The 57,671-nt window shown below is 44.4% G+C and carries 55 protein-coding genes, 2 pseudogenes and 2 riboswitches (2 of these 59 running past the window's edge); of the genes and pseudogenes, 45 read left to right on the top strand and 12 right to left on the bottom strand.

Going from position 1 to position 57,671, the window contains the following annotated elements; all coding sequences use genetic code 11:
- The 3 genes in view from tsaB to tsaD are tightly spaced (at most 10 nt apart) and all read left to right on the top strand, a layout consistent with a single transcriptional unit that may run on beyond the window.
- On the top strand, positions 1-526 hold the 3' portion of the coding sequence (tsaB, locus tag AUL54_RS07625) for a tRNA (adenosine(37)-N6)-threonylcarbamoyltransferase complex dimerization subunit type 1 TsaB (protein WP_060963438.1). Its footprint begins 164 nt before the window's first position; 526 of the gene's 690 nt are visible here — the last part of the coding sequence; the start codon falls outside the window, past its left edge; its stop codon occupies positions 524-526.
- 10 nt (positions 527-536) lie between these two features.
- Positions 537-992 (top strand): ribosomal protein S18-alanine N-acetyltransferase, encoded by a 456-nt coding sequence (gene rimI, locus AUL54_RS07620; protein WP_016937067.1) that lies wholly within the window; start codon positions 537-539, stop codon positions 990-992.
- A complete protein-coding gene (gene tsaD, locus AUL54_RS07615) occupies positions 985-2,025 on the top strand; it encodes a tRNA (adenosine(37)-N6)-threonylcarbamoyltransferase complex transferase subunit TsaD (RefSeq protein ID WP_060963437.1) in 1,041 nt (346 codons plus the stop codon). The genes rimI and tsaD overlap by 8 nt, the downstream gene beginning before the upstream one ends.
- Before the next feature lie 222 nt (positions 2,026-2,247).
- Here the strand turns inward: tsaD and AUL54_RS07610 are convergent, their stop codons facing one another.
- Complete coding sequence (locus tag AUL54_RS07610; RefSeq protein WP_060963436.1) at positions 2,248-4,176, bottom strand: ABC-F family ATP-binding cassette domain-containing protein; 1,929 nt, start codon at positions 4,174-4,176, stop codon at positions 2,248-2,250.
- 139 nt (positions 4,177-4,315) lie between these two features.
- On the opposite strand from AUL54_RS07610, the gene moaC reads away from it, so the two are divergent.
- The 4 genes from moaC to tatC are packed head-to-tail and all read left to right on the top strand — an operon-like array spanning position 4,316 to position 6,429.
- Positions 4,316-4,828 carry a cyclic pyranopterin monophosphate synthase MoaC gene (gene moaC / locus AUL54_RS07605; RefSeq protein ID WP_060963435.1) on the top strand — a complete coding sequence of 171 codons (513 nt, stop codon included), beginning with the start codon at positions 4,316-4,318 and terminating at the stop codon, positions 4,826-4,828.
- Positions 4,825-5,472 (top strand): redox-sensing transcriptional repressor Rex, encoded by a 648-nt coding sequence (locus tag AUL54_RS07600; RefSeq protein WP_060963434.1) that lies wholly within the window; start codon positions 4,825-4,827, stop codon positions 5,470-5,472. The genes moaC and AUL54_RS07600 overlap by 4 nt, the downstream gene beginning before the upstream one ends.
- 18 nt (positions 5,473-5,490) lie before the next feature.
- Positions 5,491-5,661 carry a twin-arginine translocase TatA/TatE family subunit gene (locus AUL54_RS07595; protein WP_003155981.1) on the top strand — a complete coding sequence of 57 codons (171 nt, stop codon included), beginning with the start codon at positions 5,491-5,493 and terminating at the stop codon, positions 5,659-5,661.
- A gap of 6 nt (positions 5,662-5,667) precedes the next feature.
- Entirely contained in the window at positions 5,668-6,429 is a 762-nt protein-coding gene (gene tatC, locus AUL54_RS07590; protein ID WP_101605578.1) for a twin-arginine translocase subunit TatC, read from the top strand.
- A gap of 38 nt (positions 6,430-6,467) precedes the next feature.
- Here tatC and AUL54_RS07585 read toward each other — a convergent pair whose 3' ends face one another.
- Positions 6,468-6,659, bottom strand: coding sequence for a YdiK family protein (locus tag AUL54_RS07585; RefSeq protein ID WP_003155975.1), 192 nt, complete (start codon positions 6,657-6,659; stop codon positions 6,468-6,470).
- Entirely contained in the window at positions 6,656-7,390 is a 735-nt protein-coding gene (locus tag AUL54_RS07580) for a CPBP family intramembrane glutamic endopeptidase (RefSeq protein ID WP_060963432.1), read from the bottom strand. The genes AUL54_RS07585 and AUL54_RS07580 overlap by 4 nt, the downstream gene beginning before the upstream one ends.
- 236 nt (positions 7,391-7,626) lie before the next feature.
- Between AUL54_RS07580 and groES the strand changes: the two genes are divergently transcribed.
- From groES to AUL54_RS07560, 4 genes are all read left to right on the top strand, one after another.
- Positions 7,627-7,911: a co-chaperone GroES gene (groES, locus tag AUL54_RS07575; RefSeq protein ID WP_003155970.1), complete on the top strand. Its 285-nt coding sequence runs from the start codon at positions 7,627-7,629 to the stop codon at positions 7,909-7,911.
- Between the two features lie 41 nt (positions 7,912-7,952).
- Positions 7,953-9,587 (top strand): chaperonin GroEL, encoded by a 1,635-nt coding sequence (groL, locus tag AUL54_RS07570; RefSeq protein WP_003155941.1) that lies wholly within the window; start codon positions 7,953-7,955, stop codon positions 9,585-9,587.
- Positions 9,588-10,004: 417 nt separating this feature from the next.
- Positions 10,005-10,577, top strand: coding sequence for a hypothetical protein (locus AUL54_RS07565; protein ID WP_060963431.1), 573 nt, complete (start codon positions 10,005-10,007; stop codon positions 10,575-10,577).
- A gap of 465 nt (positions 10,578-11,042) precedes the next feature.
- The gene (locus tag AUL54_RS07560; protein ID WP_025284353.1) at positions 11,043-11,432 is read left to right on the top strand and encodes a hypothetical protein; all 390 of its coding nucleotides are present in this window, start codon (positions 11,043-11,045) and stop codon (positions 11,430-11,432) included.
- 197 nt (positions 11,433-11,629) lie between these two features.
- Here AUL54_RS07560 and AUL54_RS07555 read toward each other — a convergent pair whose 3' ends face one another.
- Positions 11,630-14,107, bottom strand: coding sequence for a tetratricopeptide repeat protein (locus AUL54_RS07555; RefSeq protein ID WP_060963430.1), 2,478 nt, complete (start codon positions 14,105-14,107; stop codon positions 11,630-11,632).
- Between the two features lie 200 nt (positions 14,108-14,307).
- Between AUL54_RS07555 and gutB the strand changes: the two genes are divergently transcribed.
- The 8 genes from gutB (at position 14,308) to AUL54_RS07515 (ending at position 22,103) form a co-directional block, all read left to right on the top strand.
- Positions 14,308-15,369 (top strand): sorbitol dehydrogenase, encoded by a 1,062-nt coding sequence (gene gutB / locus AUL54_RS07550; RefSeq protein ID WP_060963429.1) that lies wholly within the window; start codon positions 14,308-14,310, stop codon positions 15,367-15,369.
- A gap of 73 nt (positions 15,370-15,442) precedes the next feature.
- Complete coding sequence (locus AUL54_RS07545; protein ID WP_060965070.1) at positions 15,443-16,819, top strand: MFS transporter; 1,377 nt, start codon at positions 15,443-15,445, stop codon at positions 16,817-16,819.
- Between the two features lie 101 nt (positions 16,820-16,920).
- Positions 16,921-17,883: a carbohydrate kinase family protein gene (locus AUL54_RS07540; protein ID WP_060963428.1), complete on the top strand. Its 963-nt coding sequence runs from the start codon at positions 16,921-16,923 to the stop codon at positions 17,881-17,883.
- Between the two features lie 232 nt (positions 17,884-18,115).
- Positions 18,116-18,433, top strand: coding sequence for a YjdJ family protein (locus AUL54_RS07535; protein WP_060963427.1), 318 nt, complete (start codon positions 18,116-18,118; stop codon positions 18,431-18,433).
- A 115-nt stretch (positions 18,434-18,548) separates the two neighbouring features.
- Positions 18,549-19,235, top strand: coding sequence for a PspA/IM30 family protein (locus tag AUL54_RS07530; protein WP_060963426.1), 687 nt, complete (start codon positions 18,549-18,551; stop codon positions 19,233-19,235).
- A 50-nt stretch (positions 19,236-19,285) separates the two neighbouring features.
- Positions 19,286-20,311: a TFIIB-type zinc ribbon-containing protein gene (locus tag AUL54_RS07525; protein WP_060963425.1), complete on the top strand. Its 1,026-nt coding sequence runs from the start codon at positions 19,286-19,288 to the stop codon at positions 20,309-20,311.
- On the top strand, positions 20,311-21,072 hold the full coding sequence (locus AUL54_RS07520; RefSeq protein ID WP_060963424.1) for a TPM domain-containing protein: 762 nt from the start codon (positions 20,311-20,313) through the stop codon (positions 21,070-21,072). The genes AUL54_RS07525 and AUL54_RS07520 overlap by 1 nt, the downstream gene beginning before the upstream one ends.
- A gap of 26 nt (positions 21,073-21,098) precedes the next feature.
- Positions 21,099-22,103, top strand: coding sequence for an SPFH domain-containing protein (locus AUL54_RS07515; RefSeq protein ID WP_060963423.1), 1,005 nt, complete (start codon positions 21,099-21,101; stop codon positions 22,101-22,103).
- Positions 22,104-22,144: 41 nt separating this feature from the next.
- Here the strand turns inward: AUL54_RS07515 and AUL54_RS07510 are convergent, their stop codons facing one another.
- The 4 genes from AUL54_RS07510 to AUL54_RS07495 form a co-directional block, all read right to left on the bottom strand.
- Complete coding sequence (locus AUL54_RS07510) at positions 22,145-24,076, bottom strand: acyltransferase family protein (protein ID WP_060963422.1); 1,932 nt, start codon at positions 24,074-24,076, stop codon at positions 22,145-22,147.
- A gap of 266 nt (positions 24,077-24,342) precedes the next feature.
- The gene (gene rsiV / locus AUL54_RS07505) at positions 24,343-25,203 is read right to left on the bottom strand and encodes an anti-sigma-V factor RsiV (RefSeq protein WP_060963421.1); all 861 of its coding nucleotides are present in this window, start codon (positions 25,201-25,203) and stop codon (positions 24,343-24,345) included.
- Positions 25,203-25,700, bottom strand: coding sequence for an RNA polymerase sigma factor SigV (locus tag AUL54_RS07500; RefSeq protein WP_045926857.1), 498 nt, complete (start codon positions 25,698-25,700; stop codon positions 25,203-25,205). The genes rsiV and AUL54_RS07500 overlap by 1 nt, the downstream gene beginning before the upstream one ends.
- 189 nt (positions 25,701-25,889) lie before the next feature.
- Positions 25,890-26,930: a 2,3-butanediol dehydrogenase gene (locus AUL54_RS07495; RefSeq protein WP_060963420.1), complete on the bottom strand. Its 1,041-nt coding sequence runs from the start codon at positions 26,928-26,930 to the stop codon at positions 25,890-25,892.
- 360 nt (positions 26,931-27,290) lie between these two features.
- Here AUL54_RS07495 and AUL54_RS07490 point away from each other — a divergent pair, with 360 nt between their 5' ends.
- Positions 27,291-27,659, top strand: a complete 369-nt coding sequence (locus AUL54_RS07490; protein WP_016937044.1) for a cell wall metabolism protein WalM — start codon at positions 27,291-27,293, stop codon at positions 27,657-27,659.
- 65 nt (positions 27,660-27,724) lie between these two features.
- On the top strand, positions 27,725-28,768 hold the full coding sequence (locus AUL54_RS07485; RefSeq protein WP_060963419.1) for a TolB family protein: 1,044 nt from the start codon (positions 27,725-27,727) through the stop codon (positions 28,766-28,768).
- 33 nt (positions 28,769-28,801) lie between these two features.
- Here the strand turns inward: AUL54_RS07485 and AUL54_RS21490 are convergent, their stop codons facing one another.
- The 4 genes from AUL54_RS21490 to gabP form a co-directional block, all read right to left on the bottom strand.
- Positions 28,802-28,960: a hypothetical protein gene (locus AUL54_RS21490; RefSeq protein WP_047476356.1), complete on the bottom strand. Its 159-nt coding sequence runs from the start codon at positions 28,958-28,960 to the stop codon at positions 28,802-28,804.
- A gap of 98 nt (positions 28,961-29,058) precedes the next feature.
- Positions 29,059-29,274, bottom strand: coding sequence for a cold-shock protein (locus AUL54_RS07480; RefSeq protein ID WP_029575254.1), 216 nt, complete (start codon positions 29,272-29,274; stop codon positions 29,059-29,061).
- 205 nt (positions 29,275-29,479) lie between these two features.
- Complete coding sequence (gene cotA, locus AUL54_RS07475; protein ID WP_060963418.1) at positions 29,480-31,018, bottom strand: outer spore coat copper-dependent laccase CotA; 1,539 nt, start codon at positions 31,016-31,018, stop codon at positions 29,480-29,482.
- A gap of 108 nt (positions 31,019-31,126) precedes the next feature.
- On the bottom strand, positions 31,127-32,512 hold the full coding sequence (gene gabP / locus AUL54_RS07470) for a GABA permease (RefSeq protein ID WP_060963417.1): 1,386 nt from the start codon (positions 32,510-32,512) through the stop codon (positions 31,127-31,129).
- A 255-nt stretch (positions 32,513-32,767) separates the two neighbouring features.
- Between gabP and AUL54_RS21485 the strand changes: the two are divergent.
- The 24 genes and pseudogenes from AUL54_RS21485 to purC all read left to right on the top strand — a co-directional run.
- Positions 32,768-33,036: pseudogene (locus tag AUL54_RS21485) on the top strand (transporter); the annotation flags it as partial.
- Positions 33,037-33,317: 281 nt separating this feature from the next.
- Positions 33,318-34,361 carry an amino acid--tRNA ligase-related protein gene (locus AUL54_RS07465; RefSeq protein WP_060963416.1) on the top strand — a complete coding sequence of 348 codons (1,044 nt, stop codon included), beginning with the start codon at positions 33,318-33,320 and terminating at the stop codon, positions 34,359-34,361.
- An 86-nt stretch (positions 34,362-34,447) separates the two neighbouring features.
- Positions 34,448-35,710 carry an ATP-grasp domain-containing protein gene (locus tag AUL54_RS07460; RefSeq protein WP_060963415.1) on the top strand — a complete coding sequence of 421 codons (1,263 nt, stop codon included), beginning with the start codon at positions 34,448-34,450 and terminating at the stop codon, positions 35,708-35,710.
- Complete coding sequence (locus AUL54_RS07455; protein WP_060963414.1) at positions 35,697-36,944, top strand: MFS transporter; 1,248 nt, start codon at positions 35,697-35,699, stop codon at positions 36,942-36,944. Before AUL54_RS07460 ends, AUL54_RS07455 begins: the two co-directional genes overlap by 14 nt.
- Before the next feature lie 25 nt (positions 36,945-36,969).
- The gene (locus AUL54_RS07450; protein WP_060963413.1) at positions 36,970-38,214 is read left to right on the top strand and encodes an ATP-grasp domain-containing protein; all 1,245 of its coding nucleotides are present in this window, start codon (positions 36,970-36,972) and stop codon (positions 38,212-38,214) included.
- 63 nt (positions 38,215-38,277) lie between these two features.
- Positions 38,278-39,303, top strand: a complete 1,026-nt coding sequence (locus tag AUL54_RS07445) for a TauD/TfdA family dioxygenase (RefSeq protein WP_060963412.1) — start codon at positions 38,278-38,280, stop codon at positions 39,301-39,303.
- Positions 39,304-39,435: 132 nt separating this feature from the next.
- Positions 39,436-40,155 carry an aspartate/glutamate racemase family protein gene (locus AUL54_RS07440; RefSeq protein ID WP_060963411.1) on the top strand — a complete coding sequence of 240 codons (720 nt, stop codon included), beginning with the start codon at positions 39,436-39,438 and terminating at the stop codon, positions 40,153-40,155.
- Complete coding sequence (locus AUL54_RS07435) at positions 40,148-41,632, top strand: ABC transporter substrate-binding protein (RefSeq protein ID WP_060963410.1); 1,485 nt, start codon at positions 40,148-40,150, stop codon at positions 41,630-41,632. Before AUL54_RS07440 ends, AUL54_RS07435 begins: the two co-directional genes overlap by 8 nt.
- A gap of 19 nt (positions 41,633-41,651) precedes the next feature.
- Positions 41,652-41,987 (top strand): annotated as a pseudogene (locus AUL54_RS07430) (cation transporter dimerization domain-containing protein); the annotation flags it as partial.
- 138 nt (positions 41,988-42,125) lie between these two features.
- On the top strand, positions 42,126-43,088 hold the full coding sequence (locus tag AUL54_RS07425) for an AAA family ATPase (protein WP_060963409.1): 963 nt from the start codon (positions 42,126-42,128) through the stop codon (positions 43,086-43,088).
- Positions 43,088-44,272 (top strand): DUF58 domain-containing protein, encoded by a 1,185-nt coding sequence (locus AUL54_RS07420; protein ID WP_060963408.1) that lies wholly within the window; start codon positions 43,088-43,090, stop codon positions 44,270-44,272. Before AUL54_RS07425 ends, AUL54_RS07420 begins: the two co-directional genes overlap by 1 nt.
- Positions 44,273-44,290: 18 nt before the next feature.
- On the top strand, positions 44,291-46,498 hold the full coding sequence (locus AUL54_RS07415; protein ID WP_060963407.1) for a DUF4129 domain-containing transglutaminase family protein: 2,208 nt from the start codon (positions 44,291-44,293) through the stop codon (positions 46,496-46,498).
- 163 nt (positions 46,499-46,661) lie between these two features.
- Positions 46,662-48,203: a glutamine-hydrolyzing GMP synthase gene (guaA, locus tag AUL54_RS07410; protein WP_007408887.1), complete on the top strand. Its 1,542-nt coding sequence runs from the start codon at positions 46,662-46,664 to the stop codon at positions 48,201-48,203.
- A 101-nt stretch (positions 48,204-48,304) separates the two neighbouring features.
- Complete coding sequence (locus AUL54_RS07405) at positions 48,305-48,838, top strand: sigma-70 family RNA polymerase sigma factor (RefSeq protein WP_060963406.1); 534 nt, start codon at positions 48,305-48,307, stop codon at positions 48,836-48,838.
- Complete coding sequence (locus AUL54_RS07400; RefSeq protein WP_060963405.1) at positions 48,820-50,262, top strand: DUF4179 domain-containing protein; 1,443 nt, start codon at positions 48,820-48,822, stop codon at positions 50,260-50,262. Before AUL54_RS07405 ends, AUL54_RS07400 begins: the two co-directional genes overlap by 19 nt.
- A gap of 122 nt (positions 50,263-50,384) precedes the next feature.
- A riboswitch (purine riboswitch) is annotated at positions 50,385-50,486 on the top strand.
- Positions 50,487-50,617: 131 nt separating this feature from the next.
- Positions 50,618-51,940 carry an NCS2 family permease gene (locus AUL54_RS07395; protein WP_060963404.1) on the top strand — a complete coding sequence of 441 codons (1,323 nt, stop codon included), beginning with the start codon at positions 50,618-50,620 and terminating at the stop codon, positions 51,938-51,940.
- Positions 51,941-52,137: 197 nt separating this feature from the next.
- Positions 52,138-52,920, top strand: a complete 783-nt coding sequence (locus AUL54_RS07390) for a DUF6574 domain-containing protein (protein ID WP_045926631.1) — start codon at positions 52,138-52,140, stop codon at positions 52,918-52,920.
- Positions 52,921-53,057: 137 nt separating this feature from the next.
- Positions 53,058-53,231: a Fur-regulated basic protein FbpA gene (locus AUL54_RS07385; RefSeq protein ID WP_076982558.1), complete on the top strand. Its 174-nt coding sequence runs from the start codon at positions 53,058-53,060 to the stop codon at positions 53,229-53,231.
- A gap of 119 nt (positions 53,232-53,350) precedes the next feature.
- On the top strand, positions 53,351-53,905 hold the full coding sequence (locus AUL54_RS07380) for a DUF2179 domain-containing protein (RefSeq protein WP_016937019.1): 555 nt from the start codon (positions 53,351-53,353) through the stop codon (positions 53,903-53,905).
- A complete protein-coding gene (locus AUL54_RS07375; protein WP_003155772.1) occupies positions 53,902-54,099 on the top strand; it encodes an NETI motif-containing protein in 198 nt (65 codons plus the stop codon). Before AUL54_RS07380 ends, AUL54_RS07375 begins: the two co-directional genes overlap by 4 nt.
- A 78-nt stretch (positions 54,100-54,177) precedes the next feature.
- A riboswitch (purine riboswitch) is annotated at positions 54,178-54,279 on the top strand.
- Positions 54,280-54,411: 132 nt separating this feature from the next.
- Positions 54,412-54,900, top strand: a complete 489-nt coding sequence (gene purE, locus AUL54_RS07370; RefSeq protein ID WP_060963403.1) for a 5-(carboxyamino)imidazole ribonucleotide mutase — start codon at positions 54,412-54,414, stop codon at positions 54,898-54,900.
- On the top strand, positions 54,854-56,035 hold the full coding sequence (purK, locus tag AUL54_RS07365) for a 5-(carboxyamino)imidazole ribonucleotide synthase (protein WP_060963402.1): 1,182 nt from the start codon (positions 54,854-54,856) through the stop codon (positions 56,033-56,035). Before purE ends, purK begins: the two co-directional genes overlap by 47 nt.
- Positions 56,035-57,327 carry an adenylosuccinate lyase gene (gene purB, locus AUL54_RS07360; RefSeq protein WP_060963401.1) on the top strand — a complete coding sequence of 431 codons (1,293 nt, stop codon included), beginning with the start codon at positions 56,035-56,037 and terminating at the stop codon, positions 57,325-57,327. Before purK ends, purB begins: the two co-directional genes overlap by 1 nt.
- Before the next feature lie 75 nt (positions 57,328-57,402).
- Positions 57,403-57,671 carry the 5' end (the start) of a phosphoribosylaminoimidazolesuccinocarboxamide synthase gene (gene purC / locus AUL54_RS07355; RefSeq protein WP_060963400.1) on the top strand. 463 nt of this gene lie beyond the right edge of the window, so only the first 269 of its 732 coding nucleotides appear in the window; the start codon lies at positions 57,403-57,405; its stop codon lies off the right edge, out of view.

The following is a 57,671-nucleotide window of genomic DNA, read 5'->3' as shown; positions in this document are numbered from 1 at the left end:
GGACCTTACGAAAATAGCGGTGGCGAAAGGACCGGGATCGTACACTGGTGTCAGAATCGGTGTGACGCTGGCGAAGACTTTGGCTTGGTCGCTGAAGCTTCCGATTTCCGCTGTGTCGAGCCTTGAGGTGCTGGCGGCGAACGGACGGCATTTTCAAGGTCTGATCTGCCCGTTATTTGATGCCAGACGCGGACAGGTGTATACGGGACTTTATGAATATCAGGACGGCCGATTACAATCCGTTCTTCCTGATCAGAATGTGCTTTTGACGGATTGGCTCGGCATGCTGAAAGAAAAAGCGTCTCCGGTTTTATTTTTAGGGCATGATACAGCCATTCATGAAGAAACCATTCTGCATGAACTGACATCTCAAGCAGTGATGGGAACGGCTGCACAGCATAATCCGCGGCCGTCAGAGCTGGCGTTTTTAGGCTTGGAAAAAGAAGAAGCGGATGTCCACAGCCTTGTTCCAGATTATTTGCGTCTGGCAGAGGCTGAAGCGAAATGGATGGAATCTCAAAAATAGGGTGATGGGGATGAAAACGAAAACGGCGATTCGAAGCATGCGGCCGGAAGATATTGATCAAATTTATGAAATTGAAACAGCATCCTTCACTTCTCCGTGGACGAAGGATTCATTTTATCATGAGCTTTTGGAAAATCCGTATGCGCACTACCTTGTCATTGAAAAGGACGGCTGTCTGGCGGGGTATTGCGGAATCTGGATTATTATAGATGACGCGCAGATTACGAATATAGCCATTAAGCCGGAATACCGGGGCCAATCATTGGGAGAAGCTCTGTTTCGCGCTGCGGTAGAATTGTGCAGAGAAAAAAAGGCAAGGAGGCTCTCTCTCGAAGTCAGGGTCTCGAATCATCCCGCCCAATCCTTATATAAAAAATTCGGTCTTCAGGCCGGAGGAATCAGAAAACAATACTATACAGATAACGGGGAAGATGCGTTATTAATGTGGGTGACATTACATGAGTGAAAAACAAGATATTTATGTATTAGGAATTGAAACAAGCTGTGATGAAACAGCGGCTTCAGTCGTGAAAAACGGTAAAGAAATCGTTTCAAACGTAGTCGCTTCGCAAATTGAAAGCCATAAACGGTTCGGCGGGGTCGTGCCTGAAATTGCGTCCAGACATCATGTGGAGCAGATTACCTTAGTGATTGAGGAAGCTCTTTTAAAAGCGGAGATGGGCTTTGGTGATCTCGATGCGATTGCGGTAACGGAAGGACCCGGACTTGTCGGAGCCCTGTTAATCGGAGTCAATGCGGCAAAGGCGTTAAGCTTTGCCCATCAAATACCGTTAGTCGGCGTCCATCACATTGCGGGCCATATTTATGCAAACAGACTGGTAGAGGAGCTTCAGTTCCCGGCGCTTGCTTTGGTTGTGTCGGGCGGACATACGGAATTGGTTTATATGGAAGAGCACGGTTCATTCGAGGTTATCGGAGAAACGCTGGATGATGCCGCAGGCGAAGCTTACGACAAAGTGGCGAGAACGATGGGGCTTCCTTATCCGGGAGGGCCGCAGATTGATAAGCTGGCTGCTGTGGGAACGGATTCTATTCCGCTTCCGCGTGCGTGGCTGGATGAGGGGTCTTACAATTTCAGCTTCAGCGGGCTGAAGTCAGCCGTGATTAACACGCTCCATAACGCCTCGCAAAAAAATGAGGTGATTCCTCCTGAGGATCTTGCTGCGAGCTTTCAGCAGAGTGTCATTGATGTACTGACGGCAAAAACCTCTAAAGCCGCGAAAGAATACGGGGTTAAACAAGTGCTGCTGGCAGGAGGCGTAGCCGCCAACAAAGGGCTGAGAGCCGCTCTGCAGCAGGAATTCAGCCATCCGGGAGATCCTGAGCTTGTTATCCCGCCGCTTTCTTTATGCACAGACAATGCAGCGATGATTGCGGCTGCCGGAACCGTTGCTTTTGAAAAAGGAATCCGGGGTTCATATGATATGAACGGACAGCCCGGCTTGGAATTAACATCTTTTGAGCGTCTCACGTTGTAAAACGTGAGGCTTTTTTAATTTATTAACAGATAATTCTAACATATCCACAGGATTGTGAATATATTCAGAAATCCAGGCTGGATAAGGGTCTGAAAGTTGTTAGTAAAGTGGATAAAGTCAGAAAATTTTGTGGATAGTGTGTATAAAGCGCTTACTTAAATAGCAGGCAAGGAGAAAAGCTGTGGATAAAAAAGCACCCCTTAAAGAGGTGCTTGACTTTTTCTATTCTTCTGAGGAGAGTTCTTCCCACTCCGCTAATAATCGTTCCAGCTCTTGATTCAGAGCTTCGTTCTCTGTGTGAATGGTCTGTACCTTTTCATGATCCTGATACACGTCAGGGTCGCACAGCAGCTCCTCATTGGCGCTGATTTTCTCTTCGGCGGATGAGACGGCTGCTTCGATTTCTTCAATGCGTCTCAGGCGCTGCCGTTCTTTCTTTTTCCATTCTTTTTCTTCCTCGTATGTTCTTTTTGTATCCTGTTTGACCTTGCCGGCAGGCTGTGCTTGCTCTTTTTCCTGCCGTTTCATTTCTTCCAATTCCAGCTGCTGGGCTTTTTTCTCGGTGTAATAGTCATAGTCACCCAAATATTCTTCTGCATGATCCGGAGACAGCTCCAGCACCCTTGTGGCGATCCTGTTAATAAAGTAGCGGTCATGCGATACAAATAACAGGGTTCCCGGATAGTCGATCAGGGCGTTTTCCAGCACTTCTTTACTGTCCAGATCAAGGTGGTTTGTCGGTTCATCAAGGATGAGAAAGTTTGCTTTTTGCAGCATCAGCTTGGCAAGCGCAACTCTTGCTTTCTCACCGCCGCTTAGAGAACGGACAGGTTTCAGGACATCGTCTCCGCTGAACAGAAAGTTGCCGAGGCATGTCCTGATCTCTTTTTCCGGCATGTCCGGATATTCATCCCACAGCTCGTCCAAGACGCGTTTGGATGAGGTCAGTTCGGCTTGCTCCTGATCATAATAGCCGATTGTGACATTGGAGCCGTACGTGATCGACCCGGATTTCGGACTGAGCGTATTGTTAATGGCTTTCAGCAGGGTTGACTTGCCGATCCCGTTCGGTCCGACGAGGGCGGCGCTTTCCCCTCTTGTAATGCCGAAGGTCAGGTTTTTCAAAAGCGGCGGCTGGCCGTCATAGCTGATGGAAACATCCTGTACGCGAAGGACGTCGTTTCCGCTCTGTTTTGTAATGTCAAAACGGAAGGCGGCTGATTTTTCATCACCGAGCGGCTTTGCCATGACGTCCATCCGTTCAAGCTGCTTTCGTCTGCTTTGGGCTCTTTTTGTTGTTGATGCTCTGGCCAGGTTGCGGTCGACAAAATCTTGGAGCTTGGCGATTTCGTCCTGCTGTTTTTCATACAGCTTCAGGTCTTTCTCATACTGCTCAGCTTTTTGTTCTAAATAGGCGCTGTAGTTGCCGAGGTATTTTTTACTTTCTGTCCGTGAGACCTCGTACACTTGGCTGACGACTTTATCAAGGAAATATCTGTCGTGGGAGACAATCAGGATGGCGCCTGAATATCCCTGTAAATAGTGCTCAAGCCATGTAAGCGTGTCGATGTCGAGATGGTTCGTCGGTTCATCCAAAATAAGCAGATCAGGCTGGGTCAGCAAAAGCTTGCCGAGTGCAAGCCTTGTTTTCTGACCGCCGCTCAGGCTTTGCACTTTCACGGAATCGTCAAATTTTCCGAAACCGAGGCCGTGAAGGATAGAACGGACGTCCGCTTCATACTGATAGCCGCCTTTATCCTTGAAGTCCTGCTGAAGCCTGTCATAGGTTTTCATCAGTGTCTCAAGCTCCGCGGGGGCGGCCGTAGCCATCTTTTCTTCAATAGAACGCATTTCTTTTTCCATTGCTTTCAGGAAATCAAAAACACTCAGCAGTTCTTCTTTTATGGTAAGCTGGGATTCCAAGCCTGTGTGCTGGGCAAGATATCCCATCGTTAATTCTTTCGGTTTGATTAATTCACCCTTTTCATATGAAAGGTGACCTGCGATAATTTTAAGGAGAGTTGATTTGCCGGCTCCGTTTCTGCCTACAATGGCGATGCGATCCCGAGATCTGACTTCAAGCTTTATATTGTTTAAAATAGGATCAGCGCCAAAAGATTTGGACAGCTGATTAATTTGTAAGATCATCATATTATTTCACCTCTGTTATAATAAGTTAAGTGTAGCTTATCAACCTGCTGTCAGCAAACAATACATCAGAATTGGAACATTATAGGATAAGACATCAGGGAGAAAATAGTGTATGATCAGAAGTAAGGAGAGTTTAAATATGAATGGATTTTCTCATTTTAATGAAGAAGGCCGTGCCCGCATGGTGGATATAAGCGATAAATCTTCAACAGTCCGTACTGCCGCTGCAATATCCAGCGTACACATGAAGCATGACGTGTACAGCAGAATCAAAAAACGCGAGATCGGAAAAGGAGACGTACTGGCTGTCGCACAGGTGGCCGGAATCATGGCTGCAAAGCAGACCTCAGCGATTATCCCGATGTGCCACCCGCTTTCTTTAAGCAGCGTCGACATTTCATTCGGCTGGGAGGAAAAGGATTCCGAAGCCGTTCTTCATATACAGGCAAGCGTAAAAACAAAAGGGAGTACAGGTGTGGAAATGGAAGCGCTAACTTCCGCTTCAGTCTGTGCTTTGACCGTTTATGACATGTGCAAGGCGCTGGATAAAGGAATGGTCATCGGCCCGACCTGCCTCATGGAAAAAACGGGAGGCAAAAACGGTGATTTTAAAAGAGATGCATCTGAGTATAAAGTGGAGGACCAATCATGAACAAGGATCAATCAAAAATTCCGCAGGCGACAGCAAAACGGCTGCCGCTTTATTACCGCTTTTTAAAGAATTTACACGCGTCAGGAAAGCAGCGCGTTTCATCTGCTGAACTGAGCGATGCGGTAAAAGTCGATTCGGCCACGATCCGCCGGGATTTTTCCTATTTCGGGGCGCTCGGCAAAAAAGGATACGGCTATAATGTGGATTACCTGCTGTCATTTTTCAGAAAAACACTGGATCAGGATGAAACGACGAACGTCATTTTGATCGGTGTCGGGAATTTAGGGACGGCGTTTCTTCACTATAATTTCACAAAAAATAATAACACAAAAATATCTATGGCTTTTGATGTGAATCAGAGTAAAATAGGAACTGAGGTAGGCGGCGTGCCTGTCTATGCTCTTAATGATTTAGAGCTTCACATTAAGGATGAACCCGTGGCGATTCTTACCGTTCCGGCGGTTGCCGCGCAGTCAATCACCGATCGGCTCGTGTCGCTCGGAATCAAGGGAATCCTTAACTTTACGCCGGCCCGTTTGAATGTGCCGGATCACATTCGAATTCATCATATAGATTTAGCTGTAGAGCTTCAATCATTGGTTTATTTCTTAAAGCATTATTCTGTTTTGGAAGAAATTGAATAACGAAAGGAGGAGCTGCACATGATCGGTCCTGGAAGCCTGGCTGTTATCGGTGTGGTGGCGGTGATTATTTTCGGTCCGAAGAAGCTTCCCGAGTTAGGAAAAGCCGCGGGGGACACGCTTCGTGAATTTAAGAACGCCACTAAGGGATTAGCCGGTGAAGAAGAGGAAAAAAAGAAAGAAGAACAGTAAGATAGGATGACGCGTATGAGAGTGAATCAAATGACGCTTGTGGAGCATATTGCCGAACTTCGGAAACGATTGCTGATTGTGGCGTTATCCTTTACGGTTTTCTTTATTGCCGGCTTTTTTCTGGCAAAACCTATCATTGTGTATCTTCAAAAAGCCGATGAAGTAAAAGAGCTCACCCTTAATGCTTTTAACCTGACGGATCCGCTGTTTATCTTTTTGCAGTTCGCGTTTATTATCGGCATCATTTTGACTTCGCCGATTATTCTCTATCAGATTTGGGCGTTTGTCAGCCCGGGGCTGTATGAGAAGGAGCGCAAAGTAACACTCAGCTATATTCCGATTTCGATCGTGCTGTTTGTCGGCGGTGTGTCATTTTCTTATTATATTTTATTTCCGCTGGTCGTTGATTTTATGAAGCGGGTCTCGAATGACCTCGATGTCAACCAAGTGATCGGAATCAGCGAGTATTTTCATTTTCTGCTGCAGCTGACGATTCCGTTCGGGCTGCTGTTTCAGATGCCGGTGCTGATCATGTTTTTAACGAGACTCGGTGTTATCACGCCGATGTTTTTATCGAAGATCAGGAAGTACGCGTATTTTGTGCTGCTTGTGATCGCAGCGATGATTGCGCCGCCTGAGCTGCTGTCTCACTTGATGATTACGATTCCGCTTTGCATTTTATACGAGGTCAGTATCCTGATTTCAAAAGCGGCGTATCGGAAAAGGCAGACCGGCAGCAGCGAATCCGACCAGGACGTATCAGCATAAAAAAAGCCATTTCTCCATGATGAGAAATGGCTTTTCTTTTATTTTTGATTTTTCTTCACTTTAAATGAGAAAGCGAACATTTTAAACGAGATGCTGATATTATAAGCGGCGAAAACCATCAGCAGTATGGAATAAAAAGACCACATGCTTCCCGGCGAGCTTGCGGCCAAATACGTAAAGATACAGCCGACTGCGAAATAAATCAAGCCCCAAGTCATTGGGTTCCTCATACAAACAATCCTCCAATAATTAATTGCATTTGTTCACTATGCTGTTCAATATATTTTTGGGCGGGGCCGAGCTGCATGACCACGACAATGGTATTCATCATGACATGGGCGAATATCGGCACAATAATCCGTTTCGTCTGCACATACAAGAACGCAAAGGTAAAGCCCATGGCCGTATATAGCAGCAGGTGTGTGAGGTCCTGGTGCACAATGCCGAAAATGACGGAACTGATCAGTCCGGCGAAAAAGAAATTCGTTTTTTCATATAATACACCGAAGATGATCTTCCGGAAAATGATTTCTTCAAGAATCGGCCCGACGATAGAAGAAACGATAATCATGAGCGGCATGGCTTTTATAATGTTGAGAATGGCTTTCGTGTTTTCGGAACCGCTGTTCACGTGAAAGACATACTGCTCAATCATTCCGGCGATACCTTGAGAAAATAAAGCGAGCCATATTCCCGCGACCGCCCAGAGAACGGACATGCCGGCGGATGCTTTCTTCCCGTTTCTTAATGTCTGCTTCGGCGCGGTTCTCAAAATCAAGAGAACGATAATCAGGCAGATAAAAAAGCTTACGACGGAATAAATCCCCTGAGCCATGGTGAGATTCGCATTCGTAGGATGCCCGCCCGCATAGCCGAATTTGTACATTAAAGGAATGCCGATCAATGCGGAAAGCTGCATGATAACGTATGTCAAAATGATATACCAATACTGTTTTCTCAAATGATATGTACTCCTTTATCCTATAAAATCAACTTATTTGTTCTTATTGTAACATAAGTGAACCAGACGTGAAAAAAGGAGAAAATCGCTGTAAGAGAGAATGATGTAAGCGTGAAAATTTTTTATTCTTATGACTTGAAATTGGAAGTGAGATTCTTTATTATAATAATTGTGTTAGCACTCTTTAGAGCTGAGTGCTAAAATTACATATTCATACTATTGAGGAGGTTATTACATTGTTAAAGCCATTAGGTGATCGCGTTGTCATTGAACTCGTAGAATCTGAAGAAAAAACTGCCAGCGGAATCGTATTACCGGATTCTGCAAAAGAAAAGCCGCAAGAAGGCAAAATCGTGGCAGCCGGTTCAGGTCGCGTGTTGGAAAGCGGAGAGCGCGTTGCTTTAGAAGTAAAAGAGGGCGACCGCATTATCTTCTCAAAATACGCCGGTACTGAAGTGAAATACGAAGGTACTGAATACTTAATCTTACGTGAAAGCGACATTTTAGCTGTTATCGGCTAAGCAAATAAATACTTTTAAAAATTCGAGGAGGTTTCGTTAACATGGCAAAAGATATTAAGTTTAGTGAAGAAGCACGCCGCGCTATGCTTCGCGGTGTCGATGCGCTTGCTGACGCTGTAAAAGTAACTTTAGGGCCAAAAGGACGCAACGTGGTTCTGGAGAAAAAATTCGGTTCTCCGTTAATTACAAATGACGGTGTGACAATCGCAAAAGAAATTGAACTTGAAGACGCGTTTGAAAACATGGGTGCGAAGCTTGTAGCTGAAGTAGCCAGCAAAACAAACGACGTTGCCGGTGACGGTACAACGACTGCAACAGTTCTTGCGCAGGCTATGATCCGTGAAGGCCTGAAAAACGTAACTGCAGGAGCTAACCCTGTCGGCGTGCGTAAAGGTATGGAACAAGCCGTAACCGTTGCAATCGAAAACTTAAAAGAAATTTCTAAGCCGATCGAAGGCAAAGAGTCTATCGCTCAGGTTGCTGCGATCTCTGCTGCTGATGAGGAAGTCGGAAGCCTTATCGCTGAAGCAATGGAGCGCGTAGGAAACGATGGCGTCATCACAATCGAAGAGTCTAAAGGCTTCACAACTGAGCTTGAAGTTGTGGAAGGTATGCAATTCGACCGCGGATATGCATCTCCTTACATGGTGACTGACTCTGATAAGATGGAAGCGGTTCTTGATAATCCTTACATCTTAATCACAGACAAAAAAATCACAAACATTCAAGAAATCCTTCCTGTGCTTGAGCAAGTTGTACAGCAAGGCAAACCATTGCTTCTGATCGCTGAAGATGTTGAAGGTGAAGCTCTTGCTACACTCGTTGTCAACAAACTTCGCGGCACATTCAACGCTGTTGCCGTTAAAGCTCCTGGCTTCGGTGACCGCCGTAAAGCAATGCTTGAAGACATTTCCGTTCTTACAGGCGGAGAAGTGATCACAGAAGATTTAGGTCTTGACCTGAAATCTACTGAAATCGGACAATTGGGACGCGCTTCTAAAGTTGTTGTAACGAAAGAAAACACAACAATCGTAGAAGGCGCCGGCGATACTGAAAAAATCGCTGCACGCGTTAACCAAATCCGCGCTCAAGTGGAAGAAACAACTTCTGAATTCGACAGAGAAAAATTACAAGAGCGTCTTGCGAAACTTGCCGGCGGCGTAGCTGTCATCAAAGTCGGCGCTGCGACTGAAACTGAGCTGAAAGAGCGTAAACTTCGCATCGAAGACGCCCTCAACTCAACTCGCGCAGCTGTTGAAGAAGGTATCGTTTCCGGCGGTGGTACAGCGCTTGTCAACGTATACAACAAAGTCGCTGCAGTTGAAGCAGAAGGCGATGCGCAAACAGGTATCAACATCGTGCTTCGCGCGCTTGAAGAGCCGATCCGTCAAATCGCGCACAATGCTGGTCTTGAAGGATCTGTCATCGTTGAGCGCCTCAAAAACGAAAAAATCGGCGTAGGCTTCAACGCTGCAACTGGCGAATGGGTAAACATGATCGAAAAAGGTATCGTTGACCCGACAAAAGTGACGCGTTCTGCTCTGCAAAACGCAGCTTCTGTAGCAGCAATGCTCTTAACAACTGAAGCCGTTGTCGCTGACAAACCGGAAGAAAACGCCGGCGGCGCAGGAATGCCTGACATGGGCGGAATGGGCGGTATGGGCGGCATGATGTAAAAAATTATGATCCCTGTTTGGACATAAGGGGTTGCCAGATGTAATGCCATACGAGGTCTCTCACAAGTTCAATGAATTTGTGAGGGGCTTTTTTTATTTCTATCATTCATCTCAAATTACGAATGAATGATGCTAATTTATTTAAGTTAGCATCGGCTATAGTACAAGATACTCTCAATTTTCCAAAAACAGATTTAATAATTCATTTGAAGCAGTTACTAAGGATGCAGAGTACTATTTAAACACCAACAATCCTGTCTATTTGAAATTTAAACATCATTTTACTGTTAATAATTATACCTAAGAGGATGGTCAAACAATTGCACAAGCATTTGCAGATTGCCTTAAAGAAAAATAAAATCTGAATAATTAATTCTTCCCAAAAGTAATGCATATTATGAGGGGGCGCATATCATTGTGATACAGTTAAAGATTATATATAAGGCAGTATTAGTAATTTTAATAAGTGCCTGTTTTTTATTGTTTAATGGATGGTATTTTCATAAATGTATTATTGATCCGCATTACTACCAATTAACAGATTTTTCGGAAGAAGATATTCAAATTTTTGAGCATTTTTATAATATTGATCTACCTTCAAACACGAAGTTTATTAAAGCAGAGCAATTTGAAACAGGGGTAGGTAATTATTCTGCGATTTTGTACGTAGCATTACCTGCCAAAAAGGTAAAGCCTTTAGTTTCTGACTATTCTTATATGCCTATCTTTTATAACAATAGGTATACAGTATTTTATGGTGTTAATATTACAAGCAGCAATAAGGAAACAGCACAAATTACATTTGGAGCAGACGATAGTTCGCTGAATGGTTCTTTATGGAGTAAGCAAGTAAGGAATCTCTTAGAATCGAGAGGGAAGTATATTGGCGTTTCAGATGAAACTTATGTTATTTCTGCGTTTTTAATTAACGTCGTTTTTATTGCATTACTTGTTTGGATCTTGAAAAAGAGCAGAAGAACTAGAGTTTGAATTAAGAAATATTTGAACTCACCAGCATAATGTTGATTAGGAATACTTAAGGGTATATCGGACAGAAAGAGTTTTCATTGCACAGATCTTTATTAAATAATAACACTAAACCAATTTTAAATGCAGTTCAAGGGTATTAGAATAGTCTTGTTTAATAGTATGGAAGGAAAGAGAAAGGGGGAAACATGAGGAACTTATCATGCTGTTATTCACATTGTGTTTTCTACCCCATATCCATTGGGCGCTTGGAAGGACACCTTGGCAAAGGTTTTATAGATGATACTATACTTCAAATTTTAAGCTTCATTTCACAAGAATCTTAAATATGCATTAATATTAATAAATTTCTATCATACTTATTCATTTCTCAGAAGAAATATATGGAAAAACCTCTGTTTTTTTTAGGAAAATATGTTATTATAATTTTGGATTTAAAATATTAAAAAGAAAAGAGGAATTCTAAAGATGAAAAAGTTAGTAATGACCCTGTTTACAGCAGTACTTTTGGGAGTTGCCATTTTCGCAGGCGGGTCAGAAGCCTTAGCTATGGATTCGAAAGGTACAATCAAATTTAAAACAGATGCTAATACATATACGAAAAGTGCTACTTCCATTGTAGTTACGGGTACTTTGGCTAGGGATTTAGATAATGGCTTTTCAGTAATTATATTAAATAATAAAGGTAAAGTATTTGCCAGAAAAGATATTTCGCATAGTATTGGTTCACGTAATTTTCGTGTGAGTTTTTCAACGAAAAATCTTCCTGCAGGCAAGTATGATGTGCAAGTTGGACAGGATTGGGGAGGAAGATATTGGTCAGGTGAACTAAAACATTATATTACAGTACAGCATTAATACGGCTGTATAAGTATTAACCTCTTGTTGTTAAAAAGTTTAACTTTAGAAATTTGTTTTCTGTGAAATATTAATTTTTCAATCAAGGTATCTTAATCAATTTACTGTACTGATAAAGATACCTTTTTATCTTTAAAAACAACAAGGTCATGAGTGTTTTTCAAAGCTCGTACCGCTAGCCGCAATGTATTTGTCTTTTAAATGAGAATATCCATTTGCTCCACCTCACCCCGAATCCCAATCCCAGGCTCCCACGAATCAATCAAACGCATCGCCTTCTGATTCGATTCTATTGCTTTCGTTTTCTCTCCTTTTCGGTACAACAGTTGTGCGATCCCGTAATGATAGTAGATCAGTTCAACTTGATTGGCGTTGTGTTTGTCATAGAGCATCTGTTCAAAGGCTTTTTCCGCTTTTTCGAGTTGATCACACTTGACGTAAGCCATGCCCAGGTTGAAATAGGCTTCTATTGTTTTTTCGCCGCCGTATGCGGCGCTGGTTGTGTTTGCCGCTTCGTATAATGTGATGGCTTCTTCGTAGTGAGAGCGGGCGAAACTCAGGTCGCCGCGAACCAGAAGAACCCTGTGCCGGATAATGGGCGAGACGGGCTGATCTTTGATGCCGTCCAGCATTGCTGCCGCTTTGTCCGGTTCTCCGATTTTTAACAGCAGCCTTGCTTGCAGGGCGATTCCCCATACTTTCAAGTCATCGTGATCCGGCGCGCCTGATTGTTCGAGTATCTTCAGGCCGGCTTCTATTTGCTTGAGAGCTCCGTCTGAATCGTTGACTTCCATCAGCGCCCAGCCTGCCGTGTCGATCCTGAAGTAGGCTTCCCGTGTGTGTTCGCCTGATTGATGGGCGGCATCGGCGGCTTTTAATCCGTATTTGATTCGCAGGGGCAGGTTGATTCTGCTTAGAAAATGGCTGATACGGATGATGAGTTTGATCAGGATTTCATGTTGTCCGGTTTCGCTCGACCATTCGATGACCTTTAGGATGTTCGGCCATTCCTTTTTCATTTGCTCTAAATTCCGTCCCAGCAGGTAGCTCCAATAGACAGAATTGGGCTGTTCCCGCTTTATATGGGTTTCCGCATAATCCATATAATAATGCGCCCAGCGGCTGCGGGCTTCTTTTGCAAATTCGTGATTTTCGGATAAGTGCTGTTCTCCGTAAGCGACAACAGTTTGATGGGCTGAATATTGAATTCTTCCTTCGCTTCGTTCCGGCTGTATTAAAGCATATGACCGCATTTGCTCAATCGCGTAATGAAAACGGCGGGCGTCTAATCCGGCCGCTTGAGCCAAGCTTGTTTCGTCAGGGGGTTTAGCGAAAAAGCAAAGCGTCTGCCATAGTTTTCGTGTGTCTTCATGACACCTTTCCCATGTGCGGCCAAAGAGAACCTCAAACAATTCCAATAATGAGTAACCCGCTTGTTTAAGCTCTTGAATGAGCTGGGGAGCGGGGATGTCGTCGTCTGACATGTATGCAATGCTCAGTGCCATGGCCTTCGGGTTGCCGGCGGCTGCCGAGACAAATTCATTCTTAAGGTCAGGCGGTAGCTCCAACAGCTGCTCCAGCTTTTCCCGTTTATGCGGGAGATTGCATGTTTGCAGACAGCGGTGCACTTCTTGGTGAAAAAAATCAAGGGCATCCGTTTGTTCAAGACCGCTCAGCTGGATGGCAGCCAGTTCTCCGAGACCGTCCCGATATGTCTGTTTTACGTTTTCCCGTGCTGTAAGGAGGACTTTTACGCCTTGCGGAAGGCCGATGATAAATTCGTGAATGTCACGTTGCGCTGTATCAATGCCGTCAACGATCAGCAGCACGGGTTTTTCATTTGAATGAGCGGCTAATGCATTGCGGACGACGAACCGTTTTTCGTTGATGGATTTGTCGATTTGTTCGGTGCGTCCGAGCTGGTAGGCAATCGTGTTTAAAAAATCGCTGAAGCTTAATCCTTTATAGTCAGCGCTGATCCAGATGATGCTGTTGAATGCCGGCCAATTTGAAGAACCTCCGGCACAAAGGCAGGCTGCTTCAAGAGCGATCGTTGTTTTTCCCATGCCGGCCCAGCCTGTGATTAAACAGACCGGTGACGGAGAAAGCATCCATTGGCGGATCGCTTCTATATCAAAGCCGCGGCCGATAAAGTTTCCGGTCCGGCGTGACGGTAAGTTATGCGTGACGGACTGTTCTGTAAGCGCATTCGTTTTATGGCTTGGTCTGTCATGAAACAGCCGCTTCACTGCTTTTTCAACATCTTCATCAGTCGGTGCTCCGAATGATCCGTCTTTCCGGCGTATTTTTGCTTTTTTTAGACAAGACGCCGTCCAAACGGGCAATGCGGGCTTGATGACGGGAATCGTGGTGTTTTCCAGAAGGCCGGTCAGCCATTCAGGATCCATGTCGGTCTTTTCTATAATAATCCAGATCATGCCGAACAGCTTTCCGTCGTCAATTCGTCCGGGAATGTAGTTTGCGCCCATCTGTCCGATCCAGCTTTTGATCGTGTTAGAGGATACGCCTAATCGGAGTGCAATTTTGTCTATATAAGACTGTCCTGCTTTTACGTTCTTTGTCCTTTTGATTTTGTAATCAGAATGAAGTTTCAGCGATTTGACGGCAGGCGCCAGCAGTTCTGCAAATTGTGTCCGGTTTTCAAGTTCAGCCATTAGCCTGCACCTCCTATTAGTACTATTTTATCAATTCAGTGTTTTTTGTATATGAAAAAATAAAAAGTACAGTGCCGCTGTCCTTTTATACAGCAGGAAAGGCTTTTGCATGTCTTGAAAAGCAGATAAAATGGGGGCAGTAACAGAGAAAACAAAAATGTATGCACTTACATTTCAGAGCAGAGAAAGGATTTTGCCAAATGACTCACACAGTGCCTCAAAACATGAAAGCGGCGGTTATGCATAACACGAGAGAAATCAAAATCGAAACATTGCCCGTGCCTGAGATCAATCATGATGAAGTATTGATAAAGGTGATGGCTGTCGGAATTTGCGGATCTGATCTGCATTACTATACAAATGGCAGAATCGGCAATTATGTAGTGGAAAAACCATTTATCCTCGGTCATGAATGCGCGGGAGAAATTGCCGCCGTCGGATCGTCTGTCGATCAATTTAAAATAGGAGACCGGGTCGCTGTCGAACCGGGTGTCACATGCGGACGCTGTGAGGCGTGCAAGGAGGGGCGTTATAATCTTTGTCCGGATGTACAGTTTTTGGCGACGCCGCCGGTTGACGGCGCGTTTGTCCAATACATCAAAATGCGTCAGGACTTTGTTTTTTTGATTCCGGATTCACTTTCCTATGAAGATGCGGCTTTGATTGAACCGTTTTCTGTCGGTATTCATGCGGCAGCGAGAACGAAGCTTCAGCCCGGATCAACGGTTGCGATTATGGGAATGGGGCCTGTTGGATTAATGGCTGTTGCGGCAGCGAAAGCATACGGGGCAGGCACAATTATTGTGACCGACTTGGAGCCGCTGCGGTTAGATGCCGCGAAGAAAATAGGAGCGACGCATGTCATCAATGTCTGTGAACAGGATGTCGGTGAAGAAATCAAAACGATCACAAATGACAGAGGTGTTGATGCTGCCTGGGAAACAGCGGGGAATCCGGCGGCATTGCAATCCGCACTGGCTTCCGTGCGCCGGGGCGGAAAACTGGCGATTGTCGGTTTGCCTTCTCAGAACGAGATTCCGCTCAATGTGCCGTTTATTGCAGATAACGAGATTGATATATACGGAATCTTCCGTTATGCCAATACGTATCCGAAGGGAATTGAATTTCTCGCTTCCGGCATTGTGGACACGAAGCATCTTGTAACGGACCAATATCCGCTTGAGCAGACGCAAGAGGCGATGGAACGCGCCCTTCAATACAAAAATGAATGCTTAAAAGTGATGGTGTATCCAAATCGCTGAGTGAACGGGGAGGATCTTTGCATTCTCCCTCTTGCTTATCAAAAATGAAAACGGATTCTTGGGGTGGGATATGATGATTGAAACAGAAAAAGCAGCGGCAATAAAGATGAAACATCGCGGCCTGTCCTGGATGGAACGGATCGGATACGGATTCGGCGATATGTCGTACAATATGATCTTTCAGTTTGTAAACGCATACTTATTATTCTACTATACAGACGTCGGCGGCATTAAGCCTGCGGTTATTGCAGCTTTGTTTCTGATCGTAAGGGTGCTGGACGCTATTTTTGACCCGATTATGGGTGTGATTTTAGACAAGACGAATACTAGATGGGGGAAGGCAAGGCCGTATCTGCTGTGGGTGGCGTTTCCTTTTGCGCTATTTACGTTCTTATGCTTCACGACCCCTCATTTCGGCGAGACGGGAAACATGGTATACGCGTACATCACCTATATTCTGCTTGGGATGTCCTTTAGCATGCAGACGATCCCGGTCAACAGCTTAACGGGGCGGATGACGAATTCCGTGGAGGAACGGACGGTTTTGACGACGACACGGATGATTTTGGTTTATATCGGAATTCTGTTATCGATTTCCTGTGCGGCACCGCTTGCGGACGCCATCGGCGGGAAAGACCAGGCGTTTGGTTTCCAGATGACGGCGCTTATTTATGCGGCGGTGAGCATCGCATTGAATCTGTTCAGTTTCTTTACTGTACGGGAGCGGATTCAGCCTGAAAAAAGAAAAAAACAAGGAATGAAAAAAACGTTATCTGTTTTGTTCAGAAATAAGCCTTTGCTTATTTTGGTTTCTTCATTTTTAGCGTTTGCGATCGGGTTTAACATTAAGCTCAGCACGATGGTGTACTATTTTACGTATAACGTCAGCCATAAGGAATTTGTGTTTTTAGGAACCGTATTGTTTTTCGGAGCGGCGCTGATCAGCAATCTGTTTATTCCTTTCTTTGCTGAGAAGCGGGGCCGGAAGCAGGTCATGATCATCACGGCGGCGCTATCGCTGATTTCTTATGCGGGCCTTCAGTTTACATCGTATTCCTCGATTCCGCTTATTTTCTTTTGGCTTTTCGTTTCTGGATTTTTCACGACGCCTTTGAATACCCTTGCTTGGGGAATGGTTGCCGATTGTGTCGATTATGCGGAATGGAAAACCGGAGTCCGGGCTGATGGCGTGGTGATATCGAGCATGAGTTTTATCAATAAGCTCGGCGTTGCGTTAGCCGGGTCATTTTCGGCCGTTTATCTCGAAATCGCCGGGTATGCCGCGAATACCGAACAGGCGGCATCGTCATTGAATGCGATTAAAAATATGAATGCGCTCATCCCGGGATTGTTCATTCTGCTGTCCATTATTCTTATTTCTTTTTATCCTTTAACTGAAAAAAAATATCAGCAGATGATGTCTGATCTGGAGCAAAGAGCTGCAAGATAAGTATATGTAAAATTTAAAATATTCAATGTAAACGGTTGTATTTATGACAGAAAGCACTATACTGAAACTATAATCGAGAATTGATAAATGAGTGTGATAATGTGGGAAGCCAATCTGTTATTTGTATTGGAGAATTATTAATTGATTTCTTTTGTACCGATGTGGATGTCGATTTGACGGAAGGGCGCAATTTCTTAAAAAGTGCCGGCGGGGCACCGGCGAATGTGTCGGCAGCGATTGCCAAACTGGGCGGAGACGCGGCTTTCAGCGGAAAAACAGGCAAGGATCCGTTCGGGTATTTTCTGAAGCAGACATTAGACGCCGTACACGTCGATACCTCTATGCTCGTCATGGATGAGAAAGCGCCTACAACGCTGGCGTTTGTTTCATTAAAACAAAATGGGGAGCGCGACTTTGTGTTTAACAGAGGAGCGGACGCTTTGTTTACGCTTGAGGATATTGATCAGGAAAGGGTCAACGATGCGAAAATCCTTCATTTCGGCTCAGCGACGGCACTGTTATCAGATCCGTTTTGCTCAGCCTATTTACGGCTGATGTCGATTGCGAAAGACAATGGACAGTTTGTTGCCTTCGATCCTAACTACCGGGAGGATTTATGGAAGGGAAGAGTTTCAGAGTTTATAAACACCGCAAAAAAAGCAATTGCCGTAAGTGATTTTGTGAAAGTCAGTGACGAGGAGCTTGAGATCATCAGCGGTGCGAAGGATCATAAAGAAGGTGTTGCGATCCTTCATGAGATCGGGGCCGGCATTGTGGCGGTGACACTCGGAAAAAGCGGGACCCTTCTTTCAAATGGAAAGGATCTTGACATCATTCCGAGTATTCCGGTGACATCAATAGATTCAACGGGAGCGGGAGATGCGTTTGTCGGAGCGGCGCTGTATCAGCTGGCGCGCATTGATGAGATTCAGACGGCAGCCGCTGATTTTGCGAAGCTGCGTGATATTGTCTCATTTGCCAATAAGGCAGGGGCGCTCGTGTGCACCAAAATCGGTGCGATCGATGCTTTGCCGACCTTAAAAGAGGTTGAAGTATCACTTTAAAATATGGAGGATGTTTCTTGAAAGTCATCGGACTTCGGGAAGCATCCTTTTTTATTTAGGACTGAAACCCTTTTCGATATACGGTATACTCTATAGAGATATCCAGTAAATTGAACCATTGTGAAGTACATACAATAACGTTTTTATCAGATCCCGAGTAAAACCAAGTTTCTGCTGCTGCCGTCATGTACAGGGTGACGGTCTTTAAATATTGGACTGCGGAGGAATGTTCATGAAACATATTTTTCTTATTGTGCAATGCGCGTTTTCTGTTTTTTGTTTTTTCTGTCTCGCTGCTGTGAATTGGTATCAGGGGAGTGAGCTTGTTTCTGATTCGTTTGATTGGAATTATACGGCTAAATTTTCAAAGCTGCTGAATGGGACGGATACAATTACAAGGCCCGAGCAGATATCGCAGCTGGATTTCTTCGTGTATTCTGCTAAGCATTATCCGTTAGTGAGCGGATTGATGATCGGGCTGTTTATTTATTTTTTGTTTTCACTGTATCTGGTCATGAAGAATATCCGCCGGCAAAAACGGGCTCGATGAGACTATTTTCATATAAAAATACATAAATTCATGAGAAATTGAAACTTTTTTCGAAAAAAATCAGTATATATAACTGTGAATTTGTTACTATTTAACTTTAGGAGGAAAATGAAAAATGAGTATTTTAGGAAGATTTAAAGACATTATGTCAAGTAATATCAATGCGTTGCTGGATAAAGCTGAAAACCCTGAGAAAATGGTTGATCAATATTTGCGGAATCTGAACAGTGATTTAGGAAAAGTGAAGGCGGAGACGGCTTCTGTCATGGCTGAGGAACAGCGGGCGAAAAGAGCGTTAACGGAATGTCAGGCCGATGCCGAAAAGATGGAAAGCTACGCGATGAAAGCTTTACAGGCAGGAAATGAAGCCGATGCGCGGACATTTTTGGAAAGGAAAGCGGCTGTTGAATCAAGACTGACTGAGCTGCAAACAGCTTATCAGCTCGCTTCTTCCAACGCGTCTCAAATGCGCAAAATGCATGACAAGCTTGTTGCTGATATCGGAGAGCTTGAGTCGCGGCGAAATGCCATCAAAGCGAAGTGGTCTGTGGCGAAAACACAGGAAAGAATGAATAAACTGGGGTCCTCTGTGTCAAATGCGGGCCAATCGCTGACCGCTTTCGGCAGAATGGAAGACAAGGTCAACCGGGCGCTTGATCATGCCAATGCGATGGCGGAGCTGAACGCGTCTCCGAAAGACGATATTGACGAGCTGACGGCTAAATATGACAGCAATCAAAGCAGTGTTGATGATGAACTGGCGGCGCTCAAGCAGAAAATGCTTTTCAGTAAAGACCAATAGAAAGCGGGCTGCAGCTTTGTCCGATATAAAGAGAAAGTGAGAGAAACAGAATGATCATTTCTTATAAATGCCCGAACTGCGGAGATGATATGGTCTTTGACAGTTCATCCGGCATGCTGACATGTCACAGCTGCGGGCGGCAGGATCAGATTGAAAGCCTGCCAAAGGAGTATATTACGACGAGATTTTCCGAAAATGAGGCGAACGAGTACCGCTGTGAGAACTGCGGCGCGGTTCTGATGACTGAGGCGGAAACGACGGCCACAACGTGCGGATTTTGCGGAGGAGCCGCCGTTCTCGCCGACCGATTATCGGGAAACCTCGCGCCTTCCATGGTGATTCCTTTTACGATCAGTAAAGAAGAGGCCATGAGCGCTTTTAAAAAGTGGTGCCGAAACGGCCGGCTGACACCGAGGGGATTTATGACTGCCGATCGGGTGAAGAGCATAACCGGTATGTACGTGCCGTTTTGGATGTTTGACTTAAACAGCAAGGTTCAGGTCAATGCCGTTTGTACGAGAGTGCATCATTATGATGAAGGAGAATACCGGGTGACGGAGACTGAGTATTACAACGCGTATCGTGATATCAATCTCGATTATCTCAAAATTCCGGTCGACGCTTCAGAAAAAATGAATGATGAATTAATGGACAAATTGGAGCCTTACGCTTACAGTGAGCTGAAGGAGTTTAATACGGCTTATTTAGCTGGCTATATAGCGGAAAAGTACAATTATACCGATGACGATCTCTTTCCGCGGGCGAAGGATAAAATCAGCCATTATATTGATTCTTATATCAGATCCACCTTCTCCGGCTATACGACGGCTGACATAACGGATGAACAGATTCAGACTGATAAGATCAGCAGCTTTTACGTACTGCTTCCGGTCTGGATGGTCAGCTACGATTTTGAACGGACTGAACATATTTTCGCGATGAACGGGCAGACGGGCAAGGTTGTCGGCAAACCGCCGATCAGCGCCGGAAAAGTGGCCGCATGGTTCGGCGGCATAACCGCTGGTGCGTTTTTAGCATTAAGACTTGTCTCCCTTATGATAGGAGGCGGTTTTTGATGAGAGGATCGATGAAAAAAGCGTGTCTCTTGTGCTTCGTCCTTTTTCTGATGCTGTCTTTTTCTTTACATACAACAGCGTCTGCTGCGGAACAGACGCAATATGTTTATGACAATGCTCATTTATTAACGAAGGATGAAACGAAGAAACTTGAGGAATTGGCGGGGAAGCTCGGGGCAAAGCGCCATACCGATTTTATCATTCTTACCGCAAAAGGAACGGGCGGTAAGGACATTGAGCAGTATGCCGGTGATTTTTATGACAGTCATTTTAGCGGAAGCACGGCGATATTGACCATTGATATGAAGGATCGGGAAGTATTTATCTCCGGGTATAAAAAGGCGGAGACGTATTTGAACAGCAGCCGGCTGAATACGATCAGGAATACGATTTCGTCAGACATTTCCGCAGGTCATTATGAAAAGGCATTTCAGACCTACATTAAAATGTCTTATAAAGATATGGGGAAAAGCCCGGACAGCAAGTCTGACAATCTGCTGCTCACATGGTGGTTTCAGCTGATTATCGCCGCAGCCGCAGCCGGTATCGCCGTCACAGTGATGGTGTACAATTCCGGCGGCAGGGTCACCGTCACCGGAAGCACGTATATGGATCACGATACGTCTGAAGTGCTGGACCAGCACGACACATATATCCGAACGGACGTGACAAGAGAAAGAAAGCCTGACAAAGATAATGACAATGACGGCGGAGTCACGAGAGGCGGCACGTCTTACAGCGGAAGCAAGGGAAGCTTTTAAATTTAACGTAAAGGATTTGAACATACATGGGCTTTTTCAGAAATCAGTTAGCAAATGTGGTGGAATGGGAAGAATTCAGAGACGACATGGTTTTTTATAAATGGAACAACCGTGAAATTAAAAAAGGCAGCCGTCTGATCATCCGGCCGGGGCAGGATGCCATCTTTTTATACAACGGAAAGATTGAAGGGATTTTCCGTGATGACGGCGATTATGATATCGAATCAGAAATCATTCCGTTTCTATCGACATTAAAAGGATTTAAGTTTGGCTTTAACAGCGGCATGCGGGCTGAAGTTCTGTTTGTGAATACGAAGGAGTTCACGGTGAAGTGGGGCACGAAAAACGCCATTAACATTCCGGCGGCGGGAATGCCGGGCGGTATGCCGATCCGAGCAAACGGCACATTTAACTTCAAGGTCATTGACTACATCGGATTGATTGATAAGATTGCGGGTGTCAAGGACAGCTATTTAGTGGATGACATTAAAATCCGGATTACGTCTATTCTCGATCAGCTTTTGATGAAATGGATCACAAAAGAAGGAAAAGACATGTTCAATCTGCAGTCGAATTCATTTGAAATCGGAAAAGGCATTCAAGAAGACCTTGATATGCAGCTGATCGGAGACGGGATGTCGATTACGGGCTTCAATATTATGAGCTTTAACTATCCGCAGGAAGTGCAGGATATGATTACGAAAAACGCTTCTTTCGGCATGGTGGGCGATGTGAACCGCTATCAGCAGATTTCCATGACGGACGGAATGTCATCCGGCAAAATGAGCGGAAGCGGTGCTGCCTCTGACATGGCGGGCATGATGATGGGAATGAATATGGCCAATCAAATGATGAACCAAATGAATCAAAATCAGCAGAACCAGCCGCAGCAGAATCAAAGTCAGCAAAATCAGGGGGCGGCGCAGGCAAACGGCTCGGAAGGAGCGGCTAAGCCGAAATTTTGTCCGAACTGCGGAACGAAAACGGAAGGCGCGAATTTTTGCCCGAATTGCGGACAGAAGCTTGCCTGACGATATACGAAAAAGAGGCCTTTTGGGGGCCTCTTTTTTTGTCATGATTTCATTGTTTGAACGATGAGGGATGTCAGCGCTTTTGATCCCTCGGGTATGAGATGGACGCCGTCTGGTGTGAAGTATTCAGGGTGCTGCAATGCTTTTGCGTGCCAATCGACAAGGGTCACATTCTTGCGTGACTCGGCCTGCCGGCGCAATGACTCGTTTACTTTGCTTTCCCACTGCCGGGGCACACGTGTGTTGACAAGATAGATATCGGCTTTTGAGAAGGAGCTGATCAATGATTCAATTTGGCTGTTTGTGAAATAGCCGTTCGTTCCTAACTCGATGATGACCGCTTTGTCCGGCTGATTAAATGATGCATATTCCGAAGTGAGCCGGAGTGCTTGAGAGACTTGTCTTCCTACCTTTCCGTCGATGGTGACATGAGGAAGGGACTGCCGCAGGTATGACGCAATGTCCAGCATCACCGAGTCACCGATGGCCAGCACGTCTTGCTGAGGCTGTGTTTGTTTTGGATCAGCCGTTTTTTGAGATGACTGTTCCTTTTTGTGTTTCGTCTTCTTCGTATCTGATTTGCCTGTTGGTTTATTCTTGTTGTTGTCTGATGCGGTATCCGTTTTTTCGCCGCCGTGTTTTTTCTTGCTGTCATCTTCTTTAGCAGGTTGATTGTGATCGGCCGTTTTGTGCGAAGCGACGGCTGTTTCTTGCTGCTCGCTTTGCGCGTACGTCCATTGCGGCTGTTTTTTCTCTTCGGCTATCCCTGACAGCCCGCCCGCAAATACGAGAATGGCGGCAAGAATGAGGCCGAGCGACATTCTGCTGATGACAGAGGCCGTCTTCCATTCCAAAAAGCGGTTCAGAAACACGCGGCGTAAAAAAGGCCGGAAGCCCGCAGTGCGGATCGGTTTCTCAATGAAATGATAAGAAAGCTCGGCCAAAATGAAAGTGGCGCCGATTCTGACGGCGCAGTGCCAATAAACCGGATTTCCGATTTCCTGCACCGGGGTGCTCAGCACGATAACCGGGTAATGCCAAAGATAGATTCCGTATGATCTCGTTCCGATCCAGCGAAGCGGTTTCCATGAAAGGACATATCCTATAAAGCTGCTCGGATGACATATACATGCAACAAGAACCGCTGCGGTGATGCTGATCAAAAGCATGCCGCCTTTGTACAGGAAGGGTTCATATTCATCCGTGTAAAAGACGCAAAGCACCAGTGCGGCAAAGGCGGCAAGCTCTGCCCCGTGAAGCAGGTGTTTCATGCTGCTCGGCAGCCGTTTGGAAGATAATCGTTTCATCGGCCATACTAAAGCTAAAGCGCAGCCGATCAGCAATTCAAATGAACGGGTGTCCGTCCCGTAATAAACGCGGCTCGGATCTCCGCCGGGCACATACATCATACTCATTGCGACTGCTGAGCAAAACGCGAGGAACATGACCGCGGCTGCAAGCCGGGCCCGTGTTTTACATATGTACATTCCCGCAAGCAGCAAAAAGGGCCATATGATATAAAACTGTTCTTCAATCGCCAGCGACCACAGGTTTTTTAATGGCGAAGGGGATCCGAAGCTGTCGAAGTAAGAAAGTTTATGAAAGATAAACCACCAATTGCTTATGTAAAAAAGTGAGGAGACCGCATCTCCGCGTACGGTATGCAGGAGCTCGCTGTTAAACAGTACGACCCAAATAACTGTCGTGATAATCATGAGATAAGCCGCCGGCAGAAGCCGTCTGATCCGGCGCACCCAAAAATCACGCAAATCGAGAGTGATGTCATTGCCTTGGGCAGGCAATATAATAGATGTAATTAAATATCCCGATAAAACAAAAAAGATATCAACACCAATGAAACCGCCGTCTGCCCAATTAAAATTCAGGTGATATGCGATCACGGCGAGGACGGCAAAGGCGCGAAGTCCATCCAGTCCGGGAATATAGCGGTGGTGCAGTGACTTGTCTGACATGGTATTCCTCCAATAATGTGTGCGGAAATTCTCGCTGTTTTGCGGATGGCTATGGCAGATTTCTGTACAGTCTTCCATTTGTTCCGTTAAATAGACTCATCCGGAAGGGGATTTTGTTTCAGAAAAAATGAATGAAATGTTCTGATTCTCTTAAACTTTTCTGCCCCTGTCCGGCGTCTGTTATATGAAAGGGTTCCCTTGCGCAATGGCTGTTGCGGGGAAAAAGAAAAAATCCATGATCTGCGGATATCATGGATTTTTTTCTTTTACCGGATATAGCGGTCTCCGACAAGCAGTTTGGAGATGACAGAGGTCGGTATTGTAAACTCTGTAACGCCCATATATCCGGGTGCCGCTTCATATTCATCAAATGAGATGACAAGTTTGTGCTGATCTGTAATATAAAAGTTTTGGTCAGCGCGGATGGATTTGAAAGGCTCCGCCATATCATCATCTTCGACCCAGTATATTTTATTCGGGTCTTCTTTCATCTGTTTTTTCATTTGTTCTTTAATATTTTGGCTGATCACTTTGATATAACGGTCATCTTTGAATAAACTCTTTAACGTAAGCACGGCCTCATTTTTTTTATCAATCGTGATGTATCGGCTTTGCGTATAAGCGGAAGCTTGTGTTTTTTCGATATCACGGCGGATTGAGATCAGATCCGCTGTATCAGTCACGGTTTCATAATCGCTGTAGATGCTGAGGTGGCCTTTTTTGCTTTTTGAGGCCGCCTTCATAAATTCCTGATACAGCTCTTTGCTTTCTTTCATATAATGCCGGTTGATGCTGTCTTCAAGTTTATGATTGGAAAGGCCGGACAGAGCGGGTGTTTTCACATCAATGCTTGATTGGTTCTTTTCTTCTTTCATCTCCACGAACGTGATGGCTTGGACGACTTTGCCGATGACGGGGATTTTGGACATAGCCTGTGCGGCATCCGGATTGATATTGACAACGGCGGTAAATAAGACTGCCGCAGCGACTGCCGCGGATGTCGGCCACATCACGATTCGTTTTTTCTTCGGTTTTGGCTGAAGGGCTTTTTCGACAATGCTGTCCAATTCTTTAGGAATGGGCACACTTTTGTACTCTTCCCTTAATTGCTCTAATCTCTTTTCCATTAAGAAAGATCCTCCTTCGTCAGCTGAATGCGCATAAGCTTCAGCCCCCTGTAAAGGCGTGTTTTAACGGTGTTGATGTTTTCCCCCGTGATGTCTGCGATTTCTTCTAATTTCAGGTCTTCAAAGAAACGCAGAATGATAATGGTTTTATATGGATGCGGCAGGTCGTCAAGCGCTTCGTGAAGGTCTGTGTCTTTGTAGTGATCTTCCTTTCCGCGGCTTAAAAACTCGATCGTTTCATCGTCCATCACTTTAAGCTTTTTCTGTTTGCGGAGAAAATCAATGGCCGTGCGCACTAAAATTTTATAAAACCAGCTTTTGATCACATCGGGGTTTTTGACGGATTCGACCGATGTCAACGCTTTTTGAATTGATTCCTGAACAATATCTAACGCGTCATCCTTGTTCTTTACATAACTGTACGCAAGCCGGTAAAAGTCTTCTTTGCGCTCAGTTATGCACGTCACAAGCGACGCTTTGGCTGTTTCGTTCTTCATTGCTTCAAAGGGCTCCTTTTTAAAAAATACGTATCATAGGCTGCTGCCTAAGGATAGACGGGACAGGGTGAAAAATAGTTTGCGCAGAGCGGATCATTTTTAAAAGGAAAAGGAAGGGAAGAGGAAGAGACGAAAAAAAAGAGCCTGAACGGCTCTTTTTCGAATGTGTATGGTGTTTTGCCAAACGGCTTAGTTCGGTTTGACTAAGATTTTCACTTGGTTTTTCTCTTTGATTAAAGCGCCGAAGCCTTCTTCAATCAAATCGTCGAGCACGATTTTTTTCGTGACGAGCTTATCTGCTGAGAAGTAGCCTTCTTTCATCAGTGCGAGAACGGAAGGGAAGATATCACGGTATCCGATAATGCCTTTTACGGTCCGTTCTTTGATGACGATATCGTTCGGATGGATTTCCGCTCCTTTTTCCCAGATGCTGACGATAACCGTTTCACCGGAAATGTTTGTTGACTGGATCGCCTGGCGGAGAACGACAGGAACGCCTGTCACTTCATAAGAAACGTCAACGCCGCCGTTTGTGCGTTTAGCGATTTCTTCAACGACATCGTCCGTTTTTGACGGATCAATGATGATAGCGCCGAGTTCTTTCGCTTTTTCCTGACGTTCCGGTGAAAGTTCGACCGCGTAAATATCCGTTGCGCCGGCCGCTTTCAGGGCTTCAATCACAAGCAGTCCGATCGGTCCGCAGCCAAAAACGGCTGCCGTGTCGCCCGCTTTTAATTTGCTTTGGCGGACGGCGTAAAGCGCTACCGCTGACGGCTCAACAAGCGCGCCCTGTTCGTAAGAAAGCTCTTCAGGAAGCTTAAACAGCAATTCTTCGTCAACGGACACATATTCAGAAAATCCGCCGCCGCCTCCGGCTAAGCCTAAGAATCCCATTTGTTCATCAAGGTTATAGGCTCCCTGATGTCCGTGTGTGGCAAAAATCGGTTCCACGACGACACGGTCGCCGACGCTGTAATTTTTGACGCCTTCTCCTACTTCCACGACTTCTCCTGAGAATTCGTGACCCATCGTGACGGGCGCCATTTCGTTTGTTAACGGATGAGGTTTGCCGACCGGAATAAAGATCGGGCCTCCCAGATATTCATGAAGGTCGCTTCCGCAAATCCCGCACCATTTGACTTTAATTTTGACTTTTCCCGGTTCTGCTTTAGGTTCATCAATGTTTTCGATTCGAATGTCTTTTTGATTGTGCCATCTTGCCGCTTTCATTGATTATCACTCCTAGTCTGATAGAAACGAGTATAGGTACATGATCAATATGAACCACGGTTAAAAGGAAGAAATGCTTCCTGAAGCCTGATTTCACAAACTATATCATATTACGCAACTATCAATAGGCCTTATAAAAAGTCCATATTGAATGCAGAAATACTCTATGAATATTATAACGCTAATGTATTAAATTTTGTAGTATAATTTACCATGGAATTATATAGAACAGAAGTTTGTGTCATCAATTGAGTGCGTGTCTCCGTCACGTTGTAATGAACATGTAAAGTGATTGAAATATTATAAACGTCTTCTTGGTGTATAATTTTGCCTAGAATAAAGAATCAGGAGGATGAAAGCTTGAAGAAGTTATTCTTAGCCTTATTGATTTTAGCAGGAAGCACGCTGGGAGCGATCAGTTTCTCTTCTGATGCAAGTGCTAAAAAAGTGAACGGAAATATTACATGGTATAATGGAGTCGGTAAAAAAGGATCGTCCGGTAAAAAACTGGGACACTGGGATTGCGCGACAAAATTAGGATTTGACGTTCCGAGAAACGGAACGAAAATCAGAGCTTATGCGAAATCAAAACCGAAAAAGGTTATCACAGTATACAAAAATGATGTAGGCCGTCTGCCGAATGCCGTATTGGATGTCAGCCCGAAAGCGTTCAAAGCGCTCGGATATCCGTTAAGCAAAGGAAGAGTATCCGGACATTACAGCTATTAAAATAGACCATCTTAAAAAGCAAGGAGACTGATTCTTGCTTTTTCTGATTGACGGAGAGATTGATAATGAAGAAGAAACGATGGATTTGGATCCTCGCAGCCGCTGTTTTGGCGGCGGCGGTCATCGGAGCCGTTCTGCTGGTCAAAGGAAAAAGCGGCAGCGACGGAAAAGCCGTTGTTTCCGGCGGCCATGACAAGCTGCTTGTTTCGCTTACAGACAAAGATCTGATGACGAAATATTACGAAGACAGCCGAATGCTGTACGAGGAAAAGCTTTCGGCATATCCGGCGTTTGCGCTGGATGACGCTCACCAGGCGCTCTATTTTGTCGGTAATAATGATCAAAATGAAATGCGTCTGTATAAGCTTGATCTGAAGACGAAAAAGAAGACGGTGCTTTATAAAGGATCGGCGAGCGCTGACAGTCTGTTTTTATCAAAGGACCTGACGCACATTTATTTCCGTCTCGGTAAAGCGGATGAAGATATTTTCCGTCTCGCATCTTTTGATTTGAAAACGAAGCGTTATCAAAATCTGTATCCGGCGGCGGATGAGAAAGACGACAGTGTGAGCAGTTTCTTTTATAACCGCAGCCAAAACGATTTTGCGCTTCTGCATTATTCCGTTAAAGAGGATTATAAAAAAACGGATGAGGCAAATGAGAAGGGGATTGACCCTGAACCGACGAATATCCGGTTTGCAGCAGGGGCGGGCAAAAACCTTCAGGATCTGACCAATCTTGAACAGTTTATCAGCGACGTCGCGATGTCACCGGACGGAAAGAACCTTGTCTTTACATCTTATACACAAAAAGGGACGGAACAAAAAGCGTCCATCCGTCTGATGAATGTCAAAACGAAAAAAGATGAAACGATTATTACAAACGGGAAGGATTTCTCTCCGCTGATAGATGCCCAGCCGCAGTTTTCTAAAGACGGCAGCATCATTTATTTCATGGCGGAAGCCAAAGGCGCTAAGCGCTTGAAGGATGAAACGGGGCGGAACGCGAAGGTCCGGACCATTTATGCTTATCATTTGGATACGAAAAAATGTGAAAAAGTCTGGGAAAATGACAGCGGCATTATCAACAGCTTTTCCGTTATCCAATAATGAAAAAAACACTCAGCGCCAGCTGGGTGTTTTTTAATAAACAAAGCTGGCTGCGGCTGAGGCGAGCCATTTGAAAAAACGGAGAATCGGAACGGCAAAATGGAGTGTTTCGATGAATGACTGTGCGGCAAGGTTCTTTTTCTTCCGTTTCGCCATTTCCTTCAGGTCTTTTTGCTGCTGATCGTTTTTCATGTTCATTGCTCCTTTTCATCATAAAAGGACATGATAACGCAAAGGCCTCTCATGGGATATGGAGGCCTTCTCTATGTTGAGACTCGTAAAAGGGAGGTCTAACTTGATGCCGTTTGATTGTTGTTTTGGAGATTCACCAACGAACGGACGCCGTCGATCATTTTACTGCCGCAAAGGGGGCAAGTCGGGGTATCACTGCCGGTGCCGGCAAAATTCTTTCTGCTCCAGCCGATACAGTCCTCTTTCGTGCATTCCCACGTACTGACATCTTCTTTAGGCAGCGGTTCCTGATTACGTTTGTTGTAGTAAGACATAAAGTCACTTCTTCCCTTATGAATTTTCGTGCACTCCTTCATTGTCTCATACTTTTCCCTAATCTCCTAATTCCTTTTTCTATCCATATTTCCAATGAGGGTGCATCGTCTTCCTGTTATTACAGTATATGCAAATAAGCAGCTTCTTATTTTTTCTTTTTGGATAAATAAAAAAAGCCCCTTCTGAAAAAGGGGTGATTCTTGTTTACTGCTTATCCGTGATGTCCATCGGTCTCATCATGTCGTAATCTTCATGCTCTAAAATATGACAGTGCCATACGTAGCGTCCGCTGTAAGGAGCGAATGTCGCCGCGATTCTGATGACTTCTCCCGAGTGCGCCTGCACGGTGTCTTTCCAGCCTTTTTCACTTGGAGGAGGCGGGACGGCGGGGCCCGTATACACAATGTCGCCGAATTTGTTATAACGCTCTAAGTCAAAAGGACGCCGGTCAAGGACTTGGAAGGAAACAAGGTGCAGGTGTATCGGATGGGTTCCCCCCATCGGATTGATAATCGACCAGATTTCCGTTGTGCCGAGCTTCGGCGCTTCTGTCACAGGATCATGCCAGCGCTTGTTATTAAGCGTCAAAACCGGCCGGCCGTATTTGTCCTGCGTATTTGTGAGTTTAAGCGTCCTGATATTGTGTATTCGTTTTGAGGTCACATCAGGCATGGCTGAAAGATATTTAGGCTTCCGGCTTGTGTCTTCTCCCTTCAGGGGTTTTGTGACGCGGAACTGCATGACATTGGCGTCGGTATCCGGGTTGACCTCGCCCCCGCAGCCGGTGCCGTTCGTCAGAATGATATGTTCTCCGTCAAAAGCGGAGAAATCAATCAGCACATCATACCGCTCTGCCGGGGCTAAGCTGATGGTCTGTGTTCTGACAGAGCGGGGGAGCAGTCCGCCGTCAGAACCGATTTGGATAAACCGGCCGCCGTTATTGAGCGAGAGAGTAAATGTTCTCATATTTGAGGCGTTAAGAATGCGGAAACGGTATGTCCGCGGTTCAACTTCCATATACGGCCATGCTTTTCCGTTGACGAGAATGGTATTTCCGCAAAGAAACGGGACGATTGAAGGGGTGGGCAGCGTTTCGGAAGGGTTATCCGGCCCGCTCGGATAAGACAAGGAACCGTCGTCATTTAACGTGCGGTCCAAAATCATAAGCGGTACGTCGTACTCTCCGGCGGGAAGCTTCAGCTGCTTTTCTTTTCGCTCACGGATGATATACATCCCGGCAAGTCCGGCGTACACATTGAGCCTCGTGGCCGCCATGGCATGGTCGTGATACCATAATAGCGCCCCGCGCTGTTTGTTTGGATAATGGTATACCTCTTTTTCAAAATAAGGCCCCGTTTCCTTAAAATCCCGTGTGAACCAGGCTTCCGGATAGCCGTCGCTGTCAGGCGGCGTTTCTCCTCCGTGTAAATGGACGACGGTCCTGACATCGGGTTCCTGATGGCCGCTTTCTGAGTGGTGAATGGTATGGTCTACGGGCAGAAAGTGCTTATCTGGCAAGTCATTCATCCATTTAACATAAATGCTTTCACCTTGGTTGACGTCGATCGTCGGGCCCGGAAACAAACCGTTATACCCCCACAGCCGGGTCGGCGGGAGATCGCGGTGCAGCTTGTGAAAGCATTCCTTCATTGTGACTTCGTAATACGTGCTGCCGTCTGATTTCTTCTGCGGCTCCAGTGTTTCGATAATCGGCAGTTCATCTGCAAATTTTTCAAGTGCCATTATTTATCCTGTCCTTATCATTTATTGAATTCCTGTACTATAGATAATGCCGCCTGGAACAAGTTGGTTAAAAAAACACCCGCCCTTTTTTGAGGACGGGTGTTTCGGTTATTGCGCAACCCGGTTTGCGGAAGCGCTCTCTTTCGGTTTTTGTTTTTTGCGGAATACATAGGAGGCGAGCACCAGCAGTGTAATAAATCCTGTCAGCAGAAATTCAGACCGCATTGAACTGATAAACAGCATAGATAACAAGATGGCGCAAATAGCAATGATTGTCAGGTAGGTTAAGTATGGGTAGCACCACATTTTGATTTTAAGAGATTCAGGATTTGTCCGTTCGATTTTCTTTCTCATTCTCAGATGTGAGACGGCGATGACGAGATAGACGAGCAGTGCGATTGCCCCTGATGCATTGACCAGAAATAAGAATACGGAGTCGGGAGAAAAGTAGTTCATGACAACGGCAATATAGGAGAAAAAGGTGCCGGCGATAATGGCTTGGACCGGTACGCCTCTTTTACTCAGTTTCATAAAACGCCGCGGCGCTTCATTTCGCGCCGCCAGTGAATACAGCATCCGTGACGTTGTATAAAGCCCGGAGTTCAGGCAGGACAGAACGGCTGTCAGGACAATGAAATTCATGATCTGAGCGGCTGCGGGAACCCCGATATGTCCCAAAACGGCAACGAAGGGGCTTTCCAAAATATTGGCTGAATCCCACGGAAGCAGCGTGACCACAACCGTAATGGAACCGACGTAAAAAATAATGATCCTCCAGACGACTGAGCGGGTCGCCTTTGTGACGGATTCGACCGGGTTTGACGTTTCTCCCGCTGCGATTGCGACAATTTCAGATCCCATGAAAGAGAAAATGACGACGACGATTCCGAGCAGAACGGAACTTGGGCCATTAGGGAGAAATCCGCCGTTGCCCGTCAGATTTTCCAGCCCGACCGGTTTGCTGCCGGGGACGATTCCGAAAATGAAAGCAAATCCCGCGATTAAGAAGACAACGATCGTCGCTACCTTCACTAAGGAAAGCCAGTATTCAAATTCGCCGAACGATTTAACTGAATAAATATTCGTCAGTGTTAATAGCACGGTCAGAAGCAGACTCGTCAGCCATAACGGAATCCCGGGGAACCAGTACTGTATGATTCCGGCGCCTGCAATGGCTTCAATGGCAATGACGATGACCCAGAAAAACCAATACAGCCATCCAATGGTATAACCGGCCCATGGACCGATGGCGTCATGCGCGTACTGTGAAAACGAACCGCTTGTCGGATTGACGGAGGACATTTCCCCTAGCATCCTCATAATAAAAATCACTAATAGTCCTGCTAATGCGTAGGAGACAATCGCTCCGGGTCCGGTGGAATGAATGACGGATCCGCTTCCGACAAATAATCCGGCGCCGATCACGCCGGCAATTGAAATCATGGTCATATGCCGGGTTTTTAATCCCTTCGATAAAGAATTAGGCTGATTCATTCTTTGCCTCCTTTGGGGTTATTTTATGCTGAATATTCGGACAAATATTATTCTATCATACATGCATGAGACATTTGTTAATGATGTGAGAAAATGTGACTTCTTTTCTCATCCGTACGCAGAAAATGACGAAAGATGTTTCTATAGACCCACTGTGGTTCAGTGATGTGTCTCATTAATAGGAAAATACGAGCAGAGAGGAGTTTTTTGGTAAGGAGAGATAAGATGAACTGAAAAAAGGGAGAATCTGGGACAATGGTCACTATTGCTGCTTATCCTGTTCTATCTGCAAAGATCATCGGTTATGTTTTTCACTCAGAAGCACTTACTGCAGAGGTTTAATAATAACTGACATTATTGTTTCGGTGGCTGTGATAATCGCATCCATTCACGGCCGCTTTCGGGCGGAAACGATCGCATCGCTTATTGAATCTTTTATTGTGATGGTTGTCGGACTGCTAGTGCTGTTGGAATCTATATTTTCTGCTAGACAAGAGATGCCAAAAGCTTGGACGACAGCGGGCATGCAGCCCTGATGTTTGTAGTCTGCCAGACAATATTAGGCAGCTGGTGATAATAAATTTCGAGGCATTCGTCAGTATCAGCACGTTATCGGAATTACAGGAGAGAACAGATAATTTGTACTATTTAATATATTTTCAATTGACAGAATCATTTCGTTATAATAATCTGTTTTCTGTAAATGTATTTAATTACAAATATACAATTTATTCTTATTTTTGTAATTAAATTTAAAGGTTAATTATGTTTATTTACTAATATTCAGAATAGGAAGGTGTAACAAATGAAGGTTGAAATTGAAAATTTAGATACTAGAAAACTCGCTTATAATGAAACTTATGCGTGGACTTCAACTCTTTTAAAGTCGCTGAGAAATTCAATGGATTTATTTAAGTTTGACGAAATTGTTCCGACTCCCTTTTCTAGAAGATATGAGCCAGGTGCCAAGCATTCAGTAATCGTACTAGGGGATAAAACTTTACCTGACATTAAAGAAAATGGGGATGTTGACTCCTCCTTTAACTCAAAAGTTGAGGTGGCGGGTGAACAGTACTACTATATGAGTGTTAGTCATGTTGTAGAAAAACAGATGGCAACGGAATATTTACCTAAGGTTTATTGCCTTGCCCCATGCCTTCGATTATTGATGGAAGGGGAAGAGCTATCTGCAAAACATATTTATTCCTTCTTTCAATTTGAAATTGAATGGAGAACTGAGAGAATGGAAGATGTTTTCGATTTAGGGGAGAAGATTCTCTATGAAGCAGGCAATAAGATTTTATCTCTAATTGATAATAATGATAATTTGACGTTAACTCCTTTAGCAAAACGCAACACAGAGAGCTTGGTAAAAGGCTCATATCCTAGAATAACATTTGAAGAGGCCTTAGAAAGAGTAGGACGATCTAAAGATTCAGAAGGGGATCTTACTTCTGAAGAAGACGCACTTCTTTCTAACCAATTCGACACACCTTTTTGGATTTATAACTATCCAGCAGGAGTTAGAGATTCAATTTATCACGAAAGTCCAAAAGGTGTTTTTCAAACTTACGATTTAATGTTACCTTTTGGCTACGGTGAACTAACTACCGGGGGTATCCGCCCAACTAGCGGAGAGGAGATTATTAACCAATCAAAAACGCTCGGCAATTCTTATCATCCCGAATATGCTCAATGGAAAGATAAATCACAAGTACAAACAGCTGGATTTGGAATTGGACTGGAGAGATTGTTAAAGTTTATCTCTGGCGCAGAAAGTATTTTAGATTTCATTCAATATCATGATGCAGGTCCAAACACGACGATTACACGTCCTAATCAAAAATAATAACTTCTGATAGGGGAGAGGGTAAGGAATTAAATTCTAACCCTTTTCTTTCTTTTGAGTCGTATAGAAGGGAGAATTAGAAAAACGTGAAAACCTTATTTGTTATTGATTCTTCTGTTATTGGGCCAGAGTATATTGTAAAAGCGGCAAAGGAAATGAATCTGAATGTTCTGTTCTTGACAAACTTAAATAGTCAGGAAGGAGATGCACTCTCTCAACTTACATCTTATAAGTTTATTAATTGTAATACTAATTCTTTTGAAGAGCTGTATGAGATTATAAAAACTTTTCCAAAAGAGGACATTGCAGGAGTTATCTCTTTCTTAGATAGTAAATTAGAAATTTGCTCTAAATTATGCAGCGCTTTAGATATAAAGGGAATTGATCCAAAAATTGAATTACTTAAGGATAAGGCGTATGTCAATGACATTATCCCAGAATTTACGCCGCTATCACTTTCTTTCACTACAGGGGCGATTCCTTATTCAGAGATAAAAAAAATGTTATCAGCTTCACAGAATGGATTGATACTAAAACCATCCTTTGCAGCTGGTGCTAAAGGTATAAGTGTATTAGAGGATGAAAATGATATTGAGAATATAGAAAAATTATTTGATAAAACCTTACCTAAGCATCTGCACCCTGACGAATATGTCGTTCAAGAAATAATAGACGGAGAACTTGTAAGCTTAGAGGGATACGTTTTAGAGAGTAAAGTAATTCCAATTGGAGTAACTGGCAGAAGGAAGACGGAAAATGCAGAATCGGTATTCATATTCCCTTATCATTCTATAGCTCAGAAAGAATTGTGCAAGATTGTTCAAACTCTAGTGGAGAGAAGCGGGTATAGCAGAGGATTTTTTCATACTGAATTTATTGTTTCAGAAAATCAAGTTAAATTAATAGATTGTAACTTTGGAAGGCCTGGCGGAGCAAATATTACTGAGATTATAGCTTGTTCATACGGAATTGAACCACATAGTATTTACCGACAATCAATGGAGTTAGTCCTAAATGAAAAAGAGATCATTCCAACGGCCTTTTGGGGAGGAGAATGTAAGGAGAGCTTAGGGATAGCTTACGGAATTCCTAATCAAGATAGAGTACTTGAAATTAAGTATGCGGAAAATATGAAATCTAAGCATACACAGGCCCAAAATTTAGGGGACACCGTTTCCGCTATGGGAAGCAGTAATTGGAGTTGGCTGGGAATGCTTTCTGGACTAAAGGAAGACGTAATTAAAGATGTAGATTCTATAAGAGTAAAAACTCTACATAACGGATGGATAAAACCTGTGTACTATAATATGGAATTAAAGGAGCCTTTAGACTATCTTGAAAAAGTCTAATAGTATCTATACATCTAAATTGATTTTGTTCCTTGGGTGCAGATTTGTATCAACAGTATCCGAACAACTTCTGCTATTTGCTATCCCTTTATTAATTTTTCAATACACCGGAGAAGCGTCCAAATCAGGATTAGCATTCCTTATAGAGTGGCTGCCGGCAGTATTATTACTCCCTTTCATAGGAGTGCTCGTAGATACTTATAAAGAAAAAAAACTTTATATTATTGGCGATAGCCTGCGAGCATTAGTTTCCATATCAGGTTTCTTATTATTAATCTATATGCCAAGCCAAACATTTATTATACTTTCAGTTGCAGCATCCTTGTTCGCTATTTTAAACTCATTAAACTTTGTCACATTAGAAACAACTATCGGGAGGAACTTTGATAATAACGATATTCCCCGCATCCAATCGTTAATCCAAGGATTGGAGCTTAGTTCCCAAGTGATGGGACCAGCTTTGGCAAGTATATTGGTTCTATTTATAAAAGAGATGGATTTTCTTATTATTACTGGTATTGCATTTGCAATGACAGGTTTCGGAGTACTGGGTCTTCCCAATAAGGCTAAAAATCTGGTTGTTAGGGAAACGAAGTCCATTAAACGAGTTCTAGGAACAATTGGGGATGGGTTTAAGTTTATAGCTAAAAATTTCTTTCTTCGGCTGTTGGTACTGGCAACAATGCTTATTAATCTTGTGATGGGGACTGTAATGGCTTTAAATCCAGCTGTAGCCCAAGGGGTTCTTGGTGCAACCTCTAGAGAGTATTCATTATTGGCGATGTTTGGCGGGATCACGGGATCTATAGTGGTTTTGTTAATTCCTGTATTTTTGAAAAAAAGTAAGAGTATTAATAATATAGGCATAGCATCTATTGTGTTGTTAACATTATCTGGCGTCATTTTGGGAATAGCCAATCAATTTTACATTTATGTTATCGGCTACGCCCTTTTGGTTTGTGGAATAGGGATTTTTAATGTATTTCTAAGAACAGAACGAGTTAAGTTAATACCGAAACATCATTTAGGTAAGAGTATGGGAACTATTGTTTTCTTTAATCGTCTAAGCCTGCCCCTTGCTGGATTAATAACTTCTACCTTTACTAAAATTACAGGACCTCAAGAAGTAATATTAGGAGTTTCGATTTTTTGGATTATAGTCAACTCCACAATATTTACTTATTATTTTTATAATAAACGTCATGCTGCCCAGAAAGATGTTTTAGAATTATAATATGAAGATAAAGGGGACAAGTATTATGACTAAACACATATGTATTATTAATCGCTGGTCAGTAGGATGGGATTCTGAAAAACCTGATTATGAAAAGATAATGAATCATAACGAATATAAAGTAAGTTATATTGTTGACGCTGAAGGTAATAAGGGTTTAACTCAAAATATTTTAGAAAATTCTATCATAGAGCTTGTTGAGGATATTAACTCTTTGGATAACATTCGTACAGCATTTGAAACGATTGAAAAAAAAGGTGGAAGTATAGATCGGTTAATAGCTCTGAGTGAATGGGATATATTGAATTCAGGGAAATTAAGAGATGAAAAGGGATTAGAGGGTCTATCTTTTGAACAGGCTCTAAATGCCAGAGATAAGGTAAGGATGAAAGAGATTGTCAGCCAATCTGGCTTAAGAACTCCTGAATTTAGTAAATGTGATAGTGTAGAGGAGTTAGAACAATTTATTAACCAAGCAGGCTTTCCTATTGTCATAAAGCCTAGGAGAATGGCTGCTAGTAAAGGAGTTCATATTCTTCATAATCAAGAGGAGTATGACGAAATATTGCCACACATAGAATTTAAGGACTTGGAATGCGAGGAATATTGTGAGGGAACAGTATTTCACGTTGATGGATTAGTAAAGGATAATCAATTAAAATTTTGTATTCCGTTTCGGTATATCAATCCGCCAATAAAATTCTTTCAACAAAGTCCATTGGGATCGGTTTCTGTAGATAAGAATGAGACTATGTTATATGAGGGGCTCATCGACTTTACCCAAAAGACAGTTAATGCCCTGGGAATAAACAATACTATGTTTCATCTTGAACTAATTGCAGATGAGAAAAGTGACAAGCTCGAACCTATTTTTATGGAAATTGGAGCCCGTATGGGAGGAGCAGATATCCCAAGATGTGTAAGTCTATTGATTGGCAGAGATGCTGTAACTGATCAGTTAAAAGTTGAATTAGGGGAAGAAGTTTCGGATGTGCGGCTGGATGAAGGAGTGTCTTCAGGCTATCTCTTAATTCCTTTTCCAGCAGAACTGCCTTGTTTAATGGAAAAAAACACTTCATTTAAAGGGAAATTGTCAACTTTAGTAGAAGAGTATTTACGGAGTAAAGGAGAAGTACTGGATGGAAGCGGCGGATATTTGAAGATTCCGGCCAGATACATCTTTAAAGGGGAAACAAATCAAGTTTATAAAGATGTCATGAATGCTATAAAAGAACATCAGTATGAATATAAAAGCTTTGTAAAACAGTAATATTACAATAAAAAATAATTTTATAAGATTCATTAACTTGAGTTTTGGAAGGGGAAGATTAAATTGTCAACCTTGCTTACCGAAGAAAAAAGTTCGTCTCTAGGTATGAGTGAAGGTGTAGTTTTAGAAATATCACAGGCTGAAAAAGAACTGATTGAGAACTTAATAAAGGAAATTAATTTCAATCCAAATGTTATTAATAATTCTGCCCTAAATAGATTACAATTTGTTTCGCATAATCTTCCAGACAGAGTAAAGAGTGCTCTAATTAATTTTAAGCGAAATTCTAACAGAGAAGGAACGATTTTATTTAGAAACTTGCCTACAGACGATAGTTTACCTCAGACTCCTGATGATGGCAATCCCTCTTTGGATAAGATCTCCTTTGTTAGTGAATTATGTCTAATGCTATTCATGCTGTATATGGGTGAGCCGATTGGGTATGCTGATGAAAAAAATGGACAGCTCATTCATGATATTTGTCCGATTAAGGGGAAAGAAAGCGGTTTGGAAAACTCTGGATCGAAAGTCTTTTTTACTTATCATACTGAAGACGCTATACATCCATACAGACCTGATCACCTTGCTTTATATTGCTTACGATCAGACCATAAAAACGAAGCACAAACAGAAACTGCTTCTATAGTTAATGCTTTAGAATTACTGCCAAGTTCAGTAGTATTAACATTAAGAGAGCCTCTGTATAAATTAAGCCCGCCTGCTTCATTTAATTCGGATGACTTATCAAAGATCATACCCGTGCTTTCAGGCAGCATTCAAGCACCAGAAATGGTCATTCATTGTTCCTTAATGGAAGGAATAACTGAAGAAGCAAAATGGGCATTGGAATTATTAAAAGAAGCATTAAGTAAGGTTTCTATAAAAGTACCTCTCTGTCCTGGGGACCTTATTATTATCGACAACAGATTAGCAGCGCACGCTCGCTCATCCTTTACCCCACAATACGATGGGAATGATCGTTGGCTTCAAAGAATGTTTACAGTGAATGATCTAGGCCGATCTAGTTTTAGCAGAAGCCCTGGCAGTCATGTATGCATACCTCTAAAATATGAACTCAAATTAAAGTAAATTGTCGTTTTATGCAGTTAGCTTAATATAAAATTCTTAAATCATACACTTAGAATAAATTTTATTGTTTAACTAAGTGTATGGTTTATTTAAATTGTTAACCTCTAAGATATTAACAAGGAGAGAACCAGAATGAATAATAGTGAGGTTTATAAAATTGGAATTCTTGCAGGGATGGGACCAAGATCAACAGGTCCATTTTTAGAATCTGTTCTGGACTGCTGTGAAAATTTATATGGAGCAAAGTTCGATAATGATTTTCCCCATATGATAATATATTCGCTGCCAACACCTTTTCATCCTAAAAAAGCGATTGATGACAGCGAGATGTTAAAGGCATTAAAAGTCGGAATTGACTCACTAAACAATTCTAATTGTTCGATTATAGCAATACCTTGTAACGTGGTTCATTCATATTATAAAGAATTGTGCCAAATGACAAGTATACCCATATTAAATATAATTGATGAAACAGTAAATGAATTAGAAAATGAAGGAAATGAAGTCGGCTTACTTGCTACAAGAGGGACTGTGGAAAGCAATTTATATCAAGAAAAACTAAAGTTAAAAGGTAAAAATGTATTTTGGAACGATGAGTATCAAAAAAGAGTTGATGAATTAATTTTAAAAACTAAAACATTAGGAGTTTGTTCAAAAGTAACGGATGAATGGAAAACGATAGAAGATATTCTTTTAACAGAAGGGATAAATGAAGTAGTTTGTGCTTGTACTGATTTATTTTTTTGTACGAATCATACTAAACTCAAGATATATGATTCTTCTCAGATACTAGCGAGAAGACTAGTAGAAAGATATATAAAAGAGGGCTTGGAGAGTGGGAAGAATGAATAGTACCTTGAAAGTTGGGGTTTCGGCTATTTCTAAAAATATCTCTCCTTTTAATATTTATTCATGTGATTATGAAATATGCAGAGCTCTTTTTCCTCCATTATTTAAGATGTCCAAAGAAGGGCATTTATTGCCTAACATTATTGAACAATGGGAAATTAATGATTGTGATAATGAATACCTCCTTGTACTTAGAAAAGATATTTACTTTCACAATGGCAGAAAGGCTTTAGCTCGAGATATTGAGTTTTCTTTATGCAGAGGAATGATGAAGGGGGCAAGATCTACCTTTTCAGAATTACTATCCGATATAGAAGGTTACGAAGAGGTAAGTCAGACAAATAAATATGTTCCGAATATGTGTTCCGGCATAAAGGTTATTGATGATTACAGACTAAAAATAAAATTGAAACATCTAAATTTGCTTTTTCTAAAATACTTTACTCGAAGTGCCTTAAGTATTGTTCCGCGAGAAGAGTTTTTAGAAAATGATCTCTGGGTGTGGAAAGACAACCCCATAGGAGTTGGAGCTTACTGCTATGAAAGCCTAAGTGAAGACTCTAAGGTTTTGACTTTAAAAAAGAATGAGGATTACTTGGAGGAAAGAATCGATTCTTTTGATAAATTACAGTTTGTGGTATATACAGACGTAAGTCAAGTTGATTTATTAGCCGAAGTGGAAAATCAAACAGAAAACGAGTTTGACATTTTGAAAAGCCCTATAAGCGTCACAATAGCTATAGAATATTTTGTTTTACATGATAAAGATAAGATGTGGAAGGAATTAAGAAGTTTAATTAACTTAGCATTAAACAAAGAAGATATATTATCCAGCATACCGAAAACAGAGAGGTCAATATATTCGCCTGCTCATAGTTTCTTACCTGAAACTATATTAGATGTGCCTAATCATGAGGAAGAATTAATAAATTTTAATTTCCAAGCTGCTAAGGAAAATTATCTTTTAAAATGGGGCTATATTCCTCAATTAAGTATCATTGTTTACAATAATTATAGTGAACACTCTCATTTGCGTAAAATGCAGAACAAGCTATATCATTTATTGAGTGCCAAAGGCTTCGACGTAGTTAAAACAGAACTTTCTTCCTTACATGAAAGCCTTTTAGATACTCAGCAGCATATATTAGTCAGTTCCTCAAGTTTTAACTATAATGATCCGGAAGATTTATCTTTATTTTTCAGCAGTGATAAAGAAATCTATCGTGCGAATACTGGAACTCTTATGAATATTAGAGGTCTCCTCAAAGATGCGAAAAAAGAAATTAATATGAATAAGAGAAATAAAATGTATAGAAAAGTAGAAGAGTTAGTTATAGAAAACAGCTTAGTGTTTCCTATAGCTTTAACCTATGAATCTTATCTATTTCGCAAATCCAAAATGGATGGAAAAAGTTTTTTTGATCAATTTTATCAGCCGGCATATGAATACATAAAACCATTAACATTGGAAACGATGTAATCCTAGGGTGAACTTAACCATTGAGTTGCAAATCCACCTTGCTTGGATTGATACAGTCACGGCGTGTGATCGGTCTCCTTATTTTGAAAAGAATCATCCCGCTCTTTGGGCTTCGATGTAACGGACATTTCAGCTTATAAACAGACGATCGAAAAATCTCGGCGTCAGCCGTTTAAAAGATATTAAAGCGGGATATCTTGGCAGCTCTGTTCATATTGATGGCGTCATTGAGGTGCCGTCTGATCTGAATATTAAAGAGAGCCATGATTTCGCAAATGAGGCAGAACGCAGGATGAAAGAGGAACACGCCATCGGCCATTCACACGTTCATATGGAGCCTCTCCAGCTGAAATAAAGCTTCCTTTCTAAAGGGAGCTTTTTTGCTTTTTCGGACTGGACACAATTCGCTGAAACGTTTTTTTATACTAATTATATTTTGTGGTAAAGTTAGGTTACAATAATTGAAATTTGAGAGATGACTAGGGGGAGAAGAATGGCTTATAAAGAAGAGCTGCATCCGCTGCTGGAGAAAGCCGTTGAGCATATTGAAAACATCATCATAGGAAAACGGGACATCGCCATACTCAGCCTGGCCGCCATTCTCGCAAAAGGGCATGTGCTGCTGGAAGACGTGCCGGGAGTCGGAAAAACGATGATGGTCCGCGCTTTGGCCAAGCTGATCGGTGCTGACTTTAAGAGGATTCAATTCACGCCGGATCTTCTGCCGTCAGATGTGACGGGTGTCTCTATTTATAATACGAAAACGATGGAATTTGAGTACCGCCCCGGACCGATTATGGGGAACATCGTGCTGGCCGATGAAATTAACAGAACCTCGCCGAAAACGCAGTCTTCTTTGCTTGAGGCGATGGAAGAGGGAAATGTCACGATTGACGGAAAGACAATGCGGCTGGCTGAGCCGTTTTTCGTCATGGCGACACAAAACCCGGTTGAATATGAAGGGACGTATCCGCTTCCTGAAGCGCAGCTTGACCGGTTTTTATTTAAGCTGCGCATGGGCTATCCGACTGCCGAGGAGGAGCTTCGGGTACTGTCTTTGCAGGAAGGGCGCAATCCGCTCGAAACACTCGAGCCCGTCATTTCTAAAGAACAGTTCATCACCCTCCAGCAACAACTGGAGCAGGTGCGGGTAGATGATGGAATTAAAGCGTATATCGTCGGCATCACTCAGCATACCCGCCAGCATCCGTCCGTCCATTTGGGCGTAAGTCCGCGCGGTTCGATCTCATTAATGAAAGCCGCGCAGGCGTACGCGCTGCTTCATGACCGCGATTACGTCATTCCTGATGACGTCCAGTATTTGGCTCCGTATACGCTGCCGCACAGAATGATCTTGACTGCCGATGCGAAATTTAATGATGTCACGCCGGAAGCGGTTATCGAAGACATCATGCAAACGGAAAAAGTTCCCGTTCAAAGGATGTCGGTCCGCTAATGAGAAAGAAAGTGCATTGGCTGTTATACGGCTGGAAGCTGCTTATTTTGGCTGTGCTGACGGCGGCGGTCTTTTCTTATGCCATGTTCCAGGGCGGATTTGTGAGCTGGTTTTTATTTTATGCGTTTTTGCCGTTTATCGTTTACGCCGGGCTGGTCGCCGTGTATCCGCTGCGGGCGTTTCAGGCGGCGCGTGAGATTTCTTCCGCCCGGTTAACCTCTGGTGACAGACTGTCTGTCACCATCAGTCTGACGAGGCGCCTGCCGTTTCCGCTGACATATATGGTCATCGAAGACGTGATGCCGGAAACGCTCGGCGAGAGGCGCAGTGCAAAACAGCTCGTATTTCCGTGGTTTCAAAAGAAGCTGACGTTACAATATGAGCTGCCGCAGGCGCCGCGCGGGGAGCATCATTTCCATACGATAAGAGTGCGGACAGGAGATGTTCTCGGGCTCTTGGACAAGACGGCTTCATTTTCCGTAACGGACACGGTCTTAGTATTCCCGGCGTACGGGTCTGTTCATGATAAGCAGCAGGCTGCATCAGGCGAAGAAGGTGCGGGTGCCGGCACGCCGTTTCAGGTTCACCGCTCCGCAATAGCCGCGGGCGTCAGAAATTATCAGCCGGGCGACCGGTTTTCCGCTCTCGACTGGAAAACGTCCGCGCGCCGCAATGAACTGATGACGAAGGAATTTGACCCGCTGCAGAGCACGGATATGATTTTCGTTTTGGACTGCAATCCGTCTCCTTCATTTGAAGCCGCTGTGTCAGCCTCAGCATCTCTGCTTTACACCGCGCTTGTGAAGGGCTCTCCCGCAGGATTTATTTCATTAGGGAGGGACCGGACTGTTTTTCCCGTCCGGGAGGGAGAAGAGCATTTCAGAAATGTGCTGCGTTACCTGGCATCAGCTTCTGAATCGGAAGAAGCTGGTGCAGGCGGGCGTTTAGGAAAAGAGCTGGCGAATCCGCGCGTCCGCAAAGCTTTTATTGCCGTCGTGACGGGCAGTCTTACAGAAAATCTCCTCAAACAGGCTGAGTCCGTCCGCCCTGACATGACGGTGTTTTTGGCGAAAGAAACGAATGCCGTGCTTTCGGAAAAAGAACGGAATCTCGCTCTCATCTTCGCTCAAAAGAATATCAAGGTGCAAATGATCAGGGACAAACGGGTGTCCCATGTTGTTTAGAAAGAGAGGTGGCGCGCCATGCCGCATGACGAGAACCAGGGAAGCAGGCTGAGTCTGCTGCTGTTTTATTTTCTCGCTTTTTTATTGTTGTGGGAATGGCTCAGGCCGCTGCACAATTTTACGGATACAAAGCATACCGGTTTTTTCATCGTCTTTATCGGTTTGGCATTTCTGCTGTCATTCTTCCGGATGAGGTGGTACGTCACCGTGCCGTCCTGCATTCTGTTTACGTTGATCAGTATTCACATGCTGTTTTATAAAGGGTCGGTTTTTCAGCCGGAATGGCTTGCTTCTTTTTTACGGGACGTGATGCTGAATGTCCGGCACATCGGAACCGGAAGATGGAATGATATGAACCCGTCATTCCGCACACTGCTGTTCTTTGTGCTTTTATGGCTGCTTGTGTATTTGCTGCATTATTGGGTGATCTATCAGCGGAAAATCTTATTCTTTTTTATCATGACGGTGGCGTATATTACCGTACTTGATACATTTACTCCTTATGATGCCGCATACGCCGTCATCCGGATCGTCTTTATCGGCTTTTTGATGATGGGGCTTTTGTATATGGAGCGCATCCGCCTGACAGAACACATAGCATTTAAAAAAAGATTGATTATCAAATGGTTTCTGCCGCTGGCGCTGTTTATCTGCGCTTCCGTCGTGTTCGGTCTGGCGGCTCCGAAATCAGATCCGAATTGGCCGGACCCCGTGCCGTTTCTAAAAAAAATAACAAATCACAAAGAAGTGCCCGCCGCTGAAAGCAAAATCGGCTACGGCAATCATGATGAAACATTGGGCGGCCCTTTTCAGCAGGACGATACGCCGGTTTTTACATGGAAGGGAAAAGAGCGGTCGTACTTCCGGGTGGAAACGAAAGATACATATACGGGAAAAGGCTGGGTGGAGACCGACCAGGGCATGTCCTATAAACTGAACGGCGGCAATGTGGAAGACATATGGTTTGATCGGAGTGTGCAGACGAGACGCTATACGGCGCAGGTGTCCATTGATGAAAATTATCTTTATAATCACGTCATGTATCCGATCGGCCTCTCCAATATTAAACCGAAGCACTCGATTCAGCTTGAAATGAACGGAAACACCGAGCAAATCACGCCGATCAGTGAACAAGTGGGCAACATCCGCAATATGGGACGGTACACGGTGACTTTTCACGCGCCCGTCTTTAAGCTGAATGATCTCAGAAAAGTGAAAGTGAAACGATACCGTGAGCAGAACCAATTTAATGATCGGTATTTACAGCTTCCGGACAGCGTTCCGGAAAGAGTGAGACAGCTTGCGGACAGGCTGACGCGGGATCATCATAATATGTTTGATAAAGCGAAGGCCGTCGAGGACTATCTGGGATCTTCCGCATTTTCGTATGATACGCAGGATGTTGCCATTCCGGAGCACAATCAGGATTATGTCGATCAATTTCTGTTTGAAACGAAAAGAGGATATTGTGATAACTTTTCATCGGCTATGGCCGTGCTGCTCCGATCTGCGGGAATTCCCGCCCGCTGGGTGAAGGGTTATACATCCGGCGAGTATAAAAGCGCAGGCGACCATAACGGCCACATTTATGAAGTCACAAACAACAACGCCCATTCGTGGGTTGAAGTGTATTTTCCCGATCAGGGCTGGGTGACGTTTGAGCCGACGAAAGGCTTCACCAATCCGACGGAGTTTACGTCAGAGCAAAATCAAACAGCTGGAAAAGACAGCGGAAGCTCAGCGGGGAATTCGGATACACCGTCTGACAAGCAGCGTCAGGAAACAAAGCCTGAAAAAGAAGAAGCGCCGAAAAAGCGGGAGCACAGTGCGGCACCGCATCCTGTGATCCGCAACAATACCGCGGCACAGCTGTGGCCGTATGCAGCCGTCATCATCGTGATTTCTGCCGCGGCGGCGCTCGCCTGGCTGCTCCGCGCGCGCTGGATTCCGTACGCTGCAGCAGCCAGACTGAAGCGGCGCACGGATGAAGACGTCTTTTTCGACGCATATGCCGCGCTGCTCCGCCAGCTGAAACGAAAAGGATTCAGCAGAGGAGACGGAGAAACGCTGCGCGATTTTGCCGCGAGGATTGACGAGGCATACGATACAAACGACATGTCCGAGCTGACGCTGCGCTATGAGCGGGCCTTATACCGCAGGGATAATGCCGCGGAGCTTTGGAATGAATCGGGACAGTTGTGGGAAAATATAATTAAAACAAGATAGTCTTGACCGTATATCGTCCTGTTGTTAGAATAAATGAATGTTAAATGGGAGCCCGGGAGCGTTAAAAAGCCGGGCTTCCGGACAAGTCTTGCGCGACAGAGGGCTGAACGTTTGTCCTCCGTTTTTTCTGTGTCAAAAACTTAGAGGAGATTAGGTGACAACCATGACGAAGTTAGTGAATGAAATGATTCTTGTTCTTGATTTCGGCAGTCAGTATAACCAGCTGATTACCCGCCGGATCCGTGAATTTGGCGTATATAGCGAGCTGCATCCCCATACGTTGACAGCTGAGGAAATCAAAGAAATGAATCCAAAAGGAATTATCCTTTCAGGCGGACCGAACAGTGTATATGATGAAGGATCTTTCCGCTGTGACGAAAAAATCTTTGAACTCGATATTCCTGTATTAGGCATCTGCTACGGCATGCAGCTGATGACTCATTATCTCGGAGGGAAAGTCGAGGCGGCAAGCCAGCGCGAATACGGAAAAGCGAACATTCAGATTCAAGGAACTCCTGACTTGTTCAAAGATCTTCCGGAAGAACAGGTTGTGTGGATGAGCCACGGCGATTTGGTTGTAGAAGTTCCTGAAGGCTTCACTGTTGACGCCACAAGCCATCACTGCCCGAATTCAGCGATGAGCAAAGCGGACAAGAATTGGTACGGCGTTCAGTTCCACCCGGAAGTGCGCCACTCTGAATACGGCAATGATCTTCTGAAAAACTTTGTCTTCGGCGTTTGCGATTGTGAAGGCAAATGGTCAATGGAAAACTTTATCGAAATCGAAATGCAAAAAATCCGCGAAACAGTCGGAGACAAGCAGGTTCTTTGCGCGCTAAGCGGCGGTGTAGATTCCTCTGTTGTGGCTGCTTTGATTCATAAAGCGATCGGCGACCAGCTGACTTGTATTTTTGTCGATCACGGCCTGCTTCGTAAAGGCGAAGCGGAAGGCGTCATGAAAACGTTCAGCGAAGGCTTTAATATGAATGTCATTAAAGTTGATGCGAAAGACAGATTCTTAAACAAGCTGAAAGGTGTTTCTGATCCTGAGCAAAAACGCAAAATCATCGGCAACGAATTCATTTACGTGTTTGATGATGAAGCGGACAAGCTTAAAGGCATCGATTACCTTGCGCAAGGAACGCTTTACACGGATATTATCGAGAGCGGTACTGCAACGGCGCAAACGATCAAATCTCACCACAATGTCGGCGGACTTCCTGAAGATATGCAGTTTGAACTGATCGAGCCGTTAAACACCCTTTTCAAAGATGAAGTGCGCGCGCTTGGCACAGAGCTCGGCCTTCCGGATGATATCGTATGGCGTCAGCCGTTCCCTGGCCCTGGCCTTGGCATCCGCGTACTTGGCGAAGTAACGGAAGAAAAACTTGAAATCGTTCGGGAATCAGACGCGATTCTGCGTGAAGAAGTGGCGAACCACGGCCTAGAGCGCGACATCTGGCAATACTTCACGGTTCTTCCTGACATCCGCAGCGTCGGCGTCATGGGAGATGCGAGAACGTATGATTACACAATCGGTATCCGTGCCGTAACATCAATCGACGGCATGACATCTGACTGGGCGCGTATCCCTTGGGATGTGCTTGAAGTGATTTCAACACGGATCGTCAACGAAGTGAAACACATCAACCGCGTCGTGTATGACATTACGAGCAAGCCGCCTGCAACGATTGAGTGGGAATAAATCAATAAAAAAACGTCTCTTTTTAAAAAGAGGCGTTTTTTTTCATCTTTTTGAAACCGTTTTGGCCCGATTCATATCTAACAGCATAGGAGGTGGATAAGGTGAAGGAAGAACGATTGATCAAAAAGGCGAAAAAAGGTGATGCCTCAGCCTTTGAAAAACTGATCACAACCCATCAAGATACTTTATATAAAACAGCTTATCTCTATTTGCATCACAAGGAAGATACGCTGGACGCAGTGCAGGAAACGGCTTACAAGGCTTTTCTTCATATCGCGCAGCTGAAGGAGCCGAAATATTTTAAAACGTGGCTGATCCGGATTTTGCTTAATACGATTTTTGCAATGAGGAAAAAGAACGGAGACGTCATCCCGTTTGAGCCGCAACATGATACACGCGCGGAGAATAAGAACATTGAAGAATACATAGATCTTCGGAATGCCATGGAAACGCTTGACGAACATATACAGCTGACCATTCAGCTTTATTATTTTCAAGATTTCTCGATTGCCATGATTGCTGAACAGACCGGTATGGCGGAAGGCACTGTAAAAACGCATCTTCACAGGGTGAGAAAAGCATTGAAGCAGGAGCTGGAAAAGGAGGATAAGCAAATATGGAAAAGCATCAAATGAAGCAATTGTATCAGGACATTGACGTGCCGAAAGCTGAATTGAAAAACGTGATACATAGCGCCGCTGTCCGTGCCGGAAAAGAAGGCGCCGTCAGACGGAGATGGGGACGAAAAGTGATAAACGGCCTCGCAGTTGCTGCTGCTTTGTTTATTCTGTATCTGTCCTCAGGCTTGTTCATGCCCTCCGTTAATACGGCTATGGGAAACATCCCTGTTGCCGGGCAGATTTACAGGGTATTTCAGGATAAGGCAGGTTCTGCGCTGTTTAAAAGCAATTTGGTGACAAAACTGAACGAGAAAGCGGAATCGCGCGGAATCACGGTGACAGTAAAAAGTGTATATTATGACAGCGGACAGCTCGTTTATAATTTTATTGTTGACAATTTGAAATCTGATGAGGAGAGTATTCCTTTTCAAGTTGATTATAAAGATACCCGGAATATATTATCTGAGGATTATGACAGTCAGGGCATGAAAAAAATGAAAGACGGGCAGTACGGGGGGCAGCTTCGCTTTTTTGCGGACGGCCCAAAGATGAAAGACGGTGATAAGCTTCCGCTTGTCATTAAACAAATCAAGGATATCCCAGGAAACTGGCGCTTTACACTTCCGATCAAGAAACAAAAGTCCGTTTCTCTTGAAGGAACGAAAGCTGTGAATGTAAATCACGGACTATACCGTTTTTTCGATATCCGGGCGGAAAACGGAACGATGGGATCGGCTCTCTTATTTTCAGTCGACTTTCAAGATGCAGCTAAAAATGATGCCATCTCGATTCACGAAGCAACGGATGATGCAGGAAACCATTATGAAATGACGTTGGCGGCTATTGAACTTGGCAGCCGGAAGAACCTTCCCGGCGGCGGGAAAAGAGTACGCGGCCAAACTCAATTCAGCAAACCGATAGACCCGAAAGCGAAAACACTTTTCATAACGGGTGATGTAAAATCAGAATCAGAGCCGGGAGAAATCGTCCCTCTGAAAACAAAACTGCCCGCCAGCTATGAAACGAAACATCATCATGTCGGCATCACCATCAAAAAGATCAAACAGCAAGGCAGACGGGTAATCGTTGATTATCAATTCACCGGAATCAATTACAGCAAGGCGGATGAAAATCAACTGATGAATACTGGTGAATCAATCGGTCTCGGCAATACGAAAAAAATGAAAACCTGGCCATCACTTAATGAGTATGAAAAAGGCTATTATCTGAAAGGGAATAAGGCGAAAGTCACGAATCTTAAAACGGGTGAAATGGAATCCGTTTTTGAATTAGATGATTCATCCGATAAAGGCTATTCATTGCGCGATTTCTCATTCGATTCATACGCTTTGTATGTCAATCAAACGGCCATGAACTCGCTGGCGGATGACAAGGGGATCACATTCTCGGTGCCGGTGCGGCCTGCGGACGGAAAATGATGTCAGGAAGGCGGCTTTTGCCGTCTTCCATTATTGGTCAATTAACGAATAAACTAATTTTTTTAAACAAGATTGTTCGTTTTTTTATTGAGTTTTCAAAATTGAATTGATACAATAGACTCAGAAATCAAATATGCAGATATCGTATAATGGCGGGGATATGGCCCGCAAGTTTCTACCAAGCTACCGTAAATGGCTTGACTACGGATCAATCTCAATCGTTTGATATAAATAATCCATTCTTATTTATTCAGACTGAACGTATGTAGTCAAGCGTCCCAAATGTATTTGGGGCGTTTTTTATTTGGCGGATAACGGGCAGAATAAATGGGAGAGAATGAAGGAGGCAATTGGCTTGAAGCAATTTTTTCAGTTTGATGAGCTGGGGACAAGCTATCGTAATGAAATCATCGGCGGTTTAACGACCTTTTTGTCAATGGCGTACATTCTGTTCGTCAATCCGCTGACATTGTCTTTAAACGGTGTGAAAGGATTTCCGGAAGCATTAAAAATTGATCAGGGCGCGGTGTTCACCGCTACAGCCCTTGCGTCTGCGGCCGGATGTATTTTAATGGGGCTCATTGCAAAGTATCCGATCGCGATTGCGCCGGGTATGGGATTAAACGCGTTTTTTGCTTTCTCTGTCGTCCTCGGCATGGGGATTTCATGGCAGGCTGCGCTTTCCGGCGTCTTGATTTCCGGAATTATCTTCGTGGCGCTTTCGCTGACGGGATTGCGGGAAAAAATCATTAATGCGATTCCGCCTGAGCTGAAATTGGCGGTCGGCGCGGGTATCGGTTTATTCATTACATTTGTCGGTTTGCAGGGTTCGGGCATTATTGAAGCGAACTCATCGACTTTAGTATCTATCGGCAATATTCACAGCGGGCCTGTGCTGCTGACGGTTTTCGGTGTTATTGTGACGGTCATTCTGATGGTGCTTCGCGTAAACGGCGGCGTATTTATCGGAATGCTTCTGACGGCGGTTGCCGGAATGATCTGCGGGCTGATTCCGGTTCCGACACACATTGTCGGCAGCGTGCCGAGTCTTGCGCCGACTTTCGGACAGGCGTGGATGCACCTTCCGGATATCTTCTCCGTACAAATGCTGATTGTCATTTTAACTTTCCTGTTCGTCGGATTTTTCGATACGGCCGGTACGCTGGTAGCTGTAGCGACACAGGCCGGACTGATGAAGGAAAACAAACTTCCGCGTGCGGGAAGAGCGCTTTTGGCAGATTCAACTTCAATCGTTATCGGAGCCGTGCTCGGTACGTCTACAACGACTTCTTATGTTGAATCAAGCTCAGGCGTTGCGGCGGGAGCGCGCTCCGGGTTCGCGGCTGTTGTGACGGGCATTCTCTTTATGCTGGCGATGTTTTTCTCGCCGCTTCTGTCAGTTGTCACCACGAATGTGACGGCTCCGGCTTTGATTATCGTCGGCGCGCTGATGGTGGCGCCGCTCGGTAAGATCGCCTGGGATAAATTCGAGGTGGCTGTTCCGGCATTTTTAACGATGATTATGATGCCGCTGACATACAGCATTGCGACGGGGATTGCGATCGGTTTTATTTTCTACCCGATTACAATGATCTGCAAAGGAAAAGGAAAAAGCGTTCACCCGATTATGTACGGGCTGTTCGTCATCTTTATCCTGTATTTCATCTTCTTGAAATAACGGAAAAACCGGCTGTTCTCAGCCGGTTTTTTGTTTTTGTCCTATTCCGTAAAACCAATACATACTATAAAACGTCATGTGGGTGTCCGGGTGAAGAAAACCGCTTGACTGTTTAAGGACGCTTCGGTACCTTATATAAGTGTTTTATTTTCTTGCTTAACAAATTCCGCCGTATTTTTTTGATAGGAGTTGCTGACATGACGGAAGAAAGAAAAGAAACGTTGGAAGAAGAAAAACAGCATCAGGGAACTGATGAAGAACCGCTCTCGAGAATGTCCAGAAAAGCGGGACGTTATCAAAAGCAAAAGAAGAAAGAAAAGGAACGGCGCCCGGCTCCGGCTTTTACGGAAAAACTCGCTTCTGTATGGGCCGCGGTCAAACGTTATTGCCGTTTCGCATTGCGCATTTTGACATCACCGGTGAAGGTCGTTGGAGAAGACGGCTTTTCCCGCTTTAAATATGCTCTTATTTCAATGCTTGTATTCAGTATTTTTTTCTCAATCGGAAATTGGTTTCAGCTGAGGGCGAGCCAGCAGAGACCGCTCGGATACGGGGAACGGCATCACACGTTTTTTGACGGCTTTACCGTCGTTCTCGTGTATTCGCTCGTCTTTTTTGCCGCTGCGGCCGGCGCGGTCTGGCTTGTATCACGCTATCTGCTGAAACAGAAAATTACGATGCGGGATGCGGCAGCGGGAGTCGGCTCACTTCTTGTTCCGGCTGTCGTCTGCTCTATCGTGTGGATGATTTTCGCGATATTGAATCTGCCGGTTATCACCGTGGTGTTTACGGCGCTGACCTTATTTCTCGCTGCATCGGCGATGGTGCAGTTTGTGCAGATTCTGTACAAATCGGCTGAGAATCCTGCCGTCGACGTGATGTACTGTATTTCTGCGGCGGTCATCATCATGCTCGTCTTTACGGCTGTGACATGGCCGCTTATTTCAGAGTACTTTACTGCCTCGCTGATCCCTTTGTAAGTCGAAATTTGTCTTTCACAATGTTTACAAATATTTCTAATATAGCGTGTTGTTTTGAAAAGCCGTCCGATATATGATGGGAGCAACAGAAATTGGAAAGCGGCATTAATCTTTATGATTCGGAAAGGATGATGAGGATGGCCCCGTTGTTGCGAGAAGCCATTAATCGGAAAAAACAGCATCTGAGGACAAAGCTGATCCGCTCAGGGTTATACCAAAACCATGTTCAGGAACTGTCCGGATACACGCTGAGCGAGCTTGAAAAGGAATATGAAGCGGTCAAACGATTGAAGAAAGCTGAGCTTCACTGAAAAGAGTTTGAAAGTCTGCCTTGGGGCGGGCTTTTTTTTCTTTTGAAAATGATCAAAAGAGGGTAAACTATCCTTAATTGAAAGATTGGCTTTTCAAATTATCAGAGGAGGGGGAATCAATGATGCAGACGATTTTATCCAACAGTATAGGTATGGTTCTCATTATTCTCATCATTAATATTATATATGTCTCTTTTTTTACGATCAGGATGATCCTTACATTAAAGGGGCAGCGCTATTTCGCAGCAGGCATCAGTACGGTTGAAATCCTTGTGTATGTGACCGGCTTGAGTCTCGTGCTCGGCAATCTGAATCAGATTCAAAACGTCATTGCCTACGCGCTCGGCTACGGCCTCGGTGTCATAGTGGGAATGAAAATTGAAGAAAAACTGGCGCTCGGCTACATAACAGTCAACGTCATTACGAAAGAGCTTGATCTGGACCTGCCGAAACAGCTTCGGGAAAAAGGATACGGAGTCACAAGCTGGGTCGCGGGCGGCCTTGAAGGGGACCGGACCGCCATGCAGATTCTGACGCCGCGCAAATATGAGCTTCAGCTGTATGATACGATTAAAACGCTCGATGAAAAAGCGTTTATCATCGCTTTTGAGCCGAAAGCGATCCATGGCGGATTCTGGGTGAAAGCAGTGAAGAAGAGGAGAATTAAGGAATGACAAAGCCAAAAAAGAAACGGTTTGAAGTAACGGAACATGAAACGATTGACACCATTCTCACTTTAATGAAGGAAGAGGGCTATATGCCCGTCCGGCGGATGGAAGAGCCGATCTTTACAGAAAAGAAAGAAAATGGATCAATTCAAGTCGTTCCTTGCGGGAAAAAAATCGTATTTGAAGGGAAATTGATCTAAACACGAACATTAAAAGAAAGAATTTTTATATCGTTCGATAATGTCGTTGACATTATCCAAGTCCGTTGTTAAGATAAACATGAAATCAAAACACGACCTCATATAATCTTGGGAATATGGCCCATAAGTTTCTACCCGGCTGCCGTAAACGGCCGGACTATGCAGGAAAGTGATAAACAGCTGACATGGATATCGCAGAAGCGAACGACTGACGATACGCGCGCCATGCCCGGTTTGTATTGCTTCCTCATAGTTGCAATATAAGCCGGGCTTTTTTTTCTGAAAAACAAAGCATGAGAAGGTGGGAACAGAATGCAGCCGCTAGCAGGAATCATCATGGGAAGCACCTCCGATTGGGAGACAATGAAACATGCATGCGACATACTTGACGAACTTCACATTCCTTATGAAAAACAGGTAGTATCCGCGCATCGGACGCCTGATTTGATGTTTGAATATGCAGAAAGCGCAAGGGACAGGGGTTTAAAAGTCATTATTGCCGGAGCCGGGGGAGCGGCGCATCTGCCGGGAATGACAGCGGCCAAAACGACGCTGCCGGTGATCGGCGTACCGGTTCAGACGAAATCACTTAACGGGCTTGATTCTCTTCTGTCTATCGTACAGATGCCCGGCGGCGTGCCGGTCGCGACGACGGCGATCGGGAAAGCGGGCGCAGTGAACGCGGGTCTGTTAGCCGCGCAAATTTTGTCGGCATTTGACGGTGATATTGCGGATAAACTAGAGGCGAGAAGAAATGCGACAAAACAAATGGTGCTGGAAAGCAGTGATCAGCTTGTCTGATAAAAAAACGATTTTTCCCGGCGCCGTCATCGGCATTATCGGAGGCGGACAGCTCGGAAAAATGATGGCTGTCGCCGCAAAACAGATGGGTTATAAAGTCGCAGTCGTCGATCCCGTTAAAAACTCGCCATGCGGACAGATCGCCGATATTGAGATTACCGCCCAGTATAATGACCGTGAAGCGATTCAAAAATTGGCCGGAGTCAGCGACATCATTACGTACGAATTTGAAAATATCGATTACGAGGCGCTCAACTGGCTCAAAGAACATGCATACCTTCCCCAAGGAAGCGAGCTGCTGCTTATCACCCAAAACAGGGAAACGGAAAAAAAGGCGATCCAGTCAGCCGGATGTCAGGTCGCTCCTTATCGGATCGTAAACAGCAGACGGGAGCTTGAGGAAGCCGTTCAGTCATTGGGGCTTCCGGCAGTGCTGAAAACATGCCGCGGCGGATATGACGGCAAAGGCCAATTTGTCATTAAGGAAGAAGGACAGACAGATGAAGCGGCCGCGCTGCTAGAAAACGGCACGTGCATACTGGAAAGCTGGGTGTCATTCCGGATGGAGCTTTCCGTTATCGTGACAAGATCAGTGCACGGAGAGATTTCAACCTTTCCGGCTGCTGAAAATATCCACAAAAATAATATTCTGTTCCAAAGCATCGTGCCCGCGAGAGCGGAGGAAACGGTTCAGAAGCGGGCAGAGGCGCTTGCCGTTCAGCTCGCGGAGAAATTGGAGCTTGTCGGGCCGCTTGCGGTGGAAATGTTCGTCACAGAAGACGGAGACCTTTTGATCAATGAACTGGCGCCGCGTCCTCACAATTCGGGGCATTATACGCTCGACCTTTGTGAAACGAGCCAGTTCGAACAGCACATCAGAGCGGTCTGCGGACTTCCTCTCGGCCGAACCGATCTGCTCAAACCGGGAATGATGGTGAATCTTCTCGGTGATGAAGTGAAGCTTGCGGAGGAGCATACGGAGCTTTTAAAAGAAGCCAAACTGTATCTCTACGGAAAACATGAGATTAAAAAAGGCCGCAAAATGGGGCATATAACGTTTTTGCGGGAGCCTGATGAAAAATGGATTCAGGACATCACGAACATATGGATGAAAAGAGACGGAGGACGAGCATAATGATCGAACGTTATTCAAGACCTGAAATGTCCGCGATCTGGACGGACGAAAACAGATACCAGGCATGGCTGGAAGTCGAGATTTTAGCCTGTGAAGCCTGGGCTGAGCTTGGCGTCATTCCGAAAGAAGATGTTAAAGTCATGCGCGAAAACGCGTCTTTCGACATTAACCGCATTTTGGAAATCGAGCAGGATACGCGCCATGACGTCGTGGCATTCACCCGCGCGGTTTCAGAATCATTAGGCAAAGAAAGAAAATGGGTCCACTACGGCCTGACGTCAACAGATGTCGTGGATACCGCTCTTTCCTATCTATTAAAACAGGCGAATGAGATTTTGCTCAAGGACATTGAGAGATTTGTTGACATTATAAAAGAAAAAGCGAAAGAACATAAATACACGGTCATGATGGGCCGCACGCACGGCGTACACGCGGAACCGACGACATTCGGCCTGAAGCTCGCACTTTGGCACGAAGAAATGAAACGCAACCTTGAACGTTTCAAGCAGGCAAAAGAAGGGATCGAAGTCGGGAAGCTTTCCGGCGCGGTCGGCACGTACGCAAATATTGATCCGTTCGTAGAGCAGTATGTCTGTGAAAAACTCGGCCTGAAAGCGGCGCCGATTTCCACTCAGACATTGCAGCGGGACCGTCATGCGGATTATATGGCGGCACTGGCTTTGATCGCGACGAGCATTGAAAAATTCGCAGTGGAAATCCGCGGTCTGCAAAAGAGTGAAACACGTGAAGTGGAAGAGTTTTTTGCAAAAGGACAAAAAGGTTCATCGGCTATGCCTCATAAACGGAATCCGATCGGGTCGGAAAATATGACGGGCATGGCGCGCGTGATCCGCGGGTACATGCTGACGGCATACGAAAATGTTCCGTTATGGCATGAGCGTGATATTTCTCATTCATCAGCTGAACGCATCATTCTTCCTGACGCGACAATCGCGCTGAATTACATGCTGAACCGTTTCAGCAATATCGTCAAAAACTTAACGGTATTCCCGGAAAATATGAAACGCAACATGGACCGCACACTCGGTTTAATCTATTCTCAGCGCGTGCTGCTCGCTTTAATCGACACGGGTCTGCCTCGTGAAGAAGCATATGACACGGTTCAGCCGAAAGCGATGGAAGCGTGGGAAAAACAAGTGCCGTTCCGCCAGCTTGTCGAAGCGGAAGAAAAAATCACGTCCCGTCTTACACCGGAACAGATTGCCGATTGCTTTGACTACAATTATCATTTGAAAAACGTCGACTTGATCTTTGAGCGTTTAGGTTTATAGAAGAAGCCAGCCGGGGGCGGCTTCTTCAGCCGCTATAGATTGAATATTCCCAACATTCGGGTTAGGAGGCCTTCCGTGAATATTATGAACAATAATCTTCTTTATGAAGGAAAAGCGAAACGAATTTATCAAACAGAAGACGAACAGATTCTCCGCGTGGTCTACAAGGATTCCGCAACAGCCTTTAATGGTGAGAAAAAAGCGGAGATCAGCGGAAAGGGCCGTCTGAACAATGAAATTTCAAGCCTGATTTTCAAACATCTGCATGCTAAAGGAATTGACAATCACTTTGTAGAGCGCCTTTCAGAATCAGAGCAGCTTATCAAAAAGGTAAGCATCATTCC

Origin of the sequence: Bacillus sp. SDLI1 (genome assembly GCF_001553895.1) — a bacterium.
GTDB classification, from domain to species: Bacteria; Bacillota; Bacilli; order Bacillales; family Bacillaceae; genus Bacillus; species Bacillus siamensis.
The sequence above is the reverse complement of the archived record's forward strand: the minus strand, read 5'-3'. Positions and strand labels throughout refer to the sequence as shown.

Coding starts and splice junctions, on each gene's coding strand:
- rimI (WP_016937067.1), top strand. CDS start 537: ATGAAAACGAAAACGGCGATTCGAAGCATGCGGCCGGAAGATATTGAT.
- purB (WP_060963401.1), top strand. CDS start 56,035: ATGATCGAACGTTATTCAAGACCTGAAATGTCCGCGATCTGGACGGAC.
- AUL54_RS07525 (WP_060963425.1), top strand. CDS start 19,286: ATGATCATTTCTTATAAATGCCCGAACTGCGGAGATGATATGGTCTTT.
- groL (WP_003155941.1), top strand. CDS start 7,953: ATGGCAAAAGATATTAAGTTTAGTGAAGAAGCACGCCGCGCTATGCTT.
- AUL54_RS07585 (WP_003155975.1), bottom strand. CDS start 6,659: ATGAGGAACCCAATGACTTGGGGCTTGATTTATTTCGCAGTCGGCTGT.
- AUL54_RS07415 (WP_060963407.1), top strand. CDS start 44,291: ATGCCGCATGACGAGAACCAGGGAAGCAGGCTGAGTCTGCTGCTGTTT.
- AUL54_RS07425 (WP_060963409.1), top strand. CDS start 42,126: ATGGCTTATAAAGAAGAGCTGCATCCGCTGCTGGAGAAAGCCGTTGAG.
- AUL54_RS07390 (WP_045926631.1), top strand. CDS start 52,138: ATGACGGAAGAAAGAAAAGAAACGTTGGAAGAAGAAAAACAGCATCAG.
- AUL54_RS07530 (WP_060963426.1), top strand. CDS start 18,549: ATGAGTATTTTAGGAAGATTTAAAGACATTATGTCAAGTAATATCAAT.
- tatC (WP_101605578.1), top strand. CDS start 5,668: ATGACGCGTATGAGAGTGAATCAAATGACGCTTGTGGAGCATATTGCC.
- AUL54_RS07385 (WP_076982558.1), top strand. CDS start 53,058: ATGGCCCCGTTGTTGCGAGAAGCCATTAATCGGAAAAAACAGCATCTG.
- AUL54_RS07495 (WP_060963420.1), bottom strand. CDS start 26,930: ATGAAAGCGGCAAGATGGCACAATCAAAAAGACATTCGAATCGAAAAC.
- AUL54_RS07610 (WP_060963436.1), bottom strand. CDS start 4,176: ATGATGATCTTACAAATTAATCAGCTGTCCAAATCTTTTGGCGCTGAT.
- AUL54_RS07420 (WP_060963408.1), top strand. CDS start 43,088: ATGAGAAAGAAAGTGCATTGGCTGTTATACGGCTGGAAGCTGCTTATT.
- moaC (WP_060963435.1), top strand. CDS start 4,316: ATGAATGGATTTTCTCATTTTAATGAAGAAGGCCGTGCCCGCATGGTG.
- AUL54_RS07375 (WP_003155772.1), top strand. CDS start 53,902: ATGACAAAGCCAAAAAAGAAACGGTTTGAAGTAACGGAACATGAAACG.
- AUL54_RS07465 (WP_060963416.1), top strand. CDS start 33,318: ATGAAGGTTGAAATTGAAAATTTAGATACTAGAAAACTCGCTTATAAT.
- gabP (WP_060963417.1), bottom strand. CDS start 32,512: ATGAATCAGCCTAATTCTTTATCGAAGGGATTAAAAACCCGGCATATG.
- AUL54_RS07535 (WP_060963427.1), top strand. CDS start 18,116: ATGAAACATATTTTTCTTATTGTGCAATGCGCGTTTTCTGTTTTTTGT.
- AUL54_RS07555 (WP_060963430.1), bottom strand. CDS start 14,107: ATGGCTGAACTTGAAAACCGGACACAATTTGCAGAACTGCTGGCGCCT.
- gutB (WP_060963429.1), top strand. CDS start 14,308: ATGACTCACACAGTGCCTCAAAACATGAAAGCGGCGGTTATGCATAAC.
- AUL54_RS07600 (WP_060963434.1), top strand. CDS start 4,825: ATGAACAAGGATCAATCAAAAATTCCGCAGGCGACAGCAAAACGGCTG.
- purK (WP_060963402.1), top strand. CDS start 54,854: ATGCGACAAAACAAATGGTGCTGGAAAGCAGTGATCAGCTTGTCTGAT.
- AUL54_RS07520 (WP_060963424.1), top strand. CDS start 20,311: ATGAGAGGATCGATGAAAAAAGCGTGTCTCTTGTGCTTCGTCCTTTTT.
- tsaD (WP_060963437.1), top strand. CDS start 985: ATGAGTGAAAAACAAGATATTTATGTATTAGGAATTGAAACAAGCTGT.
- AUL54_RS07545 (WP_060965070.1), top strand. CDS start 15,443: ATGATTGAAACAGAAAAAGCAGCGGCAATAAAGATGAAACATCGCGGC.
- AUL54_RS07450 (WP_060963413.1), top strand. CDS start 36,970: ATGACTAAACACATATGTATTATTAATCGCTGGTCAGTAGGATGGGAT.
- AUL54_RS07485 (WP_060963419.1), top strand. CDS start 27,725: ATGAAGAAGAAACGATGGATTTGGATCCTCGCAGCCGCTGTTTTGGCG.
- AUL54_RS07510 (WP_060963422.1), bottom strand. CDS start 24,076: ATGTCAGACAAGTCACTGCACCACCGCTATATTCCCGGACTGGATGGA.
- AUL54_RS07560 (WP_025284353.1), top strand. CDS start 11,043: ATGAAAAAGTTAGTAATGACCCTGTTTACAGCAGTACTTTTGGGAGTT.
- rsiV (WP_060963421.1), bottom strand. CDS start 25,203: ATGGAAAAGAGATTAGAGCAATTAAGGGAAGAGTACAAAAGTGTGCCC.
- AUL54_RS07380 (WP_016937019.1), top strand. CDS start 53,351: ATGATGCAGACGATTTTATCCAACAGTATAGGTATGGTTCTCATTATT.
- AUL54_RS07435 (WP_060963410.1), top strand. CDS start 40,148: ATGAATAGTACCTTGAAAGTTGGGGTTTCGGCTATTTCTAAAAATATC.
- AUL54_RS07515 (WP_060963423.1), top strand. CDS start 21,099: ATGGGCTTTTTCAGAAATCAGTTAGCAAATGTGGTGGAATGGGAAGAA.
- AUL54_RS07595 (WP_003155981.1), top strand. CDS start 5,491: ATGATCGGTCCTGGAAGCCTGGCTGTTATCGGTGTGGTGGCGGTGATT.
- AUL54_RS21490 (WP_047476356.1), bottom strand. CDS start 28,960: ATGAAAAACGATCAGCAGCAAAAAGACCTGAAGGAAATGGCGAAACGG.
- AUL54_RS07480 (WP_029575254.1), bottom strand. CDS start 29,274: ATGTCTTACTACAACAAACGTAATCAGGAACCGCTGCCTAAAGAAGAT.
- AUL54_RS07440 (WP_060963411.1), top strand. CDS start 39,436: ATGAATAATAGTGAGGTTTATAAAATTGGAATTCTTGCAGGGATGGGA.
- AUL54_RS07400 (WP_060963405.1), top strand. CDS start 48,820: ATGGAAAAGCATCAAATGAAGCAATTGTATCAGGACATTGACGTGCCG.
- AUL54_RS07500 (WP_045926857.1), bottom strand. CDS start 25,700: ATGAAGAACGAAACAGCCAAAGCGTCGCTTGTGACGTGCATAACTGAG.
- guaA (WP_007408887.1), top strand. CDS start 46,662: ATGACGAAGTTAGTGAATGAAATGATTCTTGTTCTTGATTTCGGCAGT.
- cotA (WP_060963418.1), bottom strand. CDS start 31,018: ATGGCACTTGAAAAATTTGCAGATGAACTGCCGATTATCGAAACACTG.
- purE (WP_060963403.1), top strand. CDS start 54,412: ATGCAGCCGCTAGCAGGAATCATCATGGGAAGCACCTCCGATTGGGAG.